Annotated in this window: 46 protein-coding genes and 1 pseudogene (1 of these 47 running past the window's edge); 25 read left to right on the forward strand and 22 right to left on the reverse strand. The window is 73.0% G+C overall.

Annotation, left to right across the window (positions count from 1 at the left end):
* Window positions 1–390 carry the 3' portion of a hypothetical protein gene (locus AB0B33_RS40880; RefSeq protein WP_360782097.1) on the forward strand. It extends 342 nt beyond the left edge of the window, so only the last 390 of its 732 coding nucleotides appear in the window; its start codon lies off the left edge, out of view; the stop codon is at window positions 388–390.
* A 1-nt stretch (window position 391) separates the two neighbouring features.
* On the opposite strand, the gene AB0B33_RS40885 is transcribed toward AB0B33_RS40880, so the two are convergent.
* Window positions 392–1354, reverse strand: a complete 963-nt coding sequence (locus AB0B33_RS40885) for a LysR family transcriptional regulator (protein WP_360782099.1) — start codon at window positions 1352–1354, stop codon at window positions 392–394.
* Window positions 1355–1490: 136 nt separating this feature from the next.
* On the opposite strand from AB0B33_RS40885, the gene AB0B33_RS40890 reads away from it, so the two are divergent.
* The 3 genes from AB0B33_RS40890 to AB0B33_RS40900 are packed head-to-tail and all read left to right on the forward strand — an operon-like array spanning window position 1491 to window position 3449.
* Window positions 1491–2291 carry an alpha/beta fold hydrolase gene (locus AB0B33_RS40890; RefSeq protein ID WP_360782101.1) on the forward strand — a complete coding sequence of 267 codons (801 nt, stop codon included), beginning with the start codon at window positions 1491–1493 and terminating at the stop codon, window positions 2289–2291.
* Window positions 2292–2295: 4 nt separating this feature from the next.
* Window positions 2296–3090, forward strand: coding sequence for an SDR family oxidoreductase (locus tag AB0B33_RS40895; protein ID WP_360782103.1), 795 nt, complete (start codon window positions 2296–2298; stop codon window positions 3088–3090).
* A gap of 32 nt (window positions 3091–3122) precedes the next feature.
* Window positions 3123–3449: a hypothetical protein gene (locus tag AB0B33_RS40900; RefSeq protein ID WP_360782105.1), complete on the forward strand. Its 327-nt coding sequence runs from the start codon at window positions 3123–3125 to the stop codon at window positions 3447–3449.
* A gap of 4 nt (window positions 3450–3453) precedes the next feature.
* On the opposite strand, the gene AB0B33_RS40905 is transcribed toward AB0B33_RS40900, so the two are convergent.
* The 3 genes from AB0B33_RS40905 to AB0B33_RS40915 form a co-directional block, all read right to left on the reverse strand.
* Entirely contained in the window at window positions 3454–3615 is a 162-nt protein-coding gene (locus tag AB0B33_RS40905; protein WP_360782107.1) for a hypothetical protein, read from the reverse strand.
* 267 nt (window positions 3616–3882) lie between these two features.
* On the reverse strand, window positions 3883–5544 hold the full coding sequence (locus tag AB0B33_RS40910) for an MOSC and FAD-binding oxidoreductase domain-containing protein (RefSeq protein WP_360782109.1): 1662 nt from the start codon (window positions 5542–5544) through the stop codon (window positions 3883–3885).
* A gap of 11 nt (window positions 5545–5555) precedes the next feature.
* Window positions 5556–6056, reverse strand: coding sequence for a CGNR zinc finger domain-containing protein (locus tag AB0B33_RS40915; RefSeq protein WP_360782110.1), 501 nt, complete (start codon window positions 6054–6056; stop codon window positions 5556–5558).
* An 86-nt stretch (window positions 6057–6142) separates the two neighbouring features.
* On the opposite strand from AB0B33_RS40915, the gene AB0B33_RS40920 reads away from it, so the two are divergent.
* The 9 genes from AB0B33_RS40920 to AB0B33_RS40960 all read left to right on the forward strand — a co-directional run bounded on the left by AB0B33_RS40920 (window position 6143) and on the right by AB0B33_RS40960 (window position 15456).
* Window positions 6143–7018, forward strand: coding sequence for a DUF427 domain-containing protein (locus AB0B33_RS40920; protein WP_360782112.1), 876 nt, complete (start codon window positions 6143–6145; stop codon window positions 7016–7018).
* Window position 7019: 1 nt separating this feature from the next.
* A complete protein-coding gene (locus AB0B33_RS40925; protein ID WP_360782114.1) occupies window positions 7020–7724 on the forward strand; it encodes an SDR family oxidoreductase in 705 nt (234 codons plus the stop codon).
* Window positions 7717–8142, forward strand: a complete 426-nt coding sequence (locus AB0B33_RS40930; RefSeq protein ID WP_360782116.1) for a VOC family protein — start codon at window positions 7717–7719, stop codon at window positions 8140–8142. The genes AB0B33_RS40925 and AB0B33_RS40930 overlap by 8 nt, the downstream gene beginning before the upstream one ends.
* A 19-nt stretch (window positions 8143–8161) precedes the next feature.
* On the forward strand, window positions 8162–8671 hold the full coding sequence (locus tag AB0B33_RS40935; RefSeq protein ID WP_360782118.1) for a 2'-5' RNA ligase family protein: 510 nt from the start codon (window positions 8162–8164) through the stop codon (window positions 8669–8671).
* A gap of 112 nt (window positions 8672–8783) precedes the next feature.
* Window positions 8784–9974 carry an acyl-CoA dehydrogenase family protein gene (locus AB0B33_RS40940; protein WP_360782120.1) on the forward strand — a complete coding sequence of 397 codons (1191 nt, stop codon included), beginning with the start codon at window positions 8784–8786 and terminating at the stop codon, window positions 9972–9974.
* A gap of 164 nt (window positions 9975–10138) precedes the next feature.
* On the forward strand, window positions 10139–11062 hold the full coding sequence (locus tag AB0B33_RS40945; RefSeq protein WP_360782122.1) for an ABC transporter permease: 924 nt from the start codon (window positions 10139–10141) through the stop codon (window positions 11060–11062).
* Window positions 11062–12057: an ABC transporter permease gene (locus tag AB0B33_RS40950; RefSeq protein WP_360782124.1), complete on the forward strand. Its 996-nt coding sequence runs from the start codon at window positions 11062–11064 to the stop codon at window positions 12055–12057. The genes AB0B33_RS40945 and AB0B33_RS40950 overlap by 1 nt, the downstream gene beginning before the upstream one ends.
* A gap of 10 nt (window positions 12058–12067) precedes the next feature.
* On the forward strand, window positions 12068–13750 hold the full coding sequence (locus AB0B33_RS40955) for an ABC transporter substrate-binding protein (protein WP_360782126.1): 1683 nt from the start codon (window positions 12068–12070) through the stop codon (window positions 13748–13750).
* Complete coding sequence (locus AB0B33_RS40960) at window positions 13747–15456, forward strand: ABC transporter ATP-binding protein (protein ID WP_360782128.1); 1710 nt, start codon at window positions 13747–13749, stop codon at window positions 15454–15456. Before AB0B33_RS40955 ends, AB0B33_RS40960 begins: the two co-directional genes overlap by 4 nt.
* On the opposite strand, the gene AB0B33_RS40965 is transcribed toward AB0B33_RS40960, so the two are convergent.
* Window positions 15444–15938, reverse strand: coding sequence for a polyketide cyclase (locus tag AB0B33_RS40965; RefSeq protein WP_360782129.1), 495 nt, complete (start codon window positions 15936–15938; stop codon window positions 15444–15446). The genes AB0B33_RS40960 and AB0B33_RS40965 overlap by 13 nt on opposite strands.
* A 160-nt stretch (window positions 15939–16098) precedes the next feature.
* Here AB0B33_RS40965 and AB0B33_RS40970 point away from each other — a divergent pair, with 160 nt between their 5' ends.
* Genes AB0B33_RS40970 through AB0B33_RS40990 form a run of 5 tightly spaced genes read left to right on the forward strand, consistent with a single transcriptional unit; the run spans window position 16099 to window position 23089 of the window.
* Window positions 16099–17370: a hypothetical protein gene (locus tag AB0B33_RS40970; protein WP_360782131.1), complete on the forward strand. Its 1272-nt coding sequence runs from the start codon at window positions 16099–16101 to the stop codon at window positions 17368–17370.
* Window positions 17371–17407: 37 nt separating this feature from the next.
* The gene (locus AB0B33_RS40975; protein WP_360782133.1) at window positions 17408–19144 is read left to right on the forward strand and encodes a hypothetical protein; all 1737 of its coding nucleotides are present in this window, start codon (window positions 17408–17410) and stop codon (window positions 19142–19144) included.
* 6 nt (window positions 19145–19150) lie between these two features.
* Window positions 19151–20497, forward strand: a complete 1347-nt coding sequence (locus tag AB0B33_RS40980) for a hypothetical protein (RefSeq protein WP_360782135.1) — start codon at window positions 19151–19153, stop codon at window positions 20495–20497.
* Window positions 20484–22283 (forward strand): hypothetical protein, encoded by a 1800-nt coding sequence (locus tag AB0B33_RS40985; RefSeq protein ID WP_360782136.1) that lies wholly within the window; start codon window positions 20484–20486, stop codon window positions 22281–22283. Before AB0B33_RS40980 ends, AB0B33_RS40985 begins: the two co-directional genes overlap by 14 nt.
* On the forward strand, window positions 22283–23089 hold the full coding sequence (locus AB0B33_RS40990; protein WP_360782138.1) for an amidohydrolase family protein: 807 nt from the start codon (window positions 22283–22285) through the stop codon (window positions 23087–23089). The genes AB0B33_RS40985 and AB0B33_RS40990 overlap by 1 nt, the downstream gene beginning before the upstream one ends.
* Here AB0B33_RS40990 and AB0B33_RS40995 read toward each other — a convergent pair.
* The 4 genes from AB0B33_RS40995 to AB0B33_RS41010 all read right to left on the reverse strand — a co-directional run bounded on the left by AB0B33_RS40995 (window position 22998) and on the right by AB0B33_RS41010 (window position 27670).
* Window positions 22998–24215 (reverse strand): sigma 54-interacting transcriptional regulator, encoded by a 1218-nt coding sequence (locus AB0B33_RS40995; RefSeq protein ID WP_360782140.1) that lies wholly within the window; start codon window positions 24213–24215, stop codon window positions 22998–23000. The two genes, AB0B33_RS40990 and AB0B33_RS40995, sit on opposite strands and share 92 nt — an antisense overlap.
* A 19-nt stretch (window positions 24216–24234) precedes the next feature.
* Window positions 24235–24735, reverse strand: a complete 501-nt coding sequence (locus tag AB0B33_RS41000; RefSeq protein ID WP_360782142.1) for a hypothetical protein — start codon at window positions 24733–24735, stop codon at window positions 24235–24237.
* An 11-nt stretch (window positions 24736–24746) separates the two neighbouring features.
* The gene (locus AB0B33_RS41005; protein WP_360782144.1) at window positions 24747–26801 is read right to left on the reverse strand and encodes a phage tail tip lysozyme; all 2055 of its coding nucleotides are present in this window, start codon (window positions 26799–26801) and stop codon (window positions 24747–24749) included.
* Window positions 26802–27061: 260 nt separating this feature from the next.
* Window positions 27062–27670: a helix-turn-helix domain-containing protein gene (locus tag AB0B33_RS41010; RefSeq protein ID WP_360782146.1), complete on the reverse strand. Its 609-nt coding sequence runs from the start codon at window positions 27668–27670 to the stop codon at window positions 27062–27064.
* A gap of 80 nt (window positions 27671–27750) precedes the next feature.
* Between AB0B33_RS41010 and AB0B33_RS41015 the strand changes: the two genes are divergently transcribed.
* Window positions 27751–28641, forward strand: a complete 891-nt coding sequence (locus AB0B33_RS41015; RefSeq protein ID WP_360782148.1) for a class I SAM-dependent methyltransferase — start codon at window positions 27751–27753, stop codon at window positions 28639–28641.
* A 32-nt stretch (window positions 28642–28673) separates the two neighbouring features.
* Here AB0B33_RS41015 and AB0B33_RS41020 read toward each other — a convergent pair whose 3' ends face one another.
* On the reverse strand, window positions 28674–34946 hold the full coding sequence (locus AB0B33_RS41020; protein ID WP_360782149.1) for a type I polyketide synthase: 6273 nt from the start codon (window positions 34944–34946) through the stop codon (window positions 28674–28676).
* A gap of 38 nt (window positions 34947–34984) precedes the next feature.
* On the reverse strand, window positions 34985–35674 hold the full coding sequence (locus tag AB0B33_RS41025) for an SDR family NAD(P)-dependent oxidoreductase (protein ID WP_360782151.1): 690 nt from the start codon (window positions 35672–35674) through the stop codon (window positions 34985–34987).
* A gap of 64 nt (window positions 35675–35738) precedes the next feature.
* Between AB0B33_RS41025 and AB0B33_RS41030 the strand changes: the two genes are divergently transcribed.
* A complete protein-coding gene (locus AB0B33_RS41030; protein WP_360782153.1) occupies window positions 35739–36179 on the forward strand; it encodes a MarR family transcriptional regulator in 441 nt (146 codons plus the stop codon).
* On the opposite strand, the gene AB0B33_RS41035 is transcribed toward AB0B33_RS41030, so the two are convergent.
* The 3 genes from AB0B33_RS41035 to AB0B33_RS41045 all read right to left on the reverse strand — a co-directional run bounded on the left by AB0B33_RS41035 (window position 36164) and on the right by AB0B33_RS41045 (window position 38784).
* Window positions 36164–36943 carry an SDR family NAD(P)-dependent oxidoreductase gene (locus tag AB0B33_RS41035; protein WP_360782155.1) on the reverse strand — a complete coding sequence of 260 codons (780 nt, stop codon included), beginning with the start codon at window positions 36941–36943 and terminating at the stop codon, window positions 36164–36166. The genes AB0B33_RS41030 and AB0B33_RS41035 overlap by 16 nt on opposite strands.
* Window positions 36940–37794: a helix-turn-helix transcriptional regulator gene (locus AB0B33_RS41040; protein WP_360782156.1), complete on the reverse strand. Its 855-nt coding sequence runs from the start codon at window positions 37792–37794 to the stop codon at window positions 36940–36942. The genes AB0B33_RS41035 and AB0B33_RS41040 overlap by 4 nt, the downstream gene beginning before the upstream one ends.
* 81 nt (window positions 37795–37875) lie before the next feature.
* Complete coding sequence (locus tag AB0B33_RS41045; RefSeq protein WP_360782158.1) at window positions 37876–38784, reverse strand: SDR family NAD(P)-dependent oxidoreductase; 909 nt, start codon at window positions 38782–38784, stop codon at window positions 37876–37878.
* 133 nt (window positions 38785–38917) lie between these two features.
* Here AB0B33_RS41045 and AB0B33_RS41050 point away from each other — a divergent pair, with 133 nt between their 5' ends.
* Window positions 38918–39586, forward strand: coding sequence for a TetR/AcrR family transcriptional regulator (locus tag AB0B33_RS41050; RefSeq protein WP_360782160.1), 669 nt, complete (start codon window positions 38918–38920; stop codon window positions 39584–39586).
* A gap of 17 nt (window positions 39587–39603) precedes the next feature.
* Here the strand turns inward: AB0B33_RS41050 and AB0B33_RS41055 are convergent, their stop codons facing one another.
* The 5 genes and pseudogenes from AB0B33_RS41055 to AB0B33_RS41075 form a co-directional block, all read right to left on the reverse strand.
* A complete protein-coding gene (locus AB0B33_RS41055) occupies window positions 39604–40053 on the reverse strand; it encodes a hypothetical protein (protein WP_360782162.1) in 450 nt (149 codons plus the stop codon).
* 7 nt (window positions 40054–40060) lie between these two features.
* A complete protein-coding gene (locus tag AB0B33_RS41060) occupies window positions 40061–40291 on the reverse strand; it encodes a hypothetical protein (RefSeq protein ID WP_360782164.1) in 231 nt (76 codons plus the stop codon).
* 96 nt (window positions 40292–40387) lie between these two features.
* The gene (locus tag AB0B33_RS41065; RefSeq protein ID WP_360782166.1) at window positions 40388–41083 is read right to left on the reverse strand and encodes a hypothetical protein; all 696 of its coding nucleotides are present in this window, start codon (window positions 41081–41083) and stop codon (window positions 40388–40390) included.
* Window positions 41080–41960 (reverse strand): annotated as a pseudogene (locus AB0B33_RS41070) (ABC transporter ATP-binding protein). Before AB0B33_RS41070 ends, AB0B33_RS41065 begins: the two are co-directional and overlap by 4 nt.
* Window positions 41957–42328 carry a GntR family transcriptional regulator gene (locus tag AB0B33_RS41075; protein WP_360782168.1) on the reverse strand — a complete coding sequence of 124 codons (372 nt, stop codon included), beginning with the start codon at window positions 42326–42328 and terminating at the stop codon, window positions 41957–41959. The pseudogene AB0B33_RS41070 and the gene AB0B33_RS41075 overlap by 4 nt, the downstream one beginning before the upstream one ends.
* 129 nt (window positions 42329–42457) lie before the next feature.
* Between AB0B33_RS41075 and AB0B33_RS41080 the strand changes: the two genes are divergently transcribed.
* Window positions 42458–43249 (forward strand): alpha/beta hydrolase, encoded by a 792-nt coding sequence (locus AB0B33_RS41080; protein ID WP_360782169.1) that lies wholly within the window; start codon window positions 42458–42460, stop codon window positions 43247–43249.
* 3 nt (window positions 43250–43252) lie between these two features.
* Here AB0B33_RS41080 and AB0B33_RS41085 read toward each other — a convergent pair whose 3' ends face one another.
* Complete coding sequence (locus AB0B33_RS41085; RefSeq protein ID WP_360782171.1) at window positions 43253–44431, reverse strand: hypothetical protein; 1179 nt, start codon at window positions 44429–44431, stop codon at window positions 43253–43255.
* Window positions 44432–44486: 55 nt separating this feature from the next.
* Entirely contained in the window at window positions 44487–44687 is a 201-nt protein-coding gene (locus tag AB0B33_RS41090) for a hypothetical protein (RefSeq protein ID WP_360782173.1), read from the reverse strand.
* A 178-nt stretch (window positions 44688–44865) separates the two neighbouring features.
* Between AB0B33_RS41090 and AB0B33_RS41095 the strand changes: the two genes are divergently transcribed.
* The 3 genes from AB0B33_RS41095 to AB0B33_RS41105 are packed head-to-tail and all read left to right on the forward strand — an operon-like array spanning window position 44866 to window position 47931.
* A complete protein-coding gene (locus AB0B33_RS41095; protein WP_360782175.1) occupies window positions 44866–46305 on the forward strand; it encodes a hypothetical protein in 1440 nt (479 codons plus the stop codon).
* The gene (locus tag AB0B33_RS41100) at window positions 46302–47303 is read left to right on the forward strand and encodes a hypothetical protein (RefSeq protein ID WP_360782177.1); all 1002 of its coding nucleotides are present in this window, start codon (window positions 46302–46304) and stop codon (window positions 47301–47303) included. The genes AB0B33_RS41095 and AB0B33_RS41100 overlap by 4 nt, the downstream gene beginning before the upstream one ends.
* Before the next feature lie 28 nt (window positions 47304–47331).
* Window positions 47332–47931, forward strand: coding sequence for a TetR/AcrR family transcriptional regulator (locus AB0B33_RS41105; RefSeq protein WP_360782179.1), 600 nt, complete (start codon window positions 47332–47334; stop codon window positions 47929–47931).
* A gap of 2 nt (window positions 47932–47933) precedes the next feature.
* Here the strand turns inward: AB0B33_RS41105 and AB0B33_RS41110 are convergent.
* The coding region (locus AB0B33_RS41110) for a DUF6531 domain-containing protein (RefSeq protein WP_360782181.1) at window positions 47934–51934 on the reverse strand (4001 nt) is incomplete at its 5' end.

Consider the following 51934-nt stretch of genomic DNA (forward strand, 5'->3'; position numbering starts at 1 on the left):
GCCGTCCCCGGGTTCCACGTGTTCGGCTTCGACGCCCCCGGCGAGTACGCGGGCGGCGGCTGGCACGTCGACGCCCTCGAGACGCAGGCGCCGTCCCTGATCGCGCGCGCGGCCGACATCACCGCGGTGGTCACCTTCACCGTGCCGTTCGAACTCCCGGACGGCGGCAGCGGCCTGGACCTGGAAGCCGGCGTCCCGGGTGCGCCGCCCGGCCACTACGGCGGGGGCGAGCCGATCACCGTGCCCTACCGCACCGGCACGATGGTGTTCACCGAATCCGAGCTGTGGCACCGGATCTCCGCGTCGCACTGCCTCACGCCGGGGCAGCGGAGGGTGACCTACCAGGGCCACGGCGTCCGCCTCGACGGCCGCTGGATCTTCTTCTGGTGAGCTAAGGGGCGGCGGAGAGGTCTTCGGGCGGGGTCCACAGTGGTGCGCCACCGGCCCGTTCGGGCCGCAGCCAGTGGTGCCGTTCGGCGGTTTCGCCCGCGATGCGCAGGAATTCCCGGACGGTCTCCGACTCCTCGCCCGCGCGCCAGGCCACCGACCACGAGTACACCGGCTGCAGCTCCTGCGGCCGGTGCACCGGGAAGCCGTGCTCGGCGTACCGGCGGGCGTAGCTCTCGAATTCGAGCAGGAAAGCGCTGTCCGGCGCGCGGCCGAGCACGGCGCGGCAGTGGTCGAACGTGCCGGGGTTGCCCAGCCAGCGCAGCGCGAGGCCGGTGTGCTGCTCGAACGAGCTCAGGTAGTGGCCGTGCACGTTGTACAGCGCCGTGCCGGGCGCGTCCGCGAAGACCTCGATGGGGCGCTCGTGCACCGAAACGGCCGCCCGGTTCGGGTCGCCGGACCTGCCGATCAGCCGGAACGGCTCGAGCCGCAGCGGCGCGTGCTGCCAGCCCGCCGGGTACTCGGCCCGCAACGCGCCGGTGACGCGCAGGATCGCGACGTCGAGGTGGTCGTCGAGCAGCGCGGCGAGCTGGCGGGCGCTGTCCATCTGGCTCTGGACCACCTGGACGCCCGGGTGCGCCGCGAGGTAGGCGTCGGTGACGACCCGGCTGGTGTCCAGCTCGAAGATGTGCGCGACCCGCAGGCGGTTCGGCGCGGGTTCGCGCAGCATCTGGCCGGCGGTGGCCAGCAGCTGCCGCGCGAGCTGCAGGAACCGCTCGCCGCGCGGGGTCAGGGTGACGTGGCGGCTGTCGCGCACGAACAGCGGCGCGCCGACCTCGGCTTCGAGCCGGCGGATCTGCTTGGACAGCGCCGGCTGGCTGATGTAGAGCCGGGCCGCGGCGCGCCCGAAGTGCAGCTCGTCGGCGACCGTGACGAAGTACCGCACCAGCCTGAGGTCGAGGTCCATCCGGGCCTTCCGTGCGGGAGCGTGGAGCGCCAACGATGCCATCCCGGCTATCGATGCGCACGCAGCAGGTCTTGGACGGCAGGGCCCGGGTCGTGTTGGCTTCTCGGCAGACGCCGTCCCCGAACTGGAGGATCCGATGGCACCCGCGGGTACCCCTGTCGTGTTCATCCACGGTCTGTGGCTCCACGCCACGTCGTGGACCCCCTGGATCGAGCACTTCCGGGCCGCCGGGTACGCCCCCGTCGCGCCCGGCTGGCCGAACGAGCCCGAAACCGTCGAAGCGGCCAGACAACACCCGGAAGCAGTCGCGGACATCGGCATCGACGACGCCACGAACCACTTCGCGTCGATCATCGAAGGCCTCGACCGGCCGCCGGTGATCGTCGGCCACTCGTTCGGCGGCCTGATCACCGAGAAGCTGCTCGGCCAGGGCATCGGCGCGGCCGGGGTCGCCATCGACCCGGCGCAGATCAAGGGCGTGCTGCCGCTCCCGCTGGCGCAGCTGCGCGCGGGCCTGCCCGCACTGGGCAACCCGGCCAACCTGCACCGGTCGGTGTCGCTGACCGAAAAGGAGTTCCGGTTCGGGTTCGGCAACGCGCTGACCGACGAGGAGTCGGCCGAGCTGCACCGGCGCTGGACGATCCCGTCGCCGGCCCGGCCGCTCTTCCAGGCCGCGGCCGCGAACTTCGTCCTGCACTCCGAGGCGAAGGTCGACACCGGCCGAGCGGACCGCGGCCCGCTCCTGCTGGTCTCCGGCACCGCGGACCACACCGTCCCGGACGTCGTCACCCGCTCGACGCTCAAGCAGTACCGCGACTCCACCGCCGTCACCGAGCTGAAGCAGTTCGAAGGGCGGGGCCATTCGCTCACCATCGACAGCGGCTGGCGCGACGTCGCCGACGCCGTGCTCGCCTGGCTGCGCGAGCACGGGGTCTGAGCCCTTGGAACTGGATCTGGGCGGCCGCGTCGCCGTCGTCACCGGGGCCAGCCGGGGCATCGGCCTGGCCGTCACCCGGACCCTGGTCGCCGAGGGCGTCCACGTCGTCGCCGGCGCCCGCGCGCCCGGGCCCGAGCTGGAGGAGCTCGCGCGGGCCGGGAAGGCGCACACGCTGGCTGTGGACCTCGGCACCGCCGACGGCCCCGGCAAGCTGGTGGAGCTGGCGCTGACCGAGCTCGGGCGCGTCGACATCCTGGTCAACAACGTCGGCGCCGTCAGCCCGCGGCCGAACGGCTTCCTGCTCGTCACCGACGAGGAGTGGACCCGGTCGATCACCCTCAACCTGCTGAGCGCGGTCCGCGCGACGCGCGCGGTGCTGCCGACGATGGTGACCGCGGGCCGGGGCAGCATCGTCACGATCGCCTCGATCAACGCGACCCTGCCCGACCCCGGCGTCATCGACTACAGCGCGGCGAAGGCGGCGCTGGTCAACTTCACGAAGTCGGTGTCGAAGGAGTTCGGCCCCCGCGGGGTCCGCGCCAACGCGATCAACCCGGGCCCGGTCGCGACGGACCTCTGGCTCGGCTCGGGCGGCGTGGCCGAGACCGTCGCGGCGGGTTCCGGCGCGACCCCCGGCGCCGTGGCCGACGAAGCGGCCTCCCACGCCGTGACCGGCCGCTTCACCCAGCCGGCGGAAGTCGCGAACCTGGCGGCGTTCCTGGCCGCCGACCGGGTCGCGGGCAACATCACCGGCGCGACCTTCACCCTCGACGGCGGGTACACCACCGAAACGCACTAAAATTCGTCCGGACCATCGGCGACGGGGGAGCGGTGACGGACGAATCCGACGAATGGTTCGCGGTGCGCTGCCTCTTCCGGTGGACGCACGCGGGCGAAGAACCGTACGAAGAGCGCATAACGCTGTGGCGCGCGGCCGACCTCGGCGAGGCGCTGGCGCTCGCCGAGGCGGAAGCACGCGAGTACGCGGAGCGGGCCGAGGTGAGCTACCTCGGGCTCGCGCAGGGATATGCGACGGGCGAGAAGGAGCTGTCATCGGGCAGCGAGGTGTTTTCGCTGCTGCGCGACAGCTCCTTGCCGCCGGCGGAGTACCTGGAGCGCCACTTCGACACCGGTGGCGAGCACCAGGACCGCGGCTGAGGCGTCACCGCCGCTTGCCGAGCGCCTCCCGCTTGACGAAGCCGATCACCCCGGTGGCGACGAAGAGCACGGCGCCGACGATGATCAGCCAGAACAGGCTCTTGACGGCGATCCCGAGCACGACGAGGGCCGCCCAGATCACGAGCAGGCCGATGAGAAGTCCCATGGTGGTTTCCCTCCTGGCGGTGCCCGGGGTGATACCCGGTCCCCCGGGCGGCTACACGTGGGTGGGCGGTGCCCGGTCGAGAGCCCGGCTCGCGACAATCCGGCCTGCCGGGTGGCCAGGGCAGTCGTCGCCAGGATCGCCAGGATGGAAACGATCAGTGCGGCGGCCTGCATGCCACTCTGCTGGCTGCCGCACGACGGGTGTTACTTTCCCGCGCCCGACAGCGATTAGTACGCCTGGCGGGTGAAGGGGTGACTTCCTGTCGGTTCAGAGGTCCAGCACCACGTCCTCGCGCGGCCGCGCGCAGCAGATCAGGGCCTCACCGTCCGCGGCCGGCTCGAGGGGGTCCGGGTCGTACGACACGCTCCCCGAAAGGACCGGCGTCACGCACGTGTGGCACACCCCCGTCCGGCACGACCACCGCGTCGGCACGTCGCACGCCTCGGCGAACTCCAGGAGGCTCGGATACCCCTCGCCCCACGGCACGGTCAGCCCGCTGCGTGCGAACGTCACCGCCGGTCCGCTCCCCGGCGCTCCCGGTGGAGCGTGCGGGGGAGTCCGCGTGACGCCCACGAGGCCCGGGTTGATCGCCGGCACCCCGCCGAACAGTTCACTGTGGACACGCGAAGCGTCGAAGCCCAGCGAAACGAACGCGGCGCGCATGGCCGTCATGAACGCGTCCGGGCCGCACAAGTAGACCGCCGCATCCGAAGGCAGGTCCAAAGCGGACAACATGGAGAGGTCCAGCCGCCCGGTGTCAGCCGTCAAGAACACGTGCTCGCGGCCGTGGCGAAGGCCGGCCAGAAGCGCATGAGCCTCCGCGGCGAACGCCTGCTCGGCAGCGGTCCTGGCCGTGTGCACCCACCGGACTACCCGCGGCGAACCGCTGGCCGCCAGCGCGTGCAGCATCGCCAGCACCGGCGTGACGCCGATCCCCGCCGAGACCAGCACCACCGGACGCTCGTCGTCGGTCAGGACGAAGTCGCCGCGAGGGCCGGCCACGTCGAGCACCGCGCCCGGAGTCAAGTGCGTCTGCAGGTAGCTGCTCACGACGCCGTCGCGCTTGACGCTGATGCGGTACTCACGCTCCGACGGCGCCGCCGACAGCGAATAGCTCCGCACCGGAGCCGGGTCGCCGGCACCCGGGACGCGCAACGTCACGTACTGGCCCGGCTCGGCGCGGGGCAGCGGCGAGTCGGCCGCCAGGTGGATCGAAGTCACCGTCGAGCTCTCCGGCACCACGCGGGTCACCCGAAGCGGCCGGAACCCACGCTGAACCCGGGGCGCCGGGGCCGCCAGCAGGTCGCGGAACGAGCCCTGCCAGCCGGGGCTGAGCGCCGGGATGTCAAGCGCCTGGCGCACCACCTCGGGGTCACGGTCCGGCAGGTAGAGCAGTGCGTCGATGGCCGCGACGCTCAGTTCGTGGCGGCCGGTCCGGGTGCGGACGATCTCGTCGCCGGCCTCGACGTGGCCCTCGGTGATGACGCGCAGGTAGAACCCCGGCCGGTGGTGCGCCACCAGCAGGGACGGCATCCGCGGCTCGCCCAGGCGCATGCCGACGCGGAAGCACGTCACCCGCGGCTGCGTGACCTCGAACTCCGCTTCGCCGATCCGGTACCGGTCGCCGATGTGCACCTCGTCGTCCGGGAGGCCGTCGACGGTGAAGTTCTCGCCGAACTGGCCGTCTTCGAGGTCGTCGCGCCCGAGGAAACGCCGCCAGTGCTCGTACGACTCGCGCTGGTAGACCAGCACCGCGCGGTTCTCGCCGCCGTGGCCACCCAGGTCGCCCTGGCCGTCGCCGTCGACGTTGAGGCGGCGGACCAGCCGCGGTCCCTCGACCGGGTACTTGAAGATCCCCGTGTGGACGGTCCGGTCCTGCCAGGCCACGTCCTTCGGCAGCCCGACGTTGAGCGACACCAAACGCGCCATGGTCGTCTCCTTCATTCCGCCGTGCGTGAGCGCTGGTAGTGCCGCCGGGCCTTCATGCGGTTGCCGCAGACGGCCATCGAACACCAGCGGGCGCTGTTGGGCTTGCTGTGGTCGATCAGGAACAGCCGGCACTCCGGGTTGGCGCACGGGCGCAGCCGGCCGGGGCTCGACTTAGCCAGCGCGTCCCAGGCGAGCACGGCCCGCGCCGCCGCGGACCGGCCGGGTGGCACGTCGAGGACCCACTCGACGCCGTCGCCGAAGGCGGCCCGGTAAGCGACGCCGTCGACGAACCGCGCGGCCGTCGCGGGGGAGGCGTCGCCGCGCACGATGTCCTGCAGGGCGGACCGCGCCTCGACCAGCGCCCGGTGCTCGTCGCCGGTCGCCGGCTGCCCGTGGGCGGCGAGCCACTCCCGGCCGGCAGTGACGTCCGCGAGGTCGTCCTCGGCCCGGCCGTCACGCACCGGGGTGGTGTTCAGCAGGTCGAGCAGCAGCGTCTCGTCCGTCGTGGCCAACCTAACCTCCTAACTCATGGTTGACAGGTTACACCACGGGTGCTTGCATGGCTAACCATCAAACAAACTCAGAAAGGTTAGGCATCATGGGACTGGCCTGGCAGCAAGGACCACTGGCCACCCGGGCGGTGGGGCACTTCCTGGTCGAGCAGCCGCTGCCCGAACGGCTGCTGTTCGCCGAGCCGCTGCGGCGGCGGACGCGCGTGCGGTTCGGCGGCGAGTGGATCGCCGACAGCGAGGACGTCGTCCTCCTGCACGAACCCGGCCGCTACCCGGTGGCGTACTTCCCGCTCGCCGACGTCCGCGAAGACGTCCTGACCGCCGAAGACCGCACGACGACGCACCGCGACCTCGGCCCCACCGGCTGGTACACGGTCCGGGCGGCGGACGAGGAGACACCGCGCGCGGCGTGGCGCCACACCGGGCTGCCCGGCCACGCCGACGTCCTGCGTGACCGCGTCGCGTTCGCGTGGCGGGCGATGGACGCCTTCTTCGAGGAGGACGAGCGGATCGTGGGGCACGCGGCCGACCCTTACCACCGCGTCGACATCCGCCAGACGTCCCGGCACCTGGTCGTGCGCGAGGGCGACCGCGTCGTCGCCGAGACCCGCCGCCCGGTCGTGCTCTACGAGTCGGGTTTCGCGCCGCGCTGGTACGTGCCGCGGGAGGACATCGACCTCACGGCACTGACGCCGGTCGACGGCGAGACGTTCTGCCCGTACAAGGGCCTGGCCGGCTACTTCGACATCGGCGCGGGCAAGCGCGCGGCCTGGTCGTACCCGGAGGCGTGGCCCGAGGTCGCGCGCGTGTCCGGGTTCGTGTCGTTCGAGCCGGACGTCGTCGACGTGACCCTCGACGGCCGGAAGCTGGCGCTCGAACCGGGCCAGACCGTCACCCCGCACGGCGTCGACCGGGGCCTGGACCCCGAAGAGCTGCGTGCGTTCGCCGAGAAGGGGATCTGAAATGAGCGATCGACGGGTGCTCGTCATCGGCCGCGGCAGTGGCATCGCCCGCGCGGTGACCTCGGCGCTGCGGGCGGCCGGAGCCCGGGTCGTGGTGGCCGGGCGCGACCAGGAGGCGTTGGCGAACGCGTACGACGACCCGGGCGTCGAGGCCGAGTTCGTCGACCTGACCGACGAGTCGTCCATCGCCGCGCTGGCCGGCCGGCTCGGCCAGGTCGACCACGTCGTCTCGACGGCGTCGGCCCGGGCCCGCGGCGTTGTCGGCGACCTGGCGCACGACGTCGTGCTGAAGTCGTTCGACGTCAAGGTGCTCGGCCCGCTGCTGCTGGCGAAACACTTCGCGCCGCGCCTGTCCGAAGACGGCTCGTTCGTGTTCTTCTCGGGGTCGTCGGCGCGGAAACCGGCGGCCGGGATGCTCGCCGTCGGCGCGACGAACGCCGCGGTGGACGCGCTGGTCCGGGGGCTGGCGGTGGAACTGGCACCGCTGCGGGTGAACGCGATCTCGCCGGGCACGGTCGACACCGGTGCCTACGACGGGCTGGGGGAGCGGAAGAAGGCCGAACTGTTCGCCACGCGCGAAGCGACGAGCCCGGTGCGGCGGGTCGGGCGTCCGGAGGAGATCGCCGAGGCCGTGGTGTTCGCGCTGAACAGCACGTTCCTGACCGGGGTCTCACTGGCCGTCGACGGGGGTGAGCCCCTTGTCTGAGTTCCGCGTCGAGGTCCTCACCCTGCCGGTCGAGGACGTCGACCGGGCGGTCGAGTTCTACACGGCGAAGGTGGGCTTCGCCCTGGACGTCGACTACCGGCCGCACGCCGGTTTCCGCGTGGTCCAGGTGACCCCGTCCGGTTCGGCGGCATCCATCCAGTTCGGCGTCGGCCTGACCGGCGCGGCCCCGGGCACGGCGCGGGACCACTACCTGGTGGTGCCCGACATCGAGGCGGCGCGCGAAGAACTCGCCGCCCGCGGGGTGCCGGCCGGGCCGCTGCGGCACAAGAAATCCGCGGACTGGCAGGGCGATTTCGCGCCGGGCCCCGACCCGGAACGCCGCGCCTACGCGAGCTTCTTCGACTTCGCCGACCCGGACGGCAACACGTGGATCGTCCAGGAGCGCGCCGAAGGGTGACCCGTCGTATGCTCGGCGCGTGCCGCCGCTGGTCGTGACCCTCGCCGTCGACGAAACCGCCCAAGCGGCGTGGAACGCGCTGCGGCGCCGGTGGTTCCCGCCGGAGCGGCTGGTCGTCGACGCCCACCTCACCCTGTTCCACGCGCTCCCGGGCGAGCACCTGGCGGCGGTGCTCGCCGACGGCGCCGAGGTCGCCGGCGACCTCGAGCCCTTCGAGCTGACGGTCACCGGCGCGCGGTCGCTCGGGCGAGGGGTCGCGCTCGACGTCACCGCCGAACCCTTGCTGCGCCTGCACGCCGGACTGCGGGCGCGGTGGAAGGACTGGCTCACCCGGCAGGACGCGCAGCGGTTCGCCCCGCACGTGACCGTGCAGAACAAGGTGCACCCGGACGTCGCCGCCGCGACGCTCGAAGCGGTGCGCCGCGACCCCGGTCCCCGCACCGCGACCGCGACCGGGCTCGACGTCTGGCGCTACCTCGGCGGCCCCTGGGAGCACCTCGCCGGTGTGCCGCTCGCCGGACGCCGCTGACCATCCACTCCGGACTGTGGGACGGCCCGGTCCCAGCGCGCGGACTCCCGTTGACACCCCCGCGGCTCGCCGGTGTACTCGGGATCATGACCGCGCACCGAAGGGAAAGCCGTTGACGACCAAGGAAAAGACCGGCTGGATCGCGACCGCGAAGGACGTCGCCGCGAAGCTCGCCGTCGACGCCGTCGAGCGCGACCGCCGCAACGCCACCCCGTTCGAAGAGGTCCGGCTGCTCAAGGAGGCCGGCCTGGTCACCCTGCTGGGCCCGCCCGAGCACGGCGGGGGCGGGCAGACCTGGGACACCGCCTACCGGGTGACCCGCGAGATCGCCCGCGCGGACGGCTCGATCGGCCAGCTGCTCGGCTACCACTACCTCTGGGCCTGGGCCGCGCGGCTGGTCGGCACCGACGACCAGATCGCGGCGGTCGAAGAGTTGTACACGAGCAACAACTTCTTCTTCGGCGGCGCGGTCAACCCCCGCGACTCCGACCTGACCATCACCGAGGACGGCGACGAACTCGTCTACAATGGACACAAGTCGTTCTCCACGGGCAGCCGGGTTTCCGACCTGACCGTGCTCGAAGGCGTCCTGGCCGGGACCGGGGACCACGTCTTCGCCATCGTCCCGTCCGCCCAGGAGGGCATCGTCTTCCACGACGACTGGGACAACATCGGCCAGCGCCTCACCGAATCCGGCAGCGTGACGATCACCGGCGTCCGCGTCCCGTGGGCGAGCGCCGCCGGGTACGTCGACCGCGAGTTCCGGCCGCTCACCTACAACACGCTCAACGTGCCGGCGATCCAGCTGGTCTTCACCAACTTCTACCTCGGCATCGCCCAGGGCGCCCTCGACGCGGGCCTGGCGTACACCCGCGAGCGCACCCGCCCGTGGCCCTACGGCGGCGACGACAAGGACGCCGCCGCGGACGAGTGGTACATCCTCGACGGCTACGGCGACCTCCAGGCCAAGCTGTGGGCCGCGGAAGCGCTCACGGACAAGGCGGGCGCGGCGATCTCGGCGGTGCTGCACGCCCCGCGCGAGGACCTGACCCCCGAGGCCCGCGGCGAGCTGGCGGTCCTGATCGCGGCGGCCAAGCAGCGCGTGATCGAGACCGGGCTGGAGATCGGGACCAAGATCTTCGAGCTGACGGGCGCCCGGGCGAGCGCGTCGAAGCACGGGCTGGACCGGTTCTGGCGGAACCTGCGCACGCACTCGCTGCACGACCCGGTGGCGTACAAGCGCCGCGAGGTCGGCGTCTACGCGCTGCGCGGCGAGCTGCCGGAGCCCACCTGGTACACGTGAGCCGCCGAAAGCGACCACATCGTGATCGAAAATCGGGATGAACCGGACGGAAGGGTACGGGGGCGCGTTACTTGCCGTCCACCTGGTGAGACGGTTGAACGATCACCGGCACACCTCCTTAAAGTCCCCGATCGTCACCCGATCGGCTGAACTTTGAAGGTGTTGTGTCCGCCCCCTCCCTCCCGCCGCTCGCGGCGCGTTCCCTGCCCGCCGCGGTGTGGCGTGCCGTCCGGTCCGGGCGGTGGACGTCCGGCTGCGCGCTGCTCGTCGTCCTGATCGTGCTGCTCGCCGCCGGGGCCGACCTGTTCGCGCTGGCCGAGGGGCAGAGCCTCACCCCGGACATCACCACGCTCGGCCCGACCGGGCTGCCGGCGGGCGCGCTCGGCGGGGTGAGCGGCGCGCACTGGTTCGGCGTCGAGCCCCTCACCGGCGTCGACCTCTTCGCGCTCGTCGCCCACGGCGCGCGGACGTCGCTGCTCGTCGGGCTCGGCGCCACCGCGCTGGGCACCGCGCTCGGCGTCCTCATCGGGGTCAGCGCCGGCTACCTCGGCGGCTGGTGGGACCGGCTGGTCACCTGGACCGCCGACGTCATCCTGGGCTTCCCGTACCTGATCTTCATGATCGCGCTCGGCGCCGTCCTGCCGGTCGACTTCCCGCGCCAGGTCACGCTGATCGTCGTGCTGGGGCTGTTCGGCTGGCCGCGGGTGGCCCGGATCGTCCGGGCGCAGACGCTGACGCTGGCCAAGCGCGACTTCGTCGCCGCGGCGCGGGTGATCGGCGGCGGTCCGTGGCACGTCTTCACCAAGGAGCTCCTGCCGAACCTGTGGGCGCCGGTCATCGTCGTGGCGAGCCTCGCCATCCCGTCGATGATCGGGAGTGAGGCCGCGCTGTCGTTCCTCGGCGTCGGCGTGCTGCCGCCGACCCCGAGCTGGGGCCGCACCATCAGTACGGCGATCGACTTCTTCGAGACCGACCCGATGTACCTCGTCTTCCCCGGGCTCCTGCTGTTCCTCGTCACCCTCGCCTTCAACGTCGTCGGCGACGCGATCCGCGACACGCTCGACCCGCGGTCGGGCGGTGCGGCCTGATGCGCACCGCCCGCTTCGTGGCCACCCGGTTCGCCGGGATGCTGCTCGTGCTCCTGGTCGTCGCCTTCGTGACGTTCGTGGTGTTCTACGTCCTGCCCGCCGACCCCGCGCGGATGGCCTGCGGCCGCCCGTGCACGCCCGAAGGACTCCGGCTCGCGCGCGAGTTCATGGGCTACGACGTCCCCTGGTACCGCCAGTTCTCCGACTTCCTCGGCGGGATCCTCGGCGGCCGGACGTTCGGCACCGGCGCCGCGGCGATCCACTGCACGGCGCCGTGCTTCGGCTGGGACTTCCAGAACAACGTCGACGTGCTCAGCGAGATCGGCGACCGGATCGAGGTCAGCTTCTCGGTCGCGCTGGGCGCGGCGGCGATCTGGATCGTCCTCGGGGTCGGCCTCGGCGTGCTTTCCGCGCTGCGCCGCGGGACCGCGGCCGACCGGATCACCATGGCCGCCGCGATGGCCGGCGTGTCCATGCCCGCCTACCTGGCCGGGATGATCGGCATCACGATCTTCGCCTTCGCGCTCGACGTCGTCCCGAAGAACGGGTACGTGCCGCTGACCGAAGACCCCGCGCAGTGGGCGTGGCACCTGGTGCTGCCGTGGTTCGTGCTGGCGTTCCTGCACGCGGCGATCTACGCGCGGCTCACCCGCGGCCAGATGCTGGAAACCCTCGGCGAGGACTACATCCGCACCGCGCGGGCGAAGGGCCTCACCGAGCGCAAGGTCGTCGGCCGGCACGCCCTGCGCAACGTCCTGCTGCCGGTGGTCACGGTGTTCGGCGTCGACCTCGGCGGGCTGCTCGCCGGGACGGTGATCACCGAGCGGATCTTCGGCATGGCCGGCGTCGGGCGGCTGCTCGTCGACGCCATCGCCTCGCTCAACCTGCCGGTGCTGCTGGGCGTGACGCTGTTCTCGGCCCTGCTGGTCACGGTCCTGAACTTCCTGGTCGATCTCTGCTACGGCGCGCTCGATCCGCGGGCTCGCCTCGTCTGAAGGGGAAACGATGAAACGGGGACACTGGCTCTCGCTCGCCGCGGGGGTGACGGCGGCCGTCACGCTGCTGACGGCGTGCGGCGCCAACGACACACCGGCCGGGCCGGGCGGCACCGTCAAGCCGGGCGGGACGCTGGTGCTGCTCAACGACGCGCCGTCGATCACCTGGGACCCGGCGAAGAGCTCGAACCTCGTCGTCACCACGCTCGGCCTGATCCACCGGCGGCTGACGTCGTGGGACGTCGCGCCGGGCAAGGACACCACGATCGTGCCCGACCTGGCCACCGACACCGGGCGGCCGAGCGACGGCGGCAAGACGTGGACGTTCACGCTCAAGGACGGCCTGAAGTACGCCGACGGGACGCCGATCAAGAGCGAGGACGTCAAGTGGGGCCTCGAGCGTTCGTTCGCGGCCGCGTTCTCCGGCGGCCTGGCCTACCACAAGGACCTGCTTTCGCCGGGCCTGGCGTACAAGGGCCCGTTCGACGGCGGCAAGGAACTCGACACCATCCGGACGCCGGACGCGAAGACGATCGTCTTCCACCTCGCCCGCGCGTACGGCGACTTCAACTGGGTCGCCAGCACGCCGGCGTTCTCGCCGGTGCCGAAGGGCAAGGGCGCCGAGGCCAACTACGGTGACCACCCGGTCGCGTCCGGCCCGTACCAGCTGCAGAGCTACGAGCGTGGCAAGTCGGCGAAGCTGACGCGCAACCCGAACTGGAGCCGGGACGAGGACAAGACGCGGCTGGCCAACCCGGACACCATCGACTTCGAGCTCGGCCAGGACACCGGCGTCATCTCCAAGCGCCTGGTCGACGACACGGGCAAGGACCGCGCCGCCTTCGGCATGTCGTTCGCCTCACCCGCCCAGCTGGCCCAGATCCAGGGCAACGCGTCGGCGAAGTCGCGGCTGGTGACGTCGGAATCCGGGGCGCTGGCCTACCTTTCGCTGAACACCCAGCGCGGCACCCTCACCAATCCGAAGGTGCGCCAGGCCTTCCAGTACGCCGTCGACAAGGCCGCGTACCAGGTCGCCAGCTCCGGCAGCGCGCAGCTGGCCGGCGACGTCGCGACCACGCTCATCACGCCGGGCCTGCAGGGCCGCGAGCAGTACGACCTGTACCCGGCGCCGCCCTCCGGTGACGTCGCGAAGGCCAAGCAGCTGCTCGCCGAAGCGGGCTTCCCGAACGGGCTCGACGGCCTGGTCCTGGCCACCCACAACGAGCGGGGCTTCCCGGAGAAGGCCGCGGCGATCCAGGCTTCGCTGGCGCGGGCGGGCATCAAGGTCTCCATCAAGCCGCTCGACGAGGACACCTACACGTCCGAAGTGGACACCAAGGGCCTGTCCGACTTCGACCTGACGCTCACTTCGTGGCAGCCGGACATCCCGTCGGCCAACGCGAACATCCAGCCGCTGTTCCAGTCCACCGAGATCGGCAACGGCGGGTACAACGAGTCGCGGTACAGCAACCCCGAGGTCGACAAGCTCATCGCCGAAGCACAGGCCACCGTGGACCCGGCGGAAGCGGGCAAGAAGTGGGCGGCGCTGGACAAGAAGATCCTCGCCGACTCGCCGGTCGTGCCGCTGATCTACACGCGCAACTCGTTCCTGCACGGCTCGCAGGTCGGCGGCGTCGAGATCGGGCGGTTCCCGGCCTACGTCGACTACCGCAAGTTCGGGATCGTCCAGTGACCGGAGCCGGGCTCCTGCGGCTGCACGACGTCGCGGTCTCGTTCGGGGACGTCGAAGCCGTCCGAGGGGTCGGCTACGAGGTCCGCGCGGGCGAAGTCGTCGCGGTGGTCGGGGAGTCCGGCTCCGGCAAGACGGTCACCGCGATGTCCCTGCTCGGCCTGCTCCCGCCCACGGCGAAGGTGTCCGGGCGCGCGGAGCTGGCCGGGCGGAACCTCTACGCGCTGACCCCGGCCGAGCTGCGGGAAGTTCGCGGCGGCGAAGTCGGCATGGTGTTCCAGGAGCCGATGAGCGCGCTGAACCCGGTGTTCACCATCGGCGACCAGCTCGTCGAGGCGATCCGCGCGCACCAGCCGCTCACCGCGGCCGCCGCCCGGGACCGGGCGATCGAGCTGCTCGGCCTGGTCGGGCTGCCGGAGCCGCGCGAGCGGTTCCGGTCCTACCCGCACGAGCTCTCCGGCGGGCAGCTGCAGCGCGTCGTCATCGCCATGGCGGTGGCGAACGAGCCGAAGCTGCTGGTCGCGGACGAGCCGACCACGGCGCTGGACGTCACGGTGCAGGCCGAGATCCTCGAACTGCTGCGCGACCTGCGGTCCCGGCTGGACACGGCGATCCTGCTGATCACCCACGACATGGGCGTGGTCGCCGACCTGGCCGACCGGGTGGTCGTGATGCAGGACGGCCTGGTCGTGGAACAGGGTGACGTCCGCACGATCTTCGCCACCCCGGCCGAGGCGTACACCCGGCAGCTGCTCGGCTCGGTCATCTCGCTCGGCGGGGCCGCCACGGCCGGCCTCGAACGCGCACTGGCCGACGACGTCTCGGTCGGCCCGGCGCACGTCGCCGCGGCCGAGCACCCGGCGTCGGCATCCGTCCCGGACGTGCCCGCCGAGGCCCCGCTGCTGCGGGTGGAAGACCTCTCGGTGACCTACCGCGGCCGGTTCCGCGCGCTGGCGGTCCGGGCCGCCGAGGGCGTGAACCTGCACGTCGAGCCGGGGGAGGTGCTCGGCCTGGTCGGGGAGTCCGGCTCGGGCAAGAGCACGGTCGCGCGGGCCGTCACCGGCCTGCTCGCGCCGTCCGCCGGCACCGTCCGCATCGGCGACACCGACCTCACGCGGGTCCGCGGCCGGGCGGCGAAGGCGTTGCGGCGGCGGATCGGCATGGTGTTCCAGGACCCGCTGTCCTCGCTCAACCCGCGCACGACGGTGGGGGAGAGCGTCGCGACGCCGCTGCGGCTGCACCGCGCGGTCCGGCCGTCCGAAGTGGACGGACGGGTCGCGGAGCTGCTGTCGGCGGTCCAGCTGTCGCCGTCGCTGGCCGCCCGCTACCCGCACGAGCTTTCCGGCGGCCAGCGGCAGCGGGCCTGCATCGCGCGGGCGCTGGCCCTGCGCCCGGACCTGCTGGTCGCGGACGAGCCGACGAGCGCGCTCGACGTCACGATCCAGGCCCGGATCCTCGACCTCCTGCGCGACCTGAGGTCCGAGTTCGGCTTCGCCTGCCTGTTCATCAGCCACGACCTCGCGGTGATCGAACAGCTCGCCGACCGCGTCGCGGTGATGCACCGCGGCCACGTCGTCGAGCAGGGCCCGGCCAAGGAGGTCCTGACCGCCCCGGCGCACGCGTACACGCAACGCCTCCTGTCGGCGGCACCGGTCGCCGACCCGGACGCGCAACGCCGTCGCCGCGAGGCTTGGCGTCAGCTGCGCTGAGCAGCGGCCACGGCGAGCCCGGCGAGGTGGCGCAGCGAGTTCTCGAGGTGCCCGGGACCGAACGGCGGGAACCGGATGCCCCGGTCGCGGATGTGCTGGGGCACGGCCGACCAGTCGTAGGAGAGCGTGACCTCGGCGGCCTCCGCACCGAGCGGCGCCAGGTCGTACCGCCAGACCCACCCGCCGAACTCGAGCTCGCCGTCCCCCTTCCGGTGCCCGGTCACCCACCCGATGGCCCGCGGCGCCTCGAACACCTCGACGCGGTTGACCACCTGGTACTCCCCGACCGGCCGGCTGCCGTGGAACATGTCCATCCGGAACAGCTGCCCGACCGCGCTCAGCGGCGCCGGATCGACGGATTCCCGCACCCAGCCGGTCCCATCGATGGCGGCGTGCGCCGTCGGGTCCGCCAGCACGGCGAACACCCGCTCGGCGGGCACGGGGAAGGTCAGGGTCGCGTGCACGTTCTCGTGGTCCGGCATGGCGGGTCCTTTCTCGGAGGCTCTCACCCGGACCCGAACGGGCCGGCCGCCGTTCGACACCGGCGCGGCGAAAATTTCAATCGAGGACACGGAACGCCGGTCTGGCCCGATTCTTGCTGAGGAGGCACGACGCCCGATTTGCCCGGTGGGGGAGGTAGCGGTGGTGTTCTCACTCGAACTCGGCATGGAGCCCCGGTTGGGGCTGGAGGTGTCGCCGGCGCTCGTGGTGTTCGGCGAGATGCTGATGCTGCCGTACGACGCGATGCAGGCGGCGATCGAAGACGAGCTGGTGGGCAACACCGCGCTCGAACGGCTGGAGAGCGAATGCCCGGTCTGCGCGGGCCGCTGGCGCACGCGGTGCCCGGTGTGCGCGCCGCCGGCGAGCGGCCACGGACCCGGACCCGGCCCGGTCGCCACCCGGCCCGAGACCGCCGACACCGAACCCGACACCCACGCCCTGCTGCGGGCGGTCCGGGCGGAGGTCAGCGCCGCCGAGGTGGCCGTGGCCGAATACCTGGTCGGCAGCCTGGACGAGCACGGGTTCCTCGACCGGACGTGCGCGCAGGTGGCGGCCGAGCTCGGTGCGCCGGAGGCCGTGGTGGCCCGGGTGGCCGCGGTGATCCGGCGGGTCGGGCCACCCGGCGTCGGCGCCGGTGGGGTCACCGAGTGCCTGCTGAGCCAGCTGGACGCGCTGGACTGCGACCCGGACGACGCGACGGTGCGCCTCGCGCGCGCGGTCGTCGCCGGTCACCTCCCCGCGCTGGCGAAGGGCCACTTCGCGGCGATCGCGACGGCGTTGTCGGTGTCCCGCGACGAGGTCCGGCGGGTGCTGGAGTTCGTCAAGTCGCGACTGCGCCCGTACCCGGCGTTCGACGGCAACGCCGCGCCGCGCACCGGTTACGTGGTGCCCGACGTGCTCGTCCGGCCGCACGGGGAAATCTCCGGTGAGTTCGCCGTGACCCTGGTGGAGCCGGCGATGAACCGCCTGCGGATCCGGCGCGACCGCGGACAGCTGCCGCAGGCCCGGTCGTTCCTGGCCTTGCTGCGCGACCGCTGGGAGACGCTGCGGCGGGTCGTCGAGCTCGCCGTCGAGCGGCAGAAGGACTTCCTGCGCGACGGGCCGGCCGCGCTGCGGCCGCTGACCCGCGCCGAGGCCGCCGCCGAGCTCGGCTTGCACGAGTCCACGGTGAGCCGCGCGGTCGCCGACAAGTTCGTGCTGCTGCCGGACCGGACGATCGTGCCGCTGGCGAGGTTCTTCGGGGTCGGCGGCGGCGTCGACGAGGAACTGCGCCGGCTGCTGGCCGCGGCCGACGGCCCGGTGTCGGACCAGCGCCTCGCCGACCTGCTGTGCGCGGCCGGCTACCCGATCGCGCGCCGGACCGTCGCCAAGCACCGCGCACGGCTCGGGTTCGCCTCGGCCGCCCTGCGCTGACGGCTCGGGCTGGCCCGGTTCTTGCAACGTCGGGGACGTGCGCAGAACCCAGTGGGAAGCCGGTGAACAGGACCTCGAACGAGCGGCCCGGCTGCTCGACGTGACCGACCGGTCCGGGCTCACGGCGTTCGTCGGCGAACTCGTCACCGGTGCGAGCGGCGGGCGGCTCTCCCGCGACGCGGGCCGCGCGCTCACCGACGTCCTCACGAAAACCGCTCTGCGGACCGTGCCGACGCTGACCGCACTGGTCGGTGCCGGTGGCCCGCCCGCACCCCACGCATACGGCCTGGCGCTCGAAGGGATGAGCGCCGAAGACCGCGACCACGAGCTCGCCCGCCGGTTCGTTCGCTTCGCCGAGGCGGCGGCCGGCCGGGCGGGGCGCGCGCCGGACGGCGTCGCGGCGGCGGTCGAAGCGGCGGCGCGCGAGTTCGTGCCCGGGCTCGCGCCACGACCAGGAAAGGAATCCCGCATGTTCGAAACAGGATCTTCGACGGCCGAGTACGGAGAGGCCGAATACGGCCGGCGGCGCCGGCGCGGCCGCTGGGCCGACGACGACGAGTACGCCGGCCAGGGCGAGGCGCCGTACGAGGCCGAGCAGGGCTACGGCGAGTACGAGCAGGCGGGCTACGGCGAATACGGGCAAGGCCCCGGCGAATACGGCCAAGGCCCCGGTGAGTACCAGGAGTCCGAAGAGGCCGAGGAATCCGAGGAGGAGCGGTTCCTGCCGCTCATCCCGCTCGCGGGCAAGGTGCTCGGCGGCCTCCTGGGCGGCCTGATGAAGGAAGGCGAAGCCGAAGGCGAGTACGAGTCGGGCTACGGCGAAGCCGAGGGAGAAGGCGAAGGGGAGGCGGAGGACGAGTTCCTCGGCAAGATCCTCAAGCGCGTCCTCGGCCAGGAAGCCGAGCACGACGAGCTGGCGCTGTCGCCGGCCCAGGAAGCCGAGTTCGCCGGGCACCTGATGGAGGTCGGCAGCGAGCAGGAGCTTGACCACTTCCTCGGCGGGCTCGTCAACGCGGTCGGCAAGGTCGTGCAGGGCGTGCGCGGCGCGGCGAACTCCCCGCAGGGCCGCGCGCTGATCGCCGCGATCAAGCCGCTGGCGAAGTCGGCGCTGCCCGCGCTCGGCGGGGCCATCGGCACCGCGATCGCGCCCGGGCTCGGCACCCAGGTCGGCTCGGCGCTGGGCACCGCGGCCGGCTCGCTGTTCGAGGGCGAGGCCGCGATGACGCAGGAGCAGGAGGAGTTCGAGACAGCCCGCCGGATCGTCCGGCTGGCCTCGGCGGCGGCGCAGGACGTGGCGTCCGCCCCCGACGGCGGCTCGCCGCGGCTGGTCGGCGAGTTCGGTGTCGTCCGGGCTTCGCGCCGGTTCGCGCCGTCGCTGTACCGCCGCGCGCTCCGGCGGATCTCCCCGATGGCCCGGCGGTATCACGGCCGCCGCTACCGCAGCTTCAACCGCCGCTACGGCAGCCCGTACCGCCGTCACCCCGGCTACCGCGGCTTCGGTTACCGCCCCCACTACGGCCACCGCGGGTACGGGTACCCGTACCCGTACCCGACCGGCCCGGAACCCGAGCCCGCCCCGGAGCCGGCGCAGCCGCCCGCACCGCCGCGGCCCGGCTTCCGGTGGGTCGCCGTGCCGATCGACGCCCCCGATCCCACCCCCGCCGCCGACCCGGTGCCCCCGGCCGGCGACAGCGCGCCCGCGTCGCAGGGCGAGTACGCCTACAGCGCCAACGGGCACGGCGGGCGGGCCCGGTCCCGCGACGGCGGGCAGTAGCCGACCATGGCCGCTCCCGTGTCCGCCACCTGGCTGCTCGAACAGGAGACCCGCGCGCTGCTGACCCGGCTCGCGGCGGTCGAACCGTTCGTGCTCCAGGAAACCTGCGTCGCGGCGGCGGCGCTGTCGCCCGCCGCGCTGTCGGGGATCGAGGAGTACCTGATCGCGGGCAGGCGTGTGGTCCGCCGCCGGGCGGAAGAGTTCCTGCGGTGGCTGCGCGCCGACGGCCCGGCCGTCCCCGCGGCCGAGCAGCAGCGCCGGTTCTGGGTGCTGCGCCTGGCCTTCCAGAACGCGCTGACCCAGTTCGACCTGTTCTCGGAGGTGATCACCCAGCGCAGCGAGCACGACAACGGCGTCCTGCTCTCCGGGCTCGACCTGGCCGCCGCGGACGCGCTGCGGCTGCCCGGCACACCCATCGAGGGGCCGCCCGTCGTCTGCTCGTTCCACCGCGGGATCGGCGGCTCGATCCGCCGCGCCCGCACCCGGCTCCCGGGCGGGGGCGACAACCCGGTCGCGCTCCTGCGCATCCCGCGTGAGCGGATCGGGTTCGGCGTGGCGTCCACCCTGGGCCACGAGGCCGGCCACCAGGGCGCGGCGCTGCTCGGGCTCGTCGAGTCGCTGCGGGCCCGGCTCGACGCGACCCCCTGGCGGGCCGGCGACGCCGTGCGGGAGCTGTGGCGGACGTGGCTCAGCGAGATCGTCGCCGACGTCTGGGCGGTCGGGAAGGTCGGGATCGGCTCGACGCTCGGCCTGGTCGGCCTGGTCAGCCTGCCCCGGGGCTTCGTGTTCAAGCCGCCCGACGACGACCCGCACCCGGTCCCGTGGGTGCGGGTGCTGCTCAGCTGCGCCGTCGGCAACCGCTTGTACCCGGATCCGCAGTGGCGCCGGCTGGCCGCGACCTGGCAGTCGATGTACCCGCTCGCCGGCCTGCGACCCGAGCTCGCGGACACGCTCGCCGGGCTGCGGGCGGACGTCCCGGAATTGGTCCGGTTCGTCACCGGGCACCGCCCGCCGCGGCTGCGGGGCCGGTCGCTCGGCGACGTCCTCGCCGGTCCGGACCGGACGCGCCCGGCCCTGCTGCGGCGCTTCTGGTCCTGGCAGGCGGACCCGGACCGGATGGCAGGCGCGCCGCCGATGCTCGCCTTCGCCGTGCTCGGTCAGGCACGGGCGGACGGGCTGCTTTCCCCGGAACGGGAGAGCGCGACGCTGCGCCGCCTCATCGGCACGTGGGCCGTCACCAGCACGCTCGAGACAGCCCGCGCCACCAGCCGCCTGTTCGCCGGGCAGCCCGTGCTCCCGGCACCCCAGTCAGTCAGCGCAACGCTCTTGGAGGATCACCGTGACCATCGATGACGAACGCGATGCCCGGGTCGCCACCCCCGATCTCGACCTCAAGGCGCAGCCGAGCCGCACCACCGCGGGCGGCATCGTGCTGCTCGAAACGGTCCTGCCCACCGGCAGCGGAACCTACGAGGTCGCCTGGACCGTGACCGGCCCGGTGCTGCTGACCACGGAGGACACCCGGATCGCCCTGCTCGGCGCGACCAGCGTCACCGGTGACCGGGTGACCCTCCGCGAGGGCGAGCACCTGCTGCTGCGGGCCACGCTCGACACCACGCCGCTGGCCGTCGGCTCCTGGACCGTCGGCCTGCGGCTGGTCGCGATCGACGACGACCACGGCAAGGCGGGCGAACTGACCGCCGTGGCCGAGCCGATCGAGGTGCTGCAGCGCCCGTTCGCCGCCGGCGACGACGTGGCCGTCACCCTCAAGCGCGCGCAGGTGCCGCCCACCGAAGACCAGTCCCTGTGGGTGGCGATCCGCAACAGCACCACCGCGATCGGCTTCGAGAACTTCAGCCGGTTCGTCGACCAGGTGATGTGCGGTGAGACGCCGGGCAGGCTCGACCGGTCCGACCGGCGCGCGCTGGCCAAGGTCGACCGCCGGACCGCGCTGCCGTTCCCGAACGTCAACCGCTACCGCCTGCTCAAGGCCGCGGCCGAGGTCTTCCTGATGGTCAACTGCGGGGTCGACCGGCGCCGGGTGTTCGACGGGGTCGACGTCGCCGAGGAGTCCCGCCGGCTCAACCGGACGGTCAGCAAGAACGACATCGAGCGGGAGTTCCGCGACTACCTCGTCCAGGTCGACCGCGGCAACGGCGGGGGCACCCTGGACGTCCTGCCCTACCTCGGGCTGATCCGGCTCCAGCTGCGGGACGTGGCGGTGACGGGGAAGGCGAACGACGACGAGGACGCGGAGGCGTGCTTCGGGATCCTGGCCGACAAGCTCGTGCACCCGTGCTTCCTGGAGCTGATCTGGTCGTTCTGGACGGACGAGGCCGGTCCGCTGCAGGCGTTGCGGGCGATCAGCTGGCGGTTTCAGAACCGGGCGGCCGGCTCGCCGCGGCGTGATCCGCTGGCCGGGATGGACATCGATCCGCTGCGGCCGCTCAACAACCTCGTGTGGGGCTGGATCCAGGACGAGCAGCACCGGCTCACGATGTCCCGCCGCGCCTACGAGTACGACCACGCCTACGGGCTGGAGCTCTCCACCCGGCAGAGCCCGCCCGTGCGGGGCGTGGACAGCCGGTCGCGGTTCCTCGACGCGTTCCACAACCTCCTGTCGTTGTGCGAGGTGTTCTACCGGTGCGACGACGACACCACCGTCATCGCCGACGGGTTCGGGATGCTGAACGCGTTGAAGGAGACGCACCTGCTGCTCACCCAGGGCGCGCACAACCAGTACGGCGACCTGCCGTGGACCGCGAGGCACGAAATGCTGATGGCCGAATGGATCCTGGCCCGCCCGGAGCTCAAGGACTTCCTGGCGACCCGGACCATGGTGGCCTACCAGGAGCCGTGGATGGACCGGGTCGAGGCGATGAACCGGTTGCAGCACTGGACGGACGTGTCGGTGCAGCACTTCCGCGACCTGGCGGTGTTCGGCGAGCAGCTGCTGCTCAGCATCCGGTTCGCCGCGTGGAGCGTGGTGATCAACCCGGAGAACGCGGCGCAGTGGGCCCGGTACTTCCGCGCCGAGGTGAAGGGCTACATCTACGCCTACCGCGCGGTCAGCGGCGTGGACCTGACGCGGCGCGACGCCGCGCCGACACCGGTGCGCCACGGCGCCTACCGGTCCTGATGCGGGTCATCGACGCGCACTGCCACGCCGGTCCCGGCGACGGGTTCAGCGGGCCGTGGGACACCTCGGCGCCGCTGGCCCGCTACCTGCGGCGGTGCGACGAGGCGGGGATCGGCGCCTCGGCGCTGTTCGCCGCGTTCCACTCCGACTACGCCACCGCCAACGAGGCCGTCGGCCGGATCGTCGCCGGCCGGCCCGGCCGGTTCTACGGCTTCGCGTTCGTGCACGCCGACCGCGACCGCGGCCGCGTCCGCTCGCTGGTGCGGCGCGCCGTGACCGGGCTCGGCTTCTGCGGCATCAAGGTGCACCGCCACGACGCCCGGATCAGCCGGGAGATCTGCGAGGTCGCGGCGGAGTTCCGGCTGCCCGTGCTGTACGACGTCGTCGGCGAGACCGCCGCGGCCGAGCTGCTCGCGGCCGAGTTCCCCGGCGTCGACTTCATCGTGCCGCACCTGGGCAGCTTCGCCGACGACTGGAGCGCGCAGCTCGCGTTCACCGGCGTGCTCGCCGAACACCCCAACGTGTACACGGACACGTCCGGGGTGCGTCGGTTCGACCTGCTGGAGCGCGCGATCGGGCTGGCCGGCCCGGAGAAGGTGCTGTTCGGGTCGGACGGGCCGTGGCTGCACCCCGGGCTGGAGCTGGTGAAGGTCCGGCTGCTGGGGCTGCCGCCGGCGGCGGAATCCCTGGTGCTGGGCGGGAACTTCCTCCGCCTCACCCGCGCGGCGCGCCGCAGCCCGGGCAGCCGGCCGGGGCAGGGGTGTCCGGGTCCGGCCATTCGTGGTCCGGCACGTCTCCCACGGTGACGACGCCGTTGCCGAGGTGGCGGTGCACGATGCGCAGCACGAGGCTGCGCAGGTCCCGGACGTTGCCCGGGTACGACCGGCGGACGAGCAGCTCGCGGACGGCGTCCTCCAGCTCGGGCGGGCCGGCGTCCGGGCGGGCCTGGCGGAAGAAGTGCCGGAACAGCGGGATGATGTCCTCGGTCCGGTCGCGCAGGCTGGGCAGGTGCAGCGGGCACTCCGCGATCCGGTAGTAGAAGTCGTCGCGGAACGCCCCGGCTTCGCGGGCCGAGGTGAGGTCGCGGTTGGTGGCGCAGACGAGCCGGAACGAGCTCTTGCGCCACAGGTTGCTGCCGACGCGCTTGAACGTGCCCTCCTGGATCACCCGCAGCAGCTCGGCCTGCAGCGGTGCCGGCAGCTCGCCCACCTCGTCGAGGAACAGGGTGCCGCCGTCGGCCAGTTCGAACGCGCCCGCCCGCGCCGCCGCGGCACCGGTGAACGCGCCCTTCTCGTGGCCGAAGAACTCGCTGCCGGACAACGACGGGACGACGGTGCTGCAGTCCAGCACGACGAGTTTCTTCTTGCCCGGCCGCGGATCCAGCTCGTGGATGAGCTGCGCGACCCGCTCCTTCCCGGTGCCGCTCTCGCCGGTGATCAGCACCGAGGCGCCGGTGAACCGGGCGACCTCGACGGCGTCGCGCAGGGTCGCCTGCCAGGCCGGGCTGTCGCCGACCAGGAAGTCCCGGACGTGGCAGCACGCGAGCAGCTCGTCGATGGCCTGCCACCGGCGCAGCCGTTCGGCGACGTGCCGGGTCGCGGTGGCGTCGCCGTCGCGCCAGGTGCAGGCGTCCGAAGCGCCGGCGCGCAGCAGCGCCCAGCTGTCCGCGCCGAGCGCCCGCCCGGACGTCGACACCGCGAGCACCCGGCCGGGCCGGTCCCGCGAGACGGTGCGGAGCCGGTCGGCCACGGCCGGAGCGGGGGTGTCGAAGGCGAGCACGCCGTTGCGGGGTCCGCCGTCGTGCGGGCGCAGCGAGACGTCCAGCGCCCCGAGGGCCCGGATAAGCGACTCGACCACGCCGCCGGGCGTCCCGGCGACGTCGAGCCAGGCGTCGATCGCCGCGGTCACCGCCGGGCCGGCCGCGGTGGTCAACGCCGGGGCCGTACGCGGGTCACTTCGCGGTCTTCTTCGCACTCCGCGTGCGGGTGGCCCGTCGGTTCCCCTTCGGCGGTGCTGCTCCGGGTCGTTCCGGAGCGTCGGCCGAGGCCGCCGACCGCGGCTGCGGCTCCCCGGCCCGGGGTGTTTCCGTGGGGGGTGGTGGCTGGGTGGGTGCCGCCGGCTGCGAGGTGTCGGCTGCCGGCGCTCCGGTGGCCGGTCCCATCGAGGTGCCGGCCGTGCTCCTCGACGCGGCGGGCCGGGTGCGCGACGAGGTCCCCCGGACGATCAGCGGGGCCACGCCCGGGATGATCTCGAACTTGGTCCGCGGGAGGCTGAACGGGCGGCCGATCCCGGCGCCCCGCAGCCTCCTGATCGCGCGCCGGGCCTTCTTCCCGGACTTGTAGAAGCGGCTCGACTTGGCCAGTTCCCGCTGCTTGCCGCGGCGGCCCGAGTAGCACACCCAGCTGTAGGCCTTTTTGTCCACGGCGATTATTTCGAACCAGAAATCCTGCACAGCACGTCCCTTCATCGTGACCGGTGGATCGCGAGCGCCCGCGCGGCGTGCGCCCGGCGTCGGGCGAGCACCTCCTGGACGCCCGGGTCGCCCACCGGCCGGTTCAGCACCGCGGCCGGTCGTTCGAACCGCAGCACCACCACGTCGGCCGCCTGGTCGGCGGTCACCCCGGGGGAGCGCAGCACCGCGTCGACGGCGGCGTGGTCCCGGCGCAGCTCGGTGACGAGGTAGTCCACCTGAGCGTCCAAATCGGACAGAATGGCCGAGCCCGGTACCCGGCCGCGGAAGCTGTGCCGGAACAGCCCGATCCGGCGGTTCGCGCTGGTCCACTGCGCGAGGCCGATGCCGGGCAGGCGCGGCCCGGTGCGCGCGGTCGTGCTCCGGTCCCGCACTTCGTCCGGCGTGAAGTCCCGGACCCGGCCGCCGAAGTCGGCGGACCGCATGGGGGTGTCCTCCCGGCTGCCCTCGATCCGGTTCGGCTGCACGCCCGACTCGGCGATCAGGTTGCCCACCACGCCGGCCGCGCCGTTGACGGGGTAGCGGTAGGTGTGCACGAGCAGGTCCATGACCCGCCGGATCCGGGCGTCCTGGCCGGCCGGGACCGCGGCCGGCGGCGGGGGTGCCGCGGTCGCGCCGGCGCCGCGGCGGCAGGTGATGACCGCGAAGAACCGGCTCTGCGCGCCGGTGAGCTCGAGCTTGCCGTCCAGGCGGGTGGTCAGCGACTTCTCGCCGACCGTCTGGCCGACGTTGCCGCCGACCACGCGGATCCGGCCCGGCCGCACGTCGGTCACGACGTCGCAGTGCGTGGCCCGGTACCGCTCGTCCCCGATGTTGTCGTAGGTGGCGCCGCTGTCCTGCCGCGCGGCGCACACGAGGTCGCCGACCCGCGGCGCGACCTCGGTCGCCCGGAACGCCCAGAACGGGTTCGCGGTGTCCCGGCGCAGCCGGTTGGCCCGCGCCGCCCGGATGTAGGTCTGGTGCGCCGCCGAAGAGCGGAACGCGGCGCCGGCGCCCGCCTTGCGCAGCACGTACGAGACGAACACCGCGCTCCACGGGTGCCCGGCCTGGTAGGAGCTGCTGCGCAGCTGCGCGTCGGTCACCGTGGCGCCGACCCCGTCGCGGTAGTACTCGCGCAGGATCGCCGAGGCCGCCGGCGACGTCTCCGTCAGCGCGGCCCCGCCGCCCGGCCGCCAGCGCCGGAACTGCTCACGCGCCACCTTGGCGATCGCCTCGCACAGCGGCGGCCCACCCGACGCCGTCTCGTGCTCCGGCTCGCCGTGACCAGCCAGGTCCGCACCGGGATCGGCGAGCAGCCGCCACCCGAAGGTCCGGGGGATGTCGTCGTGCGCGACGCGCGTCCGCTCCACCCGGAAGGCCCGGCTACCGGACCTGAGCGCGGCGGCGACCTTCAGGCTGTTCGCCGCGGTCGGCTCACCCGGCCGGAACAGGACCCGCAGCGCCCCCGTCCCGGCGGCCTGCCGCTTGCGCGCCCAGGCGATGAGCGGCGCCGGATCGGTGTACAGGGCGTCGAACGCGTGCACCTCGTCCGGGTCGGCGTGCCGGAGGATGGCCATCAGGGCCGCTCCGCCACCGGAGTGCGCGGTGAGGATGAGCTTCCCGCGCGTGGCGTGCACGCCGGTGGCGGCGGAAAACCGGCGCAGCGCGTCGCTGACCAGGCGTGCCAGAGCACCCGGCGCGGTGAGGGCGGGGAAGCCGTAGGCCCGCCCGCCGCGGAAGTGCCCGCGCGGCAGGACGAGCAGGGTGGGCGTGCGCCTGCCCCGCACCGAAGGGTTCGCGGGATCCGTCAGATCGAGCCCGCTACGAGGTTCCTTGTCGTCCGGCAGCGTCATCCGCGCCCCACGCGCGGAAAAGCCGTGCAGATGCACGACCACGTCGACGGCGCCGTCGCGCGGCACCGGTCCCCACCGCAGCACCAGATCGGGTCCGGTGCCACGGTGGTGCGCCAGCTGCGGCAGCCGGGCTACGACCAGCCGCCCGCCGTGCTTGCCGTTCTTGCCGTCGGGCGGAGTGCGGTGGTCGAGCACCGCCGCGGGAGATGCCGTCATGGCCGCCCCTTTCCGAAGCTCCGGGTATCGGCCCTGTTCCTGCAAGATGCGGGCCAGCACCGGAACTCCACCCACGCCTACGAAACGGCCGAAGCGGGCGAAGTGTTACCAGTCGCGGCGAGTGGTGATCGCTGGGGGCCACAGGGTTCGGCGTCCCGCCGCACCGTCCGGTGAATCATCGACGGCGAGCGATCCACCGCGTGATTCAGCCACGGCAAAAGCAAGCGTTCAGGGCGATGCGAGAATGCGGGTGAGGGGTGCTACCTGCAGGCGGTCATTTCCCCCGATCCTGTGCTCCGGACGTTGGCGGGCGCCTGGAATGCCTGGATCACGTGCGCCGCGAAGCGCTGGGCCGCCGCGGCCTGTGCCGCCGGGGAATCCGCCTCGATGCCGCTGCCGGCCATGATCATCAGGGTCAGGTCGGTCACTCCGACGTCGGGGCGCAGGTGGCCCGTGGCCTTGGCGCGGCGGATCAGCTCGGCCGCCGCGGCCAACGACGAACTTCGCATGGCCGCGAAGTCCAGCGCCTGCGGGTAGGCCGACTTGACCGCCGCGATGAACCCGTGGTCTCGCACCTGAAGCGAGCACAGCTTCTCGACCACGGAACAAAAGCCGCGCCAAGGGTCAGGGTCCGCAAGGCCCTCGCCCAAGATGGAATGCCAAGCGCGCGCCTGAACGGCGAACGCCTCGGTGACCAGTGCGGCCTTGGTCGGAAAGTGCCGGTACACCGTCGCCGGCCCGACCTCCGCGCGGCGGGCGATCTCGCGGACCGGGACGTCAAGACCGTCCGCACCGAACGCCGTCCGGGCCGCGGAAAGGATGCGGGCGCGGTTGTCCCGGACGTCGGTGCGAGGCAAGCGGGCGATCATCCCTCTCACTTTAGGTGATCCAACTCGAGGACCCGTTAACGTCCGACCGCGGAAGACCTCCGGAAAGCGGGGCAGGACCAATGACATCCACCAGGCACGACGGCGACACCTGGGACCCCACCTCCAGCGTCGGCGCGACCGCCACCCTGGCCGCCGTCGCGAGGGCGATCGCGAGCCGTGAAGGGCCCGTCGACGACCCCTTCGCCGAGCCGCTCGTCAAGGCGGTCGGCGTCGGTCTCCTCACCCGGCTGGCGACCGGCGAAATGGCACCCGGCGACCTCGTCGGCCAAAGCGCCATCGACGGAGCCAAGGTGCGGACCAAGTTCTACGACGACTTCTTCCGCAACGCCGCGAACGCCGGCATCAGGCAGATCGTGATCCTCGCTTCGGGACTGGATTCCCGCGCCTACCGGCTGCCCTGGCCGTCCGGGACCGTGGTGTACGAGGTCGACCAGCCGCAGGTCGCCGAGTTCAAAACGCGTACCTTGGCGGCGTACGTCCCCACAGCCGAGCGCCGGGCGGCCGCGGTGGATCTGCGGGACGACTGGGCCGCCGCGCTGCGGGAAACCGGGTTCGACCCGGGGCAACCTACGGCGTGGAGCGCCGAAGGACTCCTCGGCTACCTCCCGCCGGAAGCACAGGATCGCCTGCTCGACACCGTCACCGAACTCAGCGCGGACGGAAGCCGGGTCGCCACCGAGAGCAGGCCGAACCCGCGGCCGGGCGACGACGAAACCACCAAGAAGAGCCTCGACCGCATTTCCGAACGCTGGCGCGCGCACGGCTTCGACCTCGACCACGCGCGGCTGCGCTACTTCGGTGAGCGCAACGAAGCCGCTCCCTACCTGACCGGCCTCGGCTGGGAAATACACGGCACCAGCGTCCGGGAGCTGTTCGCCGCCTGCGGGCTGCCGCTCGCGGACGACGACCTGCGCATGGGCGGTGTCCGCTACATCAGCGGGACCCGGTAGCGGGCTGCGGGGGCACTTCTCCTACACGGGGATCAGCGTCGCGGCCTGAGCCTCGCCTCCAGGTGCTCGGCGAGGGCGGCCACCGTCGGGTGGTCGAACAGCGCCGCCGCCGGGAGCTCGATGCCCGCGCGGGCCGTGACGCGGGTGCGGATCTCCAGCGTGGTCAGGGAATCGAAGCCCAGCTCGGTGAACGGCCGGTCGTCCGCGATCGCGTGCGGGTCCGGGTGGCCGAGCACCGCGGCCACCTCCGTGCGCAGGAGGTCGCGGAGCTCGGGCCCGGCGGGCTGCCGGGGCCAGGGGCGGGAACCGGTGGCCGGGCGCGGGTTCACGGTCATCGGCGGCTGGGTGAAGCGCGCCGGGATCAGGACCGGCTCGGGCGAGGCGAGGGCCGCGTCGAACAGCGCCAATCCTTGCTCCGCGGTGATCCCCGTGACGCCGGACGCGGTGATCCGGCGGTGGGCGGTCGCGGAGATCCGGTCGCCGAGCCCGGTGCCGACCTCCCACAGGCCCCACGCCAGCGACACCGCCGGGCGGCCCGCCGCGCGCCGGCGGGACGCGAGCGCGTCCAGGAACCGGTTCGCGGCCGCGTAGTTGGCCTGGCCCGCCTTGCCGAAGGTCCCGGCGATCGAGGAGAACAGGACGAACGCCGTGAGCGGCAGGTCGCGCGTGACCTCGTCGAGGACCAGCGCCGCGTCCGCTTTCGGGCCCAGCACCGCGTCGAGCCGCTCCGGCGTCTGGGCGGACAGAACGCCGTCGTCGACGACCGCGGCGGAGTGCACGACTGCGGTCAGCGGCGGGTCGCACGCCTCGACCAGGCGCCGCATCCCGGCCGGGTCGGCGGCGTCGGCGGCGACGATCCGGACGCCGGAGCCCAGCTCGGCCAGTTCGGCCGCGCCGGGAGCCGCCGGGCCACGACGGCTCACCAGCACGAGGTGCCGGACGCCGTGGGCGCGGACGAGGTGGCGGGCGACCAGTGCGCCGAGCGCCCCCGTGCCGCCGGTGATCAGCACCGTGCCCGCGGGGTCGAGCGGCCGCGCGGCCGACGGCGTGGCCCGCGCGACGCGGAACACGTGGGGCACCCCGCCGTGGACGGCGATCTGCGGTTCCGTGCCGTCGCCGGCCAGGCCCGGCACGTCGGCGGACGCGCCGGGGTCGAGGTCGACCATCGTCAGCCGCCCCGGGTACTCCGCGGCCGCCGAGCAGCCGAGGCCCCAGACCGCCGCGGCGGCAAGGTCGGGTTCGGGCCCGGTCGCGTTGCGCGTCACGAGGGCCAGCCGGCCGGGCCCGGCCAGCCGCTGCTGCAGGAGCCGCAACGCGCCGGCGGTCGCCGGGCGGACGGCACCGGACGGCGCTTCGACGACGGTCACCGGCTCGCTCGCCGGAACCGGCGCCACCGGCACCCAGCGCGGGCGGTACAGCATCGTGTCGGCCGGGCTCGCCGGCTTGGTGACCATCGACTCCACGCGCGCGAGCGGGACGCCGTCCGTGCCGAACACCGTGACGCCGACCGTGCCGGGTCCCTCGGCGGTGACGTGCACCCGCGCCTGCCGGATCCGCGGCCCGAACAGCTCGACGCCGCTCCACAGGAACGGCATCCGCGGTTCGGTGTCCGGGGCCGCGAGCGCCGCCGCGTGCACCGCGGCGTCGAGCAGCACCGGGTGCACTTCGAAGGAGCCGCCCACGCCCGGCGGGAGCTCGATCTCGGCGTACACGTCGTCGCCGGCCCGCCACAACCGGGTCACCGCGCGGAAAGCGGGCCCGTAGGTGTGCTGCTCGTAGGCCGCGGCGACGTCGATCTCGCTCGCTTCCGCCGGTGGCCACTCGGTTTTCCACGGCTCGGGCCGCGGGCCGGGCGGCCGGAGCCGTCCGGTGGCGTGCCGTCGCCACGGCTGATCCGCGTGCGGGCGGGCGTAGGCGTCGAAGCGCGGCCCGTCGACGACGACCTGCAGGTCGTGGTCTTCCAGCGGCAGCGGCGCTTCGAGGACGAGTTCGTCGACGGCGGCCGTGCCCGCGTGCAGCGCGAGCTCGACGAACACCGCGCCCGGGACCACCGGTACGCCGCCGATGACGTGGTCGGCCAGCCAGCCCTGCGCCCGCGGGCTGAGCGCGCCGCCGTGCACGATCCGGGGCGAATCCGGGGCTTCCAGGGGCGGGCCGAGCAGGGCGTGCCCCGGCCCGGCCGGCACCGCCGGGTCGAGCCAGTAGCGCGTCCGGCGGAAGGGGTACGTCGGCAGCGGGACGATCCGGGCGCCGCTGCCGCGGAACACCTTCCGCCAGTCGACCGGGACGCCCGCGGTGTGCAGCTCGCCGAGCGCGGTGAGCACGCCCGCGCCGTCGAGGGTGGTGGTGACGGCGGCGTCGACGACCCGGCTGAGCACCGCGGCCGGGCCGATTTCGAGCGCGGCGCCCGGGGCGGCGGCCGCGACCGCGCCGGCGAACCGCACCGCCTGCCGGACGTGCCGCACCCAGTGCTCCGGCCCGCTCGCCGGGTCGAACCGCGCGCCGGTCACGGCGGACACGAACGGGATTTCGGGGCGCCGGTGCCGGATCCCGGCGAGCGCGGCCCGGAACCCCGCGAGGATCGGGTCCATCGCGGGGGAGTGGAAAGCGTGGCTGACCCGCAGGCGCGTGCCGCCGCCCAGGCGCTCGGCGACGGCGGTGACGGCCGCCTCTTCGCCGGAGAGAACCACTGACCGTGCTGCGTTGACGGCCGCGATCGCGACCGGCCCGCCGTCGATCACCGACACCGCCTCGGCTTCGCTCACCGGGACGGCGATCATCGCCCCGCCCGGCGGCAGCGCGGCCATCAGGCGCCCGCGCGCGGAAACCAGCGTGGCCGCGTCCGGCAGTGACAGGACACCGGCGACGTGCGCGGCGGCGATCTCGCCGACGGAGTGCCCCAGCACGACGTCCGGCCGCAGGCCCCACGACTCGAGCAGCCGGAACTGCGCGACCTGGAAGGCGAACAACGCGGCTTGGGCGTGCTCGGTGTGCGCGAGGTCGGCCGAGAGCAGATCGGGACCCGAGGTGCCCAGCTCGTCGCACACCTCGTCGAAGGCAGCGGCGAACTCCGGGAAGGTCCCGGCCAGCTCGCGGCCCATCCCGGGACGCTGGGCACCCTGCCCGGAGAACACGAACGCCAGCCGCGGTTCGTCGCGGACGGTCCGGCCGCGGAGTTCGCCGCCCGCGATCGCGCGCAGCGTTTCGCGGTCAACGGCGAGCACGCGGTGCCGCAGAGCCGGCCGGGCGGCGAGCGTGAAAGCGACGTCGATGCCGTCCGGCGCGTCGGCCAGGGCCGCCGCGACTGCACGTAAGGCGGGTTCGTCGTCGGCGCTGAGCAGCCACGGCGCCGCCGGGAAACCGGGCCGGGCCGCCGGGCTCTCCGGCGGGGCCTCTTCCAGCAGGACGTGGGCGTTCGTGCCGCCGATCCCGAACGCCGACACCCCCGCCCGCCGCGGCCGTCCGCCCGCCGGCCACGGCTGGGCTTCGGCGAGCAACGCCACCTGGCCCGACGACCAGTCGATGCGTGGGCTCGGGTTGTCCGCGTAGCGCGAGGGCGGCAGCTGCCCGTGCCGCAGGGCGAGCACCACCTTGACGATCCCGGCGACGCCCGCCGCGGCCTGCGTGTGGCCGATGTTGGACTTCACCGAGCCGAGCCACAACGGCTTCTCGCGGCCGCCGCCGTACGCGGCGATCAGCGCCTCCGCCTCGATCGGATCGCCCAGCGGCGTGGCCGTGCCGTGGCCTTCCACGGCGTCGACGTCCGCCGGGGCCAGGCCGGCGTCCGCCAGCGCCGCGGCGACCACCGCCCGCTGCGCCCGGCCGCTCGGCGCGGTGAGCCCGTTCGAGGCGCCGTCGGAGTTGACCGCGGACCCGCGCAGCAGCGCCAGTACGGGGTGGCCGAGCCGCCGCGCGTCCGAAAGCCGTTCCAGCACCAGCACTCCGGCACCCTCGGCCCACGCGGTGCCGTCCGCGTCGGCGGCGTAGGGCCGGCACCGCCCGTCCGGGGACAGCCCGCGCTGGCGGCTGAAGGCGAGGAACGTCCTCGGCGTGGCCATCACCGTGGCGCCCCCGGCGACGGCCAGGGAACATTCGCCGCCGCGCAGGGCTTTCGCCGCCAGGTGCACAGCCACGAGCGACGACGAGCACGCCGTGTCGACGGTGAGCGTCGGCCCGGTCAGCCCGAAGGTGTAGGCGATCCGGCCCGACGCGACCGCGTGCGACGACCCGATGCCGAGCCAAGCCTCGAGTTCGTGGCTGTCGAAGCGGCTGGCGTAGTCCTCGTTCATCACCCCGACGTAGACGCCGGTGTCGCTGCCCCGCAGGGCCGCGCGATCGAGACCGGCGCGCTCGAACGCCTCCCACGTGGTCTCCAGCAGCAGCCGCTGCTGGGGGTCGGTGGCCAGCGCCTCCTTCGGGGAGATCCCGAAGAACCCGGCGTCGAAGTCCCCGGCGTCGTAGAGGAACCCGCCGCGCTTGGTCACCGAAGTCCCGAGCCGGTCGGGGTCCGGGTCGTACAGCCGGCCGGTGTCCCAGCCGCGGTCGGCCGGGAAGTCGCCGGTCGCGTCCGCGCCCTCGGAAACGAGCCGCCACAGGTCGTCCGGCGTCCGCACGCCGCCCGGGAACCGGCAGGCCATCGCGACGACGGCGATCGGCTCGTCCGCCGGCGCCCCCGTGGTCACCGGCGCGGCGGTCCGGGTGTCCCTGGCGATTTCCGCGATCACCTGGCGCGGCGTGGGGAAGTCGTAGATCAGCGAGACGGGCAGGGCAGTCCCCGCGTATTCGGCCAGCCGGTGCCGCAGCTGAACCCCGGCCAGCGACGTCAGGCCGAGCTCGGCGAAGGGCCGGTCGAGCCAGCCGTCGCCGACGTCGTGCCCGGCCAGCTCGGCGAGTTCGGCCCGCACCAGCCCGGCCAGGTCGTCCGGCACCGGCGCGGCCACCGTCCGGCGCAACGGCTTGCCCGACGGCGTGCGTGGGATCTCCTCGACCACGTGGAAGGCGACGGGGATCTTGTACGGCGACAGCTTTTCCCGGCACAGCCGGCGCAGTTCGCCGACGTCGAGCACGCCGGTGGGAACCACGAACGCGATGGGGACCTCGCCGACGAGTTCGTCGGGCCGCTTGCCGACGAGCACGTCCCGCACCGACGGCGACTCCGCCAGCACGGCCTCGACTTCGGCCGGGTGCACGTTCTGGCCGCCGCAGACGATGACGTCGTCGACCCGCCCGTCGAGGAAGAGCTTCCCGGCCGCGAACCGGCCCGCGTCCCCGGTGCGGTACCAGCCGCCGCCGAGGGCGGGCCGGCCGTGGTAGCCGAGCATCAGCCCGGGCCCGCGGACGAGGACTTCGCCGGCGTCCACCCGGATTTCGACGCCGGGCAGCGGGGTCAGCCCGGTTTCCCCGGGCTGCCCGACGGCGATCTTCCCGCTCGTTTCCGTGCTGCCGTAGCCGTCCACGAGCGGGGTGCCGAAGAGGTCGCGCACGGCGGCCCGCGCGACCGGCCCGCAGACCGCGCCCGCGGTGAGCGACAGGCGCGGCGGCACCACCGGACCGCGGATTTCGTGGCGCAGGGCGGTATACGTGGCGGGAACCCCGCCGAGCACGCAGCCCGGGTGTTCGGCCAGCAGCCCGGCGTCGACGCCGGTGGCCAGCCGGGTGTGCGCGCCGGCGGCGATCGTCCCGGCCACCGCGAGCGACAGCGCGTAGGCGTGGTGGACCGGCAGCGGCCACAACACGGTGTCGGCCCGGCTCAGCCCCAGCACGGGGGAGTAGCAGGCGGCGGCCGACCAGAGCACGGCCCGCTGCGTGGTCAGCACACCTTTGGGCCGGCCGGACGTGCCGGAGGTGTAGAGCAGCCAGGCCGGTTCGTCGAGCCCGAGGTCGTCGCGGGGTGCGCCGGACGCCTGGGTGTCCTCCACGGCGAGGACGCGCAACCGCGGCCGGTCCGCGGCCAGCGCCCGGACCCGGTCGAGGTGCCGGGCCTCGGTCAGCAGCAGGACGGCGCCGGAGTCGTCGGCGATGGCGGCCAGTTCCGCGTCGGTGGCGCCGGCGTTGACCGGCACCCCGATCGCGGCCGCGCGCAGCACGCCCAGCAGGGCTTCGACGTATGCGACCCGGCGGCCGATGTGCAGCAGGACCTTCTCGCCCCGGCCGACGCCGAGCGCGCCGGCGAGCCGCGCGCTCGAATCCGCGAGCTCCCCGTAGGTGAGCGAGCGCGTGCCGTCGGAAAACGCCGGGCTGTCCGCCGGGTGCGCTTGGACGAGCGACGGCAACGGGCGCAGCAGATCGGTGTGGACTCTCCCCATGGAACCACCGTAGCGGGATTCGCCCGCGTGCCGGTGGATCAGTCCTTTGTGGACTCACCGGTGGCCGCGGCGGCGATGTCGAGCGCGGCTTCCGCGGGCGTGCGGTCATCGGCGTCGTCGCCGCGTTCGGGGTGGGTGGCCACCGAGCCGGGATCGACCGCCTCGACGTGGATCCCGGCGCCGCGCAGCTCGGCGGCGAGGGCCGTGGTCAGGCCTTCTAGGGCGTACTTGGCCAGCGCGTACCCGGGCGCCCGGACGGTTTCGACGTCGGCGCCGATCTGCGCGGCGGCACCGCTGGAGACGTTGACGATCCGGGCGGCGGGTGCGGCCTCGAGCAGCGGCAGGCAGGCCTGGACGAGCGCCAAGGGGCCGAGGACGACGACGTCGTAGGAGGCGCGGGCCGCGGCGATGTCCGCGTCGAGCAGGGACAGCACGGTGAAGTCGGGCATGTTCGCGGCGTTGTTGACCAGCGCGTCGAGGCGGCCGGCCGTGGCACGCAGGTGCTCGGCGCACGCCGCGACGTCCGCCGGGTCGGTGATGTCGAGCCGCACGGCCTCGGCGGAGAGGCCTTCGGCGACGAGTTCGGCGGCCCGTTCGCGGGTCTGTTCGAGGTTCCGCCCGGCGAGGACGGCGTGGTAGCCGCGGGTGGCGAGCTCACGGGCGACGGCGAAGCCGAGGCCGTGTGCCCGGCTCGCGCCGGTGACGAGGGCGACCGGTGATTTGTTCATGACACCTACTGTAGGGATTTCCTACAATTGTGCCAACCCGCTTTCCTGGCCTAGGATCGGCGCCATGTCCGATCGCCCCCGTGCCCTGCTGCGCTGGCCCACGTACCTGATGGGCCGCCTCCACCGCGGCGGCGTCGCGCGGATCGACGAGGAGCTGGCGGCGATCGGCACGTCGTTGCGCGACTTCTACGTCCTGGTCTGCGTCGGCGAGTACGGCCCGCTGTCCCAGCAGTCCGTCGCCGACCGCCTCGGCCTCGACCGCAGCGACCTGGTCAAGGTGCTCGACCGCCTGGAAGCGGCGGGCTGGGTGATCCGCGAGCGCGACACCGAGGACCGCCGGCGGCACGTGCTGACGCTGACGGAGGACGGACGCGTGATGGTGGCGAAGACGGAGGAGGTCTCGGCCGCGGTGACGGGCGAGCTGCTCGCCCGGCTGACCCCGCGCGAGCAGGACACCCTGCACCGGTTGCTGCTGAAGGCTTCCGGTGATCAGGCCGGCCGGTAGCGGGTGGCGAGGGCGGGGCTCTGCCCGCCGAACGCGGCCAGTTCCGCGCCGAAGACCGACTCCAGCAGCCTCGCGTCTTCCACGCCCGGCGCGCACACGATCTCGCCCAGTTCCAGCCCGCGCAGCGAAGCCGAAACGACGTCGGCCGCGCTCATCCGCGGGACCGCGCTGAGGTCCAGACCTTGCCGCGAGTGGAACTCGGTCGCGACCACCCCCGGGCACACGACCTGCACCCGGACGCCGGTCTCCGCCAGTTCGGCGCTGAGCGCCTGGGACATGGTGACCAGGTGGGCGAGCGTCCCGGCGTAGACGGTCCGCCGCGGCAGCCGGCCCTGCGGGGCGGGTCCGCTGAAGGCGATCATCCCGGCCACGTTGACGATCGCGCCGCGACCGCGTTCGACCATGCCGGCGACCGCCGCGCGGGCGAGCAGCGTCGGTGCGAGGACCTTGACCTTGACCAGTTCGCGGGCCTTCGCCGCGGGCAGGTCGGCCAGCGGCATGTAGTGCGCGACGCCGGCGTTGTTGACCAGCAGGTCGAGCGGCTCGCCGGCGGCGATCTCCGCGACTTCGTCGATGCCGTCGTCGGTGGACAGGTCGGCCGCCACCGTGCGGATCCCGACCTCGGGGTGGGCGGCGGCGAACTCGTCGAGCCGCTCCTGGCGCCGCCCGACGAGCACCAGGTCGTGGCCGTCGGCGGCCAGGCGCTCGGCGAACGCCCGGCCGATGCCCGACGTCGCGCCGGTGACGAGGGCGAGCTTGCTCATGGTCGAACGTCCTTCCGGAGAGGTGGGGCCGGCGCGAGCGCGGCGGAACCGAGGAGAGCCAGCTTGTCCGCGGCGTCGGTGCCGGGATCGGGGTGGTAGACCGCGAGCACGAGCCCGGGTGCGTCGCTCAGCAGCAGCTTTTCCCGGTTCAGCACCAGTTCCCCGACCTGCGGGTGGGCGAAGCGCACGGTCGCGCCGCGCCGGTTCGCCACGTCGTGGCGGGCCCACAGCTCGCGGAACCGCTTGCTGGCCAGGGAAAGCTCGCCGACGAGCTCGATGAACCGCGGGTCGTCGGTCTCGGTCCCGACCGCCTGGCGGAACCCCGCCACCAGCCCTTGGGTGGCGAGGTGCCAGTCGGGGAAGAGGGCCTGCTCGGCCGGGTCGAGGAAGACGTCCCGCAGCCGGTTCGCGCCGGCGACGAGCCGCGGCGAGATCGCCTCGGCGAGCGGGTTGGCCGCCAGCACGTCGAGGTAGCGGCCCTCGACGAACGCGGGCAGCCCGACCGCCGCGAGGAACTTGAGCGTGCCGGGCGGGACCGTCTCCTTCCGGCGCCGCCGCCGCCGTTTCCGGGGCCGGTGCTCGGTGAGGCCGATCAGGTACGCCGTGGTGTCGTCGTCGAGCTGCAGCACGCGGGCGATCGCTTCGAGGACCTGCCGCGACGGGTTGCGGTCGCGGCCCTGCTCCAGGCGCAGGTAGTAGTCGGCGCTGATGCCGGCCAGCTGCGCGACCTCTTCCCGGCGCAGCCCCGGCACCCGCCGCACGCCGCCGGCCGGGACGCCGGCCTGCTCGGGTGTCAGCAGCTCCCGGCGGGCGCGGAGGTGATCGCCCAGCAGGTTCGGTTCGTCGGTCACCACTTCACGGTAAGTCGCGGGCGGCGCCGGTGCCTGGTCCTGTCACCCCCAGGGAAGTCGGTCCGGTGTGGACGCCACGCGTCAGCCGACCGGGAACTTGACCCCGGTGAGCTCTTCCGACACCGTCCACAAGCGCCGCTGCACCGCGACGTCGTAGGACTGCGGGCTCGAAGCGACCACCTGCGGGCGCCCGCGGTAGCCGCCGAGGCCGTCGGGGCCGTAGTACTGGCCGCCGAGCGCGGCGGGGTCGGTCGCGGCGCGCAGGATCGGCAGCGCGCCCCGCTCCGAGCTCTGGGTGAACAGCGGCGCGACGGCCGGGAAGAGCGCGCGGGCGATGGCGGGGGAGTTGCGCATCAGCTCGGTGCGCGCGACCCCGGGGTGCGCGGCGACGGCGGCGGTGGTGCCCCGCGGCGCGAGGCGGCGCTGCAGTTCGTAGCTGAACATGAGATTGGCGAGCTTGGCCTGGCCGTAGGCGGCGACGCGGTCGTAGGAGTTCTCCCACTGCAGGTCGTCGAAGTGGATCGAGGCGCGGATGCGGTGGGCGATGCTGGCGACGGTCACGACGCGGGAGCCTTCGACCGGCAGCAGGAGGTCGAGCAGCAGGCCGGTGAACGCGAAGTGCCCGAGGTGGTTGGTGCCGAACTGCAGCTCGAAACCCTCGCGGGTGGTCTGCCGCGGCGGGTACATGACGCCGGCGTTGTTGATCAGCAGGTCGATCTTCGGCAGCGTCCCGCGCAGCTCGGCCGCGGCGGCGCGGACGGAGTCGAGCGACGCGAGGTCCAGCTCCTGCACGGTGACGTCGGCGTTCGCCCCCAGCTTGGCGGCGGCTTTCTTGCCCTTCTCGACGTCGCGCACGGCCAGCACCAGCGTCGCTCCCCGCTCGGCCAGCACCTTGGCGGTGTCGAAGCCGAGCCCGGTGTTCGCGCCGGTGATCACGGCGACGCGGCCCTGCTGGCCGGGAACGTCGCGGTCGGTCCAGTTCTTGTTCATGGCTGGGGGTCCCTCCGGGTGGCGGCCCTTGCGGACCGGCGGTCTGTTACATCTCCGACGCTAAGGAACCGTCGGTCTGATGTCAAGAGACAACCGGTCTGTAAATTTTCGCGGCGGGCGTTAGGCTGGTCGTATGACGTTCCAGCGGGCGCGCAGCGCGGAGCAGCGAGAGGAGCGGCGGCGCACGATCCTCGACACGGCGCTGGCCATGCTCGACGAGATGCCGGTGGCCGACGTGAGCCTCAACGAGCTCAGCCGCCGGGTCGGCCTGGCGAAGTCGAACGTGCTGCGCTACTTCGAATCCCGCGAAGCGATCCTGCTCGAACTCCTCGACGGCGCCCTGCGGGACTGGCTGACGGAGGTGTCGGCGGAGCTGGCCGCGGGCGTGGACCGCGACCGCCCGGCGTCCGCGCGGGGCGACGCGTTCGCGGCGGTGGTCGCCCAGTCCCTGGCTCGCCGGACGGTCCTGTGCGACCTGATCGGGGCGCAGGCGGGGGTGCTGGAGCACAACGTGTCGGTCGATGTCGTGGTGCGCTTCAAGCAGTCGGCGCTGGCGGGGTTGGAGACGTTGGCCGAGCTGCTGCGGGGGTATGTCCCCGAGGTGGGCGCGGAGGCGTCTTCGGTGTGCCTGATGGCGATGATTTTGACGGGCGGGTTGTGGACGCACTGCCGGCCTTCGCCGAGCGCTTTGGCGGCGTACGAGGTGGACCCGGCGCTGGCGGCGTTGCACTTGGAGCTGGCACCGGCTTTGCAGCAGGGGCTGGCGATGCTGATCGCGGGAGCCATGTCCCGCAACGGCTGAGCCGGCTCGAGGCGGGATCAGGTCTTGATGGTTTGAACCGAGCCGTTGATCACGACGCTCGGATTGGATCTCCCGTCAGGAGCACGCGAGGTCAGGAAATTTTGGACAAGCCTGGCGGTCGGTGTGACGTGGGGCATCAGGAGTACGGCGATGAGGAACCAGGCGGCGGCCTGCACCAGGTCGCCGATGGGGCCGAACAGGGAGAGCCCGAAGATCGGGTGAACCGTGAAGAACAAGATCAGCAACTTGGTGAACGGGGCCACGTGTTCGCGGTCGTCGCGCACCCGTGCGACCTCCCGTGAGTGGAAGCCGACGTCCCCTTCGTCGTTGTGCGCCACCACCGTCCAGTTGCGGGCTTCCTGCCCCGTGGCCAGCAGCCTGACGGTGATCGACGCCCCCTTTTCGATGTGACCGATCCGGAACACGGCTTCCTGATCCGACTCTTCTTCGGCGGTGTCGCGGGACACTTTCATTTCACGTTGAGGCCGCGGTCGGCAGGCTGCTTCGACGATGACGGCGCCTTCGGCCGATTTCAGTCCTCGCGTCCCAAGACAATTGCTTGTGCGGATCGTTGCGACGCTTGATGCGGTCGGTCACGAGGGTGACCACGCCGCCGACGACCACGCTGATCGCCGCTAGGGCGATCTTGAACGCGACGCCGTTCGTGTCGATGCCGGCCGAGTCCGCCGCGAGGGTCGTCAACATGATCGGGCAGTCTCCTGTTCGCACCGATGGTGAGCTCGTTCATCACTAGTCGGTGCCCGATCACGTGCTGTTACGGAGATCCGCAGTTGTCGATTTTCAGGTCGTAGACCGCCGCAGTACCAGCCAAGCCGTGCCGCCCAGGGCCAACGCGAGCACCAACGGGTAAGCCGCGAACAGCGTCAGCGATGGCTGGTCACCCAGGAAACTCCCGATCGGGCGCCACCAGTTCTGCGTGGTCGCCAGCGCACCCGCCGCCGCGAGGAGGGCCACGCTGGTGAACACCGCGAGGTAGATCCCCGACTGCCGCCAGCGCTGGAACACCACCCCCGCCAGCACGCAGACCGCCGACGTCGCCACGATCGGTCCAGTGAACGCCAGCCACTGCGTGAGCGGGCCGTCCTGGCGCAGCGCGCCGAGCCCGTAGATCCGGGCCTGCCGCCCCCAGCCGCCGGTCAGCCGCTCCACGGCGGCGAAGCCCACCAGCAGCAAGCCGAAGAACAGTGCCTGCCCCACGACCACGAGCGCCGTCGCCGCGGCGAAGCGGCGGCGGGTCACGCCCAAACCCAGCGTGAACGGGAAGACCTGCGTCATCGTCTGCAGGTGCGCCGTCGCGGCCACGCCCAGCAGCATCGGCAGCAGGTACACCTCGTGGTCGCCGACGGCGGTCTGCCCGTTGGAGACGTCGATGCCCCAGCCCAGCAAAGGGAGCGCGGCCGCCGCGGCCAGCGGGTACGCGAGCAGCGCCGGCCAGTTGACCAGCTGGATCCGGGCGACGTCGAGCACGCGCGTCATCGGGCTTCCTTCCCGGCCGCGACCAGCGCGCCGTGGTGCTGGGTGGTGCGGACGACCAATTGCTGCAGCGAAACCGGCTCGAAATTCAGTCCGGGGTGGGCCGGGTCCGGGGCGCCGGCGAGGGTGACGCGTAGCGCGCCGCCGATGCGTTCGCGGTGCAGTTCTTCGTACCCGGCCGCGAAACGCTCGACGGCGTCGGCGGGCCCGGTGACCGCGACGGCCTCGCCGCGCAACGACTCCGCGTCCGCGTCGATGAGCACCCGGCCCCCATCGAGGAGGACGACGTGCTCGATCAGGTCGCTGACCTCGTCGATCAGGTGTGTGGAGAGCACGATCGTGCGCGCGTGCGCGGCGTAGTCGGCGAGCAGGCGGTCGTAGAACAGCTGGCGCGCGACGGCGTCGAGGCCGAGGTAGGGCTCGTCGAACAGCGTCAGCGGCGCCCGCGACGCCAGCCCGATGATGACCCCGACCGCCGACAGCTGCCCGCGCGAGAGCTTGCCGAGCAGCTGCCCGGACGGGACGGCGAAGTCCGCCAGCAGCTCGGCGGCGAAGGCGGTGTCCCAGTTCGGGTAGAGCAGTTCGGCGGCCCGCAGGGCGTGGGCACCCGGAACTTCTCCGGGTAGTGCTGGCTTTCCTTGATGAAGCACGTCCGCGCGAGCACGTCGGCGTTTTCGTAAGGGTGCTGCCCGAAGACCTCGACCGTGCCGCCGGTTTCGAAGCTCTGCCCGGTGAGGATCCGCATCAGCGTGGTCTTGCCGGCGCCGTTGCGGCCGAGCAGGCCGTGGATCGTGTTCCCGGCGAGCGTCACGCTGACCCCGTCGAGCGCGGCGAGGGCGCCGTAGCGCTTGGTCACCCCGGTCGTGCGCACCACGTTCATCGCTCCGGCTCCCAGACGTCGATCAGCTTCTTGATCTCCTCGGCGTCCATGCCGAGCTTGCCCGCCTCCGCCATCAGCGGGGTGACGAACTGCCGCGTGAAGTCCCGGCGCCGCCGTTCGAGCAGCTGCGCGCGGGCATCGGTGGCGACGAACATGCCGATGCCTCGTCTCTTGTAGAGGATCCCGTCGGCGACGAGCTGGTTGATGCCCTTCGCCGCGGTCGCCGGGTTGATCCGGTGGAAGGCCGCGAGCTCGTTGGTGGACGGCACCTGCGCGTCCGCGGGCAGGCTCCCGTCGACGACCGAGTTCTCGATCTGCTCGGCGATCTGCAGGAACAGCGGCCGCCCGTCGTCTTTCACGCCGACCACCGCGCACGGCGGTTCGTCGGTTCATTACTCATGTAACTAACCATGGAGGCTCGGGTGCCGCCCTGTCAAGCCCGGCCGTGTCAGCGCGGTGTCCGGGTGGTGTCAGGCGGGCCGCCGAAAGTAGCCGTCATGACGCAGAACACGATCTCCTCGCACTGGACCGGCCTGGTGGCCGTCGAAGACACGGCCCTCGCGGTCACCGACACCGGCGGCCCCGGCGTCCCGGTGGTCTACCTCAACGGCCAGTTCGCCACCCAGGGCTACTGGAAGCGGGTCCTGGCCGAACTCGGCGACGGCTTCCGCCACATCACCTACGACGAGCGCGCCCGCGGCAAGTCGAAGCGCTCGGCCGACTACTCCTTCGAAGCCGCGATCCGCGACGTCGACGCCGTGCTCGCCGCCCGCGAGGTGGAGCGCGCGGTGCTGGTCGGCTGGTCCTACGGCGCGGTCGTCGCGGCGCACTGGGCCCACCGCAACCCCGAGCGCACCCTCGGCGCGGTCCTGGTCGACGGCGCGTACCCGCACGACTGGCTCGACGACGCCATGGAACTGCGGATCCGCAAGCTGTTCAAGCGGATGAGCTGGTTCCTGCCGCTGCTGCGCCCGACCGGCCTTGCCCCGCGCATGACCGCCGCCCAGCAGGCGGAAAGCAACATCGAACTCGGGAAGCTGTCCCGCGAGCGCGAGCTGGGCCCGGTGCTCGACGGCATCACGGTCCCGGTCCGGTACGTCGTCGCGTCGGGAACTTCCTTCGGCAGCAAGGGCGGCGAACAGGAGCGCATCCGCGCCGGCCTCGACGGGGTGCTCGGCCGGAACCCGAACATCACCCGCGAGAAGGTCGCCGGCAACCACGGCTCGATCCTGCGCAAGGACTTCGGCGCGGTCGCCGGCGCCGTCCGCGGGATCGCCGCCGGGTCCTGACGGCTACAGCAGGGTTTCGTCGAAGCCCAGGGGGTCCTCCCGGGAGCGGTCGAGGACGTGCTGCGCCTCCTTTTCGCGGCCGCACGAATGCAACGCGGCCACGGCGATCTTGCGGCACTGCCGCAGGCGGTCGGGCGATCCCTCCAGCCGCACCGATCCGTACGCTTCGGTCAGCAGCTCCACTGCCTGGTCCCACTCCCTTTGCAGGTAAGCGAAGTACGCCATCACGGAAAGGGTTTCGCTGACCGAGTCGGGGTCGTCCCGCCGGCCCTCCTCGAGGTTGGTCCGCATCACCGCCAGCGCGCCGGGCAGGTCGTCGCGCTTCACCAGCAGCTGGGCCGTGTTGGTGCGGATCTGGCTCCGGTAGCGGAACCCGGCGTCGCGGTCCACGGCCACCCAGCCGTCGTCCGGGATCAGCGCCGCGGCCCGGTCGATGGCGCGCCGGGCGCCGTCCTCGTCTCCCTGGCGGAGGCGGGCCAGTGCTTCGAGGTTGGCGGCCAACGCGCACAAGGTCGACGCGTCGGCGGGGGAGACCCGGTAGCGGCGTTCGGCGTCCCGGGCGTGGACTTCGAGGCCGGCCAAGCGGACGAGCGCGCCGGCGGGGTCGTTCTTGCGCTTGAGCGCCCACGCGGCGTGGCGCAGCTCGGTGAGCATTCCGTCCACTTCGGATGGTGCGGCGGCGACCGCGCGGCGGAAGAGGTCGCCGGTGTCCAGCGGTGTCGCGGGGTCACCGGCCGCCACGACGGCGCCGATGAGCAAGGCCCCGAACGAATCCGGGACGCGGTCCGCGGCGAAGACGGCGTTCACCAGCACCCGTGCGAGCGGCCACGCGCCGGCGAAACAAACCTGGGCGTCGACCAGCGCGCACAGGTCCCGGTCGTCCAGGTCGCCCCGCGCCCAGCCGTCGGCCCACGTCTCCGCGGAGACGGGTTCGCCGTCGGCGGGCGGCAGTGCCTGGAGGCGAAGGTGCTCGTCCAGGAACAGTGCGGCCTCCGCCAAGCCGCGGACGCCGAGATCGCTGATGTAGTTGGCCTGAACGGGCAGGCGCGTGCGCGGCACGACCGGCAACGCCGCCGGGCGTGCGCGCGCCACCAGCCCGTACTGGGCGACGAGCGTTCCGTCGCCGTCCGCCCGCAGCACGGCGCGGGCCAGCCGCACCGGCTCGTGCACGTCGAGGTTCATCCGCTGCTCCTGAGGTCGGGGCGGGGCCGCTCCCGGGAGCGACCCCGCGGGTGGGTCAGCAGTTGTAGGGGTGCACCCAGCACTTGAGCAGCCCGCTGACGGTGGCGTCCGGGCTCGCCAGTTCCGCCACGACCTGGTCGGTGGTCTGGACCTTGGCCGGCTCGGTCGCCGCCGCGGACGCCCCGCCGACCAATGTCAGCAGGGCCGCGGTGGCCCCGGACGAAACGACGGCGAGCTTCACCAGAAGACGTCGCATGGATCCCTCTCCTTCGTAGGAGGCGCCTCGGCGGCGCCCCGACGGCCCGATCACGGGTGAGGAAGCAACGTGGTTTAGGCCCGAAAGGGTGAAGGCCTGGCGAACGGCCGCCTTGACACGCTCGCCCGTCATTCATACATTCGTCGTCACTTTGTATGAATGACGGGAGTTGATCCGCATGCGGCTCGGCCGGACCGCCGTCGTCCTGGGTGGCAGTGCCGCCGGTCTCTGCACCGCCGGTGCCCTCGCGCCCTTCTTCGGGCGCGTGCTCGTACTGGAGCGCGACCGGCTGCCGGCCGGAGCGGAACACCGGCGCGGGGTGCCGCAGAGCAAGCACCCGCACTTCCTCCTGAACTCGGGGCGGCGGGCGATCGGCGCGCTCTTCCCCGGCTTCGAAGCCGACCTGATCGCGGCGGGCGGGCTGCACCTGATGCCGTCCATGGACGCCGCCTACCTCGACGGCGAGGGCTGGTCGGCGCGCAAGCGCAGCTCGATGACCATGATCTACGGCTCGCGGATCCTCATCGAACGCGTGCTGCGCGACAAGGTGCGCGAACTGCCCAACGTCGTCATCCGCGAAGGGACCACGGCCGGTGGACTGACCTTCGAAAACGGGGCGGTGACCGGGGTCGACGCCGGCGGCGAGCACCTCGACGCCGATTTCGTCGTCGACGCGGCGGGCCGCGGCTCCCCGGTGGCCGGCTGGCTGACCGCGGCCGGGTGGCCCGCGCCCGCGACGCAGACCCTCGACGCCAAGGTCACCTACACCTCACGCTGGTACGACCTGCCCGCCGAGCGCCCGGCGTCCTGGTGGTGGCGGCACCTGGTGATCATGCCGACGCCGGACAAGGGCGACCACCCGGCCGAGCACGACTTCCTGGTCAACTTCTTCCCCGTCGAGGGCAACCGGGTCATCGCCTGCATGGGTTCGTGGGGCCTGGAAATGCCCCGCACCACCGACGCGTTCGCCGAGGTGGCCCGCCGGGTGCGGACGCCCTTGTTCGCCGCCGCGATGGACCGGTGCGAGCCGGCGTCCGAAGTGCACCTCACCCGGTCGACCGGCAACAAGTGGCGCCGCTACGACCGCCTGCGCACACTCCCGCGCAGCCTGGCGTTCGTCGGCGACGCCATCTGCGCGTTCAACCCCTTCTACGCGCAGGGCATCAGCTCCGCGGCGGGCTCGGCGCTGCTCCTGCGTGAACACCTTTCCCGCGCCGACCGGCTCGACGCGGGCTTCGGCAAGCGCTTCCTCGCCGCGCAGCGCAAAGCGCTCCAGGTGCCGTGGCGGCTCGCGATGGCCCGGGACCAGGGCTACGCGTGCGCCGAGGGCACCGAGCGGCCGCCCGAGTGGAAGCGCCGGATCCTCGCGGCCGTGTCGGCGCCGGCGTTCAGCCTGATCGTCGGCGCGGCCCGGGAGGACGACGTCGTCGACGAGCACTTCGCCAAGGTGTTCAACCTCGACGAGTCGCTGGGGGACATGCTGCGCAACCCGCGCGTGCTGGCGGGGCTCGTGCGCTACCGCGTCCGCGCGGCCCTCGGGCGGCACCGGGTGCCGTTCGGGTTCGACCCGCGCGCCGAGCCGCCGGCCACGGACTATTCGACGGCGACCGCGCGATGAGCCCGGCGTGCGGACCGGACGCCGAGGCCGTCACCCGCGGGCTCGGCTTCGACTGCCACGACGTCTCGCCGGTGGTGTCGGTCCGCTCCCCGTGGGACCTCGCGAACTGGACGCTGCCGGTGCTCGAACTGCTGATCGTCGCCGGCGCCGTCTTCGCGCTGGTGCACGCCGTGCGCCGGTACCGCGCGGGTGACCCGGTCAACCTGGCGCTGTGGTGCGCTTCCCTGGTCTACCTGTTCGTCACCGAACCGCCGCTGTACTTCCCGGAGTGGTTCGGGCTCGACGAGCTGTACGGCTTCATCTTCGCCCACAACCGGTTCACCGTGCAGTTCATGGGGGACCGGCTGCCGCTCTACATCGTGGCGTTCTACCCGGCGTTCAGCCAGCTCGCGTACGAGGTCGTGCGGTCGCTCGGGATCTTCCGGCGCGGCGCGCTGCGCGGAGCGGTGGCCGTCGCCTTCGTGTGCCAGGTGTTCTACGAGGTCTTCGACCAGATCGGGCCGCCGCTGAAGTGGTGGGCCTGGAACCCCGGCAACGCCATCGTGAACCACCCGGCGCTGGCGACCGTGCCGATGACCAGCATGCTGCTGTTCGCTTCGGTGTCGATGGCCGCGATGACGTACCTGGTCGTGCGGCTGAAGGGCCGCGCCGCGTTCTTGCTGGCCGGCGTGCTGACCCCGTTCGCCATGGTGATCGCGGGCCTCCCGGCGAGCGTTTTCCAGGGGAACTCCCCGGCGCAGGCCTGGATCCTCGGCGTCGAGCTGGCAGCGGTCTGGCTGGCCGGCGGCTGGATCGTCGCCACCTGCCGGCCGGCCGAGCCGGTGTCCGCCTTCGCGCGGATCTACCCGGCCGCCTACCTGGGCGTCCTGGCGGTCATCTGGCTCTCCGCGCTCCACGAGGTCCCGCTCGAAAGCGGGCTCTACGCGCTCGCCTGCTTCGTCGCGGCCGGGTTGGTGCTGGCCGCGCTGCACCGGGCCCGCCGCCCTGCCCCGGCGTGACCGGGTGCGGTCGGGGAAGATGACGGGCATGGGGCACCACGGATGGCGGGGCAACCCGCCCGGCACGGAGGACGAGGCCCGCCGCCGGATCGTCGAAGCGGCGACGGCGTGCCTCGACCGCGTGGGACCGGCCAAGACGAGCCTGTCCGACGTCGCCGCCGAAGCGGGCGTGACCCGGCAGACCGTCTACCGCTACTTCCCGAGCCTGAAGGACATCCTGCGCGCGGTCGGGCTGGCCGGGGTCGAGGAGTTCGCCGGGCGGATGGAACGCCACCTGGCCACGTTCGGCACCGCCACCGAGGCCGCGGTGGAATCGGTGGTGTGGGCGGTCCGGACGGTCCCCGCCGAGCCCCACCTCGGCCTCCTCCTGCAGGCGGGTGAGGCCGACTTCTTCACCGACGGCGTCATCTCGCCGCTCGCGTTCTCGTTCGGCACGCGCATCCTGCGCAACCTCCCGGTCGACTGGGCGGCGGCGGGCGTCACGACCGAGGAAGACCTCCGCGGCCTCGCCGAGATCCTGATGCGGCTCTTCATGTCGTTCCTGCAGTACCCGACGACCCCGCCCCCGGCGGACGACGAGCTGCGGGCCCTCGTCCGCCGCTGGCTCGGCCCCGCCCTCGGCGGCTAGCGTCAGGGCTTCTTCGGCGGCTTCTGGTACGGCTTCGTCGCGCCGGTCTCCGCGTTGTGCTCGGTGACCTGGATGCCCTGCTCCTCGAGCTTCTTGTACTCGATCGCGTCGAAGATGTTGTCCGGGCGCCGGTACGGGTAGATGTCGCCGTCCGGGTTGGGGATGCCCGTGCTCGTCTGGGCGCCCGGCTTGTCGGGGAAGACGACGTGGGTGTCGGCGTTCGAGTTCTTCGCGAACGTCTCCGACGCGTGGTCCCACTTCTCCTTGACGAAGGTCTTCTGGTCCAGGTTGGACGTTCCGTGGTCGCCGTGCGACCAGTAGCCCTGGCCCGGGTCCTTCATCATCTTGTCGTCGACCCAGCCGGGCATCTTCAGGTGGTTGTCGGCGACCAGCCCTTCGAGGGTGTTGCCGCCGTGCTGCTTGGCGACCGAGTTGGCCTTGAACTCGATCGAGCCCAGGTACGGGTCGTCCGGGGCGCCGTGGCCCTTCTTGTAGCCGCCGGACCAGAAGAAGTGCTTGTCCGCCTTCATCATGTCGTCCAGCTTCGGCTTGAACGCCTCCCACTCCTCGCGCGTCATGCGGTTGACGTCGACGCCGAGGTCGGGCCGCTTCGACGGCGGCGGCTTCAGGTCCGGGTGCTCGTCGAAGTCGTCCGGGCGGGGCCGCTTCTTCGTCGGCGGCCCGGTCTTGCCGCAGGTGCCGACGAGGCCGAGCGGGTCGCCGGTGAGCAGCGGCTCGGCGACGTAGCCCGCCGGGTCGGGGGCGGCCGCGAGGCCGAGCGGGTCCTGGCTGAGGTAGCGCGCGGTTCCGGGGTCGTAGTAGCGGAACACGTTGTAGTGCAGGCCGGTTTCCTCGTCGCGGTGCTGACCGGGGAACGCCAGCGGCACGGCCCCGGTGTCGGCGCCCGGCAGCGGCGCGCCCCAGAACGCGCTGCGGTCGCGCCAGGTCACCGCACCCCGCTCGTCCAGCAGCTCGGTCGGCGTGCCGGCCGGGGTCGTGATCACGCAGCGGAACCGCTCGCCGGCCGCGGTCCGCTCGACCTGCACGACCGGGTGACCGTCGCCGGGGTGGCGCTCCCACGTCAGGGTCCGGCGCGAGCCGTCCGCACCGAACTCGACGCGCTCCACGAGATCGAAGCCGCTCCAGAGGAAGCGCGTGTCGCCGGCGAGCTCGGGTTCGCCGCCGTCGCCGGTGACCCAGCGGCGCTTGGCGAACCGGCGGCCGAGCGGGTCGTAGTGGTACGTCCAGCGCGCGCCGTCCGGCGTGCGCACACCGCGCAGCCGGTCCAGCCCGTCCCACGAGTACGTCCACGACCGGCCACCGCGCGAGCGCACGGTGACGCGGCCCTGCGCGTCGCCGGTGTAGCGGATTTCGCCCGTGATGAGCCGGCCCGCGGCGTCGCGGGTGAACCGCTCGGCGCCCCCGGGCCCGTGCGCCTCGCTGACGCGGCCCGCGGCGTCGAAGTCGAGCCGCCACGGCCGGGTGGCGTCCCCGACCGCGGCGAGCCTGCCGTCGGGCCGGTAGCCGTACGTGCGCTGCCCGACGCCCGCGATCTCTTCCGCGGCGACGCGGTCCTCGACGCAGAACCGCCGTCGCAGCACCACTTCGCCGTCGACGCTGCGGGTGACCTCGCGCCCGGCCGCGTCGTGCTCGAACCCGACGTCGTGCCCGGCGATCCGCAGCGACCGCGGCAGCCCATCGCCGTCGAAGCGCCACTCACTGTCCACACCGGACGAAGTGCGGCGGCGGAGGACGGTCTCGTCGTGGTCCCAGGCGACGCCGAGCCCGTTGACCGTCTCGGCGATCAGCCGGCCCCGCCGGTCGCGGACGAACTCCACGCGCGCTTCGGCGTTCTCGGCCAGCGACAGCCGCCCGAGCGCGTCGTAGGCGTAGCGGGTGATGTCCTCGGCCGTGCGCCGTTCGACGACGTTGCCGAGCAGGTCGTAGGTGAACTCGGTGACCTCGCCGAGGCCGTTGGTCAGCCGCCGCAGCTGCCCGGCCTCGTCGTAGCCGAAGGTCAGCCGGCGGCCGTCGTAGTCGGTCTCGGCGACCAGGCGCCCGGCGGGGTCGTAGGCGTAGCGCCAGGTCCGGCCGGCCGGGTTCGTCACCGACGTGAGCCGCAGTTCGCCGTCGTAGGTGTACGTCGTGCGCGCGCCGGTCGCGTCGATGTCCGCCACCGGCAGCCCGAACGCGCCGTAGCGGCGGCGCCACACGCCCCCGGCCGCGTCGCGGTGCTCGACGACCTGCCCTTCGGCGTCGTGCAACCAGGTTTCCCGGTCGCCGTGCGGGCCGATCCGCCAGGCGCGGCGGCCCTCGGCCGTCCAGCCGAGCCGGGCGGCGCCGCCGGACGCGGTGTGCACGAGCTGGGGTCTGCCGAACAGGTCGCGGTCGCCGGGGCGCACCGACGCGTCGGTCACCGGCGCGTCGCCGAGCGGGTCGGGCGCCGCACCCGGCCCGGCCGAGACCGCCGCGCCCGGCAGCACGGTGAACGGATCGGCCGCGGGCACCACCCGCTGCACGGCGGCGTCCCCCTCGCCGACCCGCAGGCGCACCTCGCCCTCGGCGGCGGGCGCCGTGCGGACGACGGAGCCGTCGGGCCGGATGACCGTCGCCAGTTCGCCGTCCCGGTAGTCGTACCGGGTTTCGCGGCCCAGTTCGTCCACCTGGGACAGCAGCTGGTCGTAGCGGCTCCACGTGTACCGGCGGGAGTTCCCGAGCGGGTCGGTCCGGCCGATGAGCTGTCCGGCGTCGTTGAGCCGGTAGGTCCAGGTGTGGCCGAGCGCGTCGGTGTGCCGGGTGGTGCCGGGCGAGTAGGCGAACGCCGCGTTGTAGAAGCCGTTCGCCCCGACGGCGCGGACGCAGCGGCCCTCGGCGTCGTAGACGTAGCGGTACCAGGTGCCGGTGCGGTCCCGCCAGCCGACGAGCCGGTGCTCGTAGTCGTAGTCCAGCGTCATCGGGCGGCCCGCGAAGTCCGCGACGGTGGTCAGCTGCCCGAGCCGGTTGTAGCCGAACCGGACCAGCGGCGCGGCCTCGGGCGCGCCGAGCGCGACCACACGGCCGCCGTCCGTCCCGATCCGGAGCTCGACGCCGTCGTCGCGGCGCAGCGCGGCGGGCGTTCCGTCGGCGGCGTAGGCGATCTCGGTGCGGCTGCCGTTCCGCTCGATCGCCGCGAGCCGCCCGTCGTCGCCGAAGTGCAGTTCGCCGTCGCCGGCGGACAGCCGGTAACCGCCGGGGGAGCGGTGCAGCGGCAGGCGCGGGCCTTCCAGCGGCAGCACGGGATCGCCGGCGGGCACCGGGTAGACGAGGACCATGCCGTCCTCGGCGTAGAACCGGACCGCCGCGGGACCGAACGCCAGCCGCTGGTCCAAAGTGGACGCCCACGACCGGCCGAACCACCGGCCCGCCCGGTAGGCCGAGAGGTGTGTGCGCGACAGTTCCAGATCGCCCGCGTCGCCCGGCAGGACGAGGTCGACCTGGGTCATCACGACCTCGCCGGTCGCGATGTCCACGGGGTCACCGCAGTAGGTCTTGCTGTCCGACGGCTGGGCCCGGTCGCGTGGGCCGTCCCCCTTCGGCTCGCCCTTGGGGTCGCCCTTCGGCTTGCCGCCGGCCGCCGGCGTCTCGACCTTCGGCGGGGGCGGGCTGACCGGCGGATCGTTCTTGGGCGGCGCCTCCGGCTTGGGCGGCGGGTCGGTCTTGGGCGGGGTGTCGGGCCCCTTGGCACCGGAAGTGTGGGTCCCGTCGTCGGGCTTGCCGTTCGGCCCCTCACCGCCTTTGCCGTGGGGCCCGTCGATGCCCTTCGGGTTGCCGTTGATGTCCGCGTGCTTCGGCGCGGGTGCGGCCTTACCCGGCTTGATGTTCTTCAACGCCTTCGCCGCATCCGCGAACAAATCCCCCGCCCGCTTCAGCAACGGCACCAACGCCTTCAACGCCGTGACCAGCCGCTTCACCAGATCCGCGATCTTCGACGCCGTCTTCGCCACCGCACCGATCACCTGCGGCA

The sequence above is a fragment of the Amycolatopsis sp. NPDC049159 genome (genome assembly GCF_040648295.1).
Lineage (GTDB): Bacteria > Actinomycetota > Actinomycetes > Mycobacteriales > Pseudonocardiaceae > Amycolatopsis > Amycolatopsis pretoriensis_A.

Coding starts and splice junctions, on each gene's coding strand:
- AB0B33_RS40885 (WP_360782099.1), bottom strand. CDS start 1,354: ATGGACCTCGACCTCAGGCTGGTGCGGTACTTCGTCACGGTCGCCGAC.
- AB0B33_RS40890 (WP_360782101.1), top strand. CDS start 1,491: ATGGCACCCGCGGGTACCCCTGTCGTGTTCATCCACGGTCTGTGGCTC.
- AB0B33_RS40905 (WP_360782107.1), bottom strand. CDS start 3,615: ATGGGACTTCTCATCGGCCTGCTCGTGATCTGGGCGGCCCTCGTCGTG.
- AB0B33_RS40910 (WP_360782109.1), bottom strand. CDS start 5,544: ATGGCGCGTTTGGTGTCGCTCAACGTCGGGCTGCCGAAGGACGTGGCC.
- AB0B33_RS40920 (WP_360782112.1), top strand. CDS start 6,143: ATGGGACTGGCCTGGCAGCAAGGACCACTGGCCACCCGGGCGGTGGGG.
- AB0B33_RS40925 (WP_360782114.1), top strand. CDS start 7,020: ATGAGCGATCGACGGGTGCTCGTCATCGGCCGCGGCAGTGGCATCGCC.
- AB0B33_RS40950 (WP_360782124.1), top strand. CDS start 11,062: ATGCGCACCGCCCGCTTCGTGGCCACCCGGTTCGCCGGGATGCTGCTC.
- AB0B33_RS40955 (WP_360782126.1), top strand. CDS start 12,068: ATGAAACGGGGACACTGGCTCTCGCTCGCCGCGGGGGTGACGGCGGCC.
- AB0B33_RS40965 (WP_360782129.1), bottom strand. CDS start 15,938: ATGCCGGACCACGAGAACGTGCACGCGACCCTGACCTTCCCCGTGCCC.
- AB0B33_RS40980 (WP_360782135.1), top strand. CDS start 19,151: ATGGCCGCTCCCGTGTCCGCCACCTGGCTGCTCGAACAGGAGACCCGC.
- AB0B33_RS40990 (WP_360782138.1), top strand. CDS start 22,283: ATGCGGGTCATCGACGCGCACTGCCACGCCGGTCCCGGCGACGGGTTC.
- AB0B33_RS41005 (WP_360782144.1), bottom strand. CDS start 26,801: ATGACGGCATCTCCCGCGGCGGTGCTCGACCACCGCACTCCGCCCGAC.
- AB0B33_RS41010 (WP_360782146.1), bottom strand. CDS start 27,670: ATGATCGCCCGCTTGCCTCGCACCGACGTCCGGGACAACCGCGCCCGC.
- AB0B33_RS41015 (WP_360782148.1), top strand. CDS start 27,751: ATGACATCCACCAGGCACGACGGCGACACCTGGGACCCCACCTCCAGC.
- AB0B33_RS41020 (WP_360782149.1), bottom strand. CDS start 34,946: ATGGGGAGAGTCCACACCGATCTGCTGCGCCCGTTGCCGTCGCTCGTC.
- AB0B33_RS41025 (WP_360782151.1), bottom strand. CDS start 35,674: ATGAACAAATCACCGGTCGCCCTCGTCACCGGCGCGAGCCGGGCACAC.
- AB0B33_RS41030 (WP_360782153.1), top strand. CDS start 35,739: ATGTCCGATCGCCCCCGTGCCCTGCTGCGCTGGCCCACGTACCTGATG.
- AB0B33_RS41035 (WP_360782155.1), bottom strand. CDS start 36,943: ATGAGCAAGCTCGCCCTCGTCACCGGCGCGACGTCGGGCATCGGCCGG.
- AB0B33_RS41045 (WP_360782158.1), bottom strand. CDS start 38,784: ATGAACAAGAACTGGACCGACCGCGACGTTCCCGGCCAGCAGGGCCGC.
- AB0B33_RS41050 (WP_360782160.1), top strand. CDS start 38,918: ATGACGTTCCAGCGGGCGCGCAGCGCGGAGCAGCGAGAGGAGCGGCGG.
- AB0B33_RS41060 (WP_360782164.1), bottom strand. CDS start 40,291: ATGTTGACGACCCTCGCGGCGGACTCGGCCGGCATCGACACGAACGGC.
- AB0B33_RS41065 (WP_360782166.1), bottom strand. CDS start 41,083: ATGACGCGCGTGCTCGACGTCGCCCGGATCCAGCTGGTCAACTGGCCG.
- AB0B33_RS41080 (WP_360782169.1), top strand. CDS start 42,458: ATGACGCAGAACACGATCTCCTCGCACTGGACCGGCCTGGTGGCCGTC.
- AB0B33_RS41085 (WP_360782171.1), bottom strand. CDS start 44,431: ATGAACCTCGACGTGCACGAGCCGGTGCGGCTGGCCCGCGCCGTGCTG.
- AB0B33_RS41090 (WP_360782173.1), bottom strand. CDS start 44,687: ATGCGACGTCTTCTGGTGAAGCTCGCCGTCGTTTCGTCCGGGGCCACC.
- AB0B33_RS41095 (WP_360782175.1), top strand. CDS start 44,866: ATGCGGCTCGGCCGGACCGCCGTCGTCCTGGGTGGCAGTGCCGCCGGT.
- AB0B33_RS41100 (WP_360782177.1), top strand. CDS start 46,302: ATGAGCCCGGCGTGCGGACCGGACGCCGAGGCCGTCACCCGCGGGCTC.
- AB0B33_RS41105 (WP_360782179.1), top strand. CDS start 47,332: ATGGGGCACCACGGATGGCGGGGCAACCCGCCCGGCACGGAGGACGAG.